This is a genomic window from Pseudoteredinibacter isoporae, assembly GCF_040372805.1.
GTDB classification, from domain to species: Bacteria; Pseudomonadota; Gammaproteobacteria; order Pseudomonadales; family Cellvibrionaceae; genus Pseudoteredinibacter; species Pseudoteredinibacter isoporae_A.
Map to the genome: position 1 here is coordinate 1 of NZ_BAABWJ010000013.1, position 57671 is coordinate 57671.

Genomic DNA, 57671 nt, shown 5'->3' on the forward strand with positions numbered 1-57671 from the left:
ATTTAGCTTGTTGAGTTAAGTTGACAATACCTATTGAATGCTCGTATTGATCTTGGATTTAATTCCAATAGAAAGAGAGCGCAGAACTTCACGATTGCTGATTACGACATAGATGGTGTTCAAGGTCGTCTATTTGCTTTGAGTGGTAAAAACTCTCCCTCAAGTACAGTTGGTATTCCAGATGCACGACAGTTTGAGACTACGTTTATCAATGGAACTGATCGAGCATGGGATACGGAAGTAAAAATACTGGAAACTCTTGGGCCACAGTTTAATAGTAGTTCTTCTGGAACCATTAGACTTCTGTCTGAGCTCGAGGTTTGTGGATCTTGTAGCGGTGTAATTCAGCAGTTTGAAAAGGCATATCCTGGCGTAAAGGTTCAGCCAGAAACCGGGCCATATCCAAAGAAACAGAGGTTTTCTAAATAATGAGCCAAATTAATGATATTCGTGGTGAATTGTTGCAGAAGGGACTTGCAACAGAAGATACATTAGAAGGTGTTTCTATGGCTGATGTTGGTCGAATTGAAAGTTTGGCTGATTTGCAACTGCCGGAGGCATATAAGAGCTTTCTTCTCTCATTCGGGAAAAATGCGGGAAAGCTTGCCAATGATGTGGTTTTCTTCTATTCAGAGATTCTCGGGTTGAAGGAAGAACTCGAGGAGATGATCGATGAAGAAGGCCTAGATTTTGAAATACCTAGCAAGGCGTTTATCTTTTCTGGTTATCAGGGGTTTCAATACCATTACTTTATATGTGATGGTAAAGATGATCCTGAGGTCTATAGAATTATGGATGGAGGTGGGCCACCTGAGAAGGTGGCAGACACTTTTACCGATTATTTGAAATCTATGGTTAGCTAGAATAGAAATAGTCAGTTGTTCCAAACAGCAATAACTTTGACATTCTTCATCAAACTGGAAAGTTAGAAAAAGATGTAAATGGATTTTATAGAACTTCTGATCTTGGAACTCATTCATCAATTTCTGAATTGATGCAGTCTGGGGCTTTACCAGGAACGCAAGGGGGGACTTTGACTGATCGAACAGTTAGGTTCGGAGATTTATATGATCTTGGAACGTTAGATGGTAGAAGGATAGAGTTTGCTTTAACAACTGAGCGGGTTGATGGAAAGCTTGTTAAAAAGTTGTATAGCGGTGATGACTATACTAGTCCGGTTCCGAAAGATTCTCGATTAATTGGGCATGTTCACCCGAATAAGACTAGCACACAGATGTGGCCGTCACCTGAAGATATGAATGTTGTAAATGCTCGATACTTCAGAGAGTTACAGGTTAATCCAGGAGCTCAGGCTAAACCGACTAGAATTTTCTGGGGTTCAGGGAATAGTGATAACACCATTTTCTATCCTGGTTTTGGTAAAGTACCGGTTAAAGGTGGTCAGTAATGGATGAATTGGATATGAATAACATTGCGGATAAATTTATTGCTGATCGGGGAATGCCGATCAGCAATTATTATATCGAAGTGACCCCTTTTTCTGAGCTGATTTGTTTTAAAGGCGAGGATGGTCGGGAATATGATCTTCCTATTTCAGATGAGACTTTGGCAATAGCTGTGAAGGCAAGATTACGGGAGTTAGGTGTTAAGGTTGTAGAGCTTAAGTAGAGTGTTGTTCCAAACAATGCTGCCCCAGGACCAGTTAACTTTATGGAAGGGTCAGACCGGTTCTTCCTAAATGCGTCTAAGCGCCCCGATGTAGATCCTGATGGGTACTTTGATGTTGTGGCGCATGGCTCGCCTAACAAAATTCAAATAGAAACTCCAAATGGCCCTGTGCTAGTTGATCATCGAACTGCGGGTCGATTGATTGAACAGCAGCCAGGTTACAACGGACAAAATATTAGACTGTTCTCGTGTAGCACTGGTGCTTGTGATACAGGCTGGCACTGTCAACTTAAAGTCGAAATTCAGCCCAAACGCGTATGGCAGCCTATTTATTAGGCTGCTTCTATTTTCAAGACGCAACTAACCTGATCCCATAGCTCAAACGCTCGATTTCTAAGCTCACGATAATGCCCTGCCTTAAGCAGATGCCTTTGCTGTCGAAAGTGGTTATTGATAACTCCATGGCAGTCCACTGGATACTGATTTTAAAGTCGAGTCGATGATTAAAAACCGTACAGTCGTGAAGGTTTAGATCGATCGCTTCGTTTCGTAAGATTCGGTATCCTTAGCCCTCAAAATCACAACAAGCAATCCCTAAGGACAGATTTTGCCTTTCCACAGTCTTTCGTTTTCCTATTCCTGGCGGCCGTATCAGCAGCGGGTTTTGTCGGCCATTGATGAGCATCTGGACGATAGTCGTCTGCATATTGTGGCCGCACCGGGGGCGGGGAAGACGACTTTGGGTTTGGAGGTGTTTCGGCGCTTGGGGCGGCGGGCGCTGGTGTTGTCGCCAACACGGGTTATCCGGGATCAGTGGTTATTGCGATTGAAGGACTTTATGCCTGCCGAGGCTGATCTGAGTCTGGATAATCTCCCTGAATGGGCCAGTAATGATATTCGCACTATTCAGCCCTTAACTTCTATTACTTACCAGGCTTTGCACAGCAAGGTGCCAGGGAAGGATCAAAAGACCGCAGTTGATGAGCCCCGTGCGCTGAGGGACGAGTCGGTCGAGGAAACCCCCATTGATGAGGATGGAGGTCTGGAAGCAAATGAGTTGGATGCCTTTGTCGCTTTGCTAATACAGCATGATGTGCAGTTGCTGATTCTGGACGAGGCCCATCATTTGCGCGCGGAATGGTGGCGAGCCATTGATGCGGTGTGCAATAAGATTCCCAATATGGTTTTGGTCGCTCTCACTGCAACTCCACCTTACGATTCTGAGAATCTGGAATGGCAACGTTATCAGGAGCTGTGCGGGCCGATTGATGAGGAAATTTCCGTACCTGAGTTGGTAAAGGCCGAAACCCTGTGTGCCCATCAGGATTATATCTGGGCGGTTGCTCTGGAAAGCAAAGAAGCGGAACGGGTACGTGAGTACGATGAACGTGTATCAGCACTGTGCCACTCACTCTTCGAGGACGAACGCTTTCGGACGATTGTGCGCCAGCATCCCTGGGTAAAGAACGCCGGGGGAATCGCTGAGGGCGAGAGAGTTGAAAGGGAGAGAGTTGAAGGGGAGAGAATAGAGAGCGTAAAGTCAGACTGTGTCGATAATACCGAAAACGCCCTGGCGAATACGGATGACCTGTTCAAGAACCCGGAATTGGCAGTGGCGATTCTCAGTTATCTGAAAGCTATCGGGGATGAGTTGCCTACAGCGTTAAACCGGGTATTGGATCTGGGGCTTGCCGAGGTTCCGGAGCTGGGGCGTCAGCAGTGGCAGCGTTTGATTGAAGGAATTATGTTCACCGACAGCTTTAAGCTGGACGCTGAGGCGAAAGATTATGTTTCGGAGCTTAAGCGTTTATTGCGCTCGACTGAGCTGTTACAAAAACGTGAACTGTCGTTGGTGCGTTCTCGCCGTCTGGATCGTTCCATTTCGTTGAGTGCCTCCAAGATCAAAGCGTGTGTGGATGTTCATCGCTTGGAAAATCAACAGCGTGGGCAATTTCTGCGGCAGGTGGTTCTTACCGACTATATTCGCGATGAAGCGCTGAAAAGCACTGTCGACGCAGGTGAAGTTAATCTTGGTTGCTGGCCGGTGTATCAGGCTTTATGCAAGGCCTCGGTAGTGCCCGAGTACATTGGTATGCTCAGTGGGCGGCTTTCCATTCTTCACAAGTCCCGGCTTGACGTCTTTTTACAACATGTGAACCCAGAAAAATTCAAGGTAGCGTCGCTGCCGTACCTGGAAGGATACGTTCAACTCTCTGGACCTCTAAATCAACTCACTACGGCTTTCACAGCGCTATTAAGTGCGGGGGACATTCGGGTATTGGTGGGAACCCGTTCATTGCTAGGTGAGGGTTGGGACGCCCCCTGTGTAAACTCTCTGATTCTTGCCAGTGTGGTGGGTTCTTTTATGTTGACCAACCAGATGCGAGGGCGAGCGATTCGCCTGGATAAACATACTGAGCATAAAGTCAGCAGTATTTGGCATCTTCTGGCGGTTGATAGCAAGTCGCCATCGGGAATGCGGGATTATGGGGAGCTGAGGAAGCGTTTCAATACCTTTGTTGGGCTGTCGGAGCAGGGGGCGGTGATTGAAAGCGGCTTGGAGCGCATGGATATTGATAAGCACTGGAAGTTGCTGTCTTTGGATAAGGGGCGCGATTTTGTGGCGACCATCAATGCTCAAATGCGTGACAATTATAAGGGCCGTGGTGGGCTGATTAAGCGTTGGCAGGACGCGTTGACACTGGATGATTCCGGGCGTGTTATACCGTCGGTATACACAGCGCCGGTTCCTGAAATTAGGCGTTATCATGTCACTCATACTCTGAAGGCCTTGTTAGCTGAGCTGGCCAAGCTATTAACGGCCGGGATTGCTTTTGTGCTGTACAGCAGCCGAAGTTTTGAGTGGCGGCAGATATTGTTAGTGCTGAGCTTGGTTTGCCTGGGTGTATTGATTTACCGTTTGCCCAAAACCTTTGCGATCGTAAAGGCTTATCTGAGACATCTCCCAGTTGATGGCTCTGTGAAACAAATCGGCTATGCACTGGCGGATGCATTATGTCGATCTGGAATGGTTAAAACAGAACGACGGCGGATGAATGTCAATACGGAAATGCGTTTTGACGGAACCGTGGTGGTTTCCCTGTCCGGTGGTACATTTTACGAATCGTCGTTATTTGCCGATTGCATGGCCGAGATTTTGGGCCCAATTGATAACCCCCGCTATCTGCTAGTCCGGGAAGGGGATGTCTATGGCCAGGCTCGTGATGATTTTCATGCGGTTCCGATTCGCTTTGGGGTAAAAAAAGAATTGGCGCAGCTGTTCAGTGAATCCTGGTGCCACTATGTATCGCCAAGTGATTTGATCTATACGCGAACAAAAGCAGGTAAACAGCGTTTACTGAAAGCAAAAATGCGAGCCTTTTCCTCTGTTTTTGAAAACAAAGTTCGCCGGGAAGATCGCTGGCAGACTTAATGAAGATCTAACGGTCTGATTCGGGCGCTTGAAGCAGCAGTTGACGCACACGCTTTAACGCAAACCCAAGCTCTTCTTCAGTTTTTGTGGCCATCAGTGAAATACGCACGGCGGCTGTTTTGGCTTGGTGCTCTGCACAGAAATAATCTGCACTGGAAACCAATACTCCTTGTTGTTCCAGCTTAGTGCTGAAGGTGTCGCTGCTCCAGGGAGCCGGCAGTGTTAACCACAAATGATAACTGTTGCTTTGGGCTTGATACTCGCAGCCGGCCAGCAAGCGTTTGGCCAGTCGTTGGCGTGCAGTGGCCATTTGGCTCTGCTGTTGTTGAATGTCGAGAGCCTGCCCTGAATAGATGAGTCTTGAGGCCAGCGCGAGAGTGAGTGGAACCGGCATCCAGATGCTGTTGCGAATCTCGGCGTCGATACGTTGCCTAAAACTGCTTGGGGAAACCAAGTAACCGACTCGCAATCCCGGCAGCATGGATTTCGACAAGCTGGTGAGATAAAAACTGTGCTCGGGAGCAAAGTTGGAAATCGGAGGCAGCTCAGGGCTCAAAAAACCATAGACGTCATCATCTACTAACCAAATTGAATACTGTTTAACAATTTTGGCAATCGCCCGTCTCCGAGCTTTTGACATTACTGCGCCCGTTGGGTTCTGGTGAGATGCCACTACGATGAGCATTTTAATATCATGTTCCTGACAGGCGCGTTCCAATGATTCTGGAATGATCCCTTGCCGATCCATGTTGATGCCAATCAACGTGCGGCCCAATTGATTGGCCAGGGAAATGATGCCGGGATAACAAAACGCTTCAACGGCAATACAATCGGCGTGTTGAGTGACGCAACTCATCAGCAGCATCAAACCGTGTTGGGCGCCGCTGCAGATGCTGATGGCTCTGTCGCTGGTATCTACGCCATGTTGGGACAGCCATTCTCTGGCTGTTTGCTGATCGGTCAGACTGCCGCCATCTGGATTGTAATCCATGAAATCAGACAGGCGACTGTGTTCGCATAGGTGTTTGAATTGGTCTTCCAGTTGCGATTCGGCAACGCTTACCTGGGGTTTGATTATCGACAGATTAATACACTGATAATCCTGCGCGCGTATTGCCTGTGGCAGTAAAGGGCTCGCTGAAACAAAGCTGCCTTTCCCCACCTTAGCGTAGATCAGACCTTGCTGCTCAGCTTGCCGATATACACGGGTCACGGTCGCGACCGCGACACCGATGTGCTCGGCGAGCATCCGCTGAGGTGGAAGGCGATCGCCGGCACGCAGTGCACCTTGGCGTATAGCGTTTTCAAGGTGTTGATAGAGGGCTTTGTAAATTAAGGGTTCTTGTTGAAGGCGCTGTTCAAAGCCGTTTAGCCAATCAAGCATGGATTTCCATTGTAGCTGTGGGTGAACGAAGTTCATATTGTGTGGGGTGTATTAGTACAATGTCAACATTGTACTAGTGGTCAGGCTGGGAGTTGCCGTGCAGTGGGCTTTTTGTCTGGATTTCCCCAGGGTAGATGTCTTCATCCCGCGGTGATTTTGTTCTAATCCAAAACCTGATTCCGCAATTGAATGATATGGAGAGATGATGAAGGTCGCGTTTATTGGTTTGGGAACCATGGGCTATTCCATGGCCGGTCACTTGCAGAAGCAATGGGACGTAACGGTATATAACCGCAGCATTGAGAAAGCCATTCAGTGGCAACAAGACCATCGGGGTCAGTATGTCGAATCCGCCAGAGAAGCCTGTATGGGTGCAGACCTTGTGATGAGCTGCGTCGGAAACGACGATGATCTGCGCCAGGTGTGTTATGGCCGAGAGGGCATTCTGGCGGCCTTGAAAAAAGGCGCTGTGCTGATTGATCACACCACAACGTCCGGTCATGTTGCAGAGGAAATCGCAAAGGCCTGTCGATTATTGGGGTGCGATTTTATTGATGCGCCTGTGTCAGGCGGTGAAATCGGAGCACAGCGTGGTGAGTTGACAATCATGGTCGGTGGTTCCCATTCCGCTTTCGAAAAGAGCAAGCCGGCTCTGGAGCACTATGCCAAGCACATCGCCCATATGGGGGAGGTGGGCGCCGGTCAGAACTGCAAGATGGTGAATCAATTGTGTATTGCGGGTGTTCTCCAGGGATTGGCTGAAGGTTTAACGCTGGCACAACGTGCCGGACTGGATATCGTGCAAGTGCGTGATGTCTTAAAGCATGGTGCGGCGCAGTCTTGGCAGTTAGAGCAACGTGCGCAGACGATGTCTGAAAACCGCTTTGACTTCGGTTTTGCCATTGATTGGATGAGAAAGGATCTGAGGATCAGTTTAGAGCGCGGACAGGAACTCGGGCTTGATCTGCCACTGGCAACAATGGTCGATAAGGCCTATCAAATCCTCCAGGAGCAGGGGCTTAATCGCATGGATACATCTGTGCTGATTAAAGCGACGCAGCAACAGTTGCTGGTAACAACGCCAGCGCGGGACTGAAGGCTGCTCACAGAGCGTTTGTTCGATTGTTTTCGATTCTGTTATTTATTCTTAAGGTACTCACTGTGGATATTGCCGGTTTTTCTATCGAGATCTTGTTGTTGCTGTTTGCCGTTTCGGTTGTGGCGGGTGTGCTCGACACACTGGCGGGAGGCGGCGGCCTCTTATCATTGCCAGCGCTTTTGATGAGTGGGCTGCCACCGCTGGCAGCCCTGGGAACAAACAAGCTACAGGGCTGCATGGGCACAGCGACTGCGACGTATATGATGCTAAAACATAAACACCTGCGCTGGAAGGATGCCCGGCATTTGATGCTCTATGTATTTGTCGGTGCGGTGTTGGGCACCTTGTTGGTTCAGTTTATCAATGTTTCGGTATTGAGTTTCGTGATTCCTATCGTGCTGTTATTTATTGGCGTCTATTTCTTGTTGTCGCCGCGTTTGCTTCGACGGTATTCGTCGTTCCGATTGTCGATTCCACTCTATGAAAAATGTCTAGTGCCACTTATCGCGTGTTACGACGGTATGTTTGGTCCGGGCACGGGCTCTTTCTTTACCTTGGCTGGAACCGCAAAGGGAGATGATTTGATCCCGTCGACGGCGATGGCAAAGGCGTTGAATTTCTCAACCAACATCGCATCGCTCATGGTGTTTGTGTTTGCCGGGCATGTCATTTGGCTGCTTGGAATTGTCATGATGATAGGGCAGGTGTTTGGTGCTTATCTGGGAGCTCGAAGTCTGGTAAAAATCAATCCGGAGTATTTACGTTTGCTGATCGTACTGATGTGTTTTGGCATGTTGTTAAAATATATTGTTTATTAGTGTTGTGATACCTGTGATTTTTTCGATTATTTTTAAATACCGGTTGACATTAGAAATCTTGCCACTATTATTCACCGCAGCTAATTATTGATCAGGCGTTAAACGCCGATCCCGCACATGAGGAGTACTTAAATGAAGCCATTACCGAGTTATAAAGGATAGTCTTTTAAGTGCTTGCGCTTGGAAGGCTTTTTGTTATGCCTTCCAGCACAGAACCTGCTTTTTAAAAGCCCTGGCTGGAAACCGCCAGGGCTTTTTCGTTTTAGTCCAGACCTGGAAGGCAAGTATAAATATATGCCCTGTATAAAAAGGGTAGGGATGCATTATGCCTGTAAAAATGGAATTAAATGCTGGCGCTAACCATTCACACAAGCCAGTAAAAATATACACGCGAGATGTGGAGTCTATGGCACTGAGTCAGCTTAAAAATCTGTCTCAGTTGCCTTTTATCCACTCGCACATTGCTGCAATGCCGGATGTGCATACCGGTATTGGTGCTACCGTTGGGGCGGTTATTCCCACCAAGTCGGCCATTATTCCTGCGGCTGTCGGAGTGGATATTGGTTGTGGAATGGTGGCTGCAAAGCTAACGATTAAATCATCACAGCTGCCGGATAATCTCAAAAAGATCCGGGACGAAATCGAAAGGGCCGTTCCGGTTGGTGCTCGAGCACACAATATGGTGTCTGCCAGAACTTCGGCCTGCCGGCTGTTGGAGCCTGGTATCGAGCGCTTATTTGAAAAACATCCGACCCTATTGAAGATGTTAAAACAGCCTCAGCAGACCTGGGTAAAACAACTGGGAACTCTAGGCAGCGGTAATCACTTCATTGAGGTGTGTTTTGATGAAAGTGATCATGTTTGGTTGATGTTGCATTCAGGCAGTCGGGGTATCGGAAACGCTATTGGGCGTTACTTCATTCAGCTTGCCAAGAAAGACCTGCAGCGCAATTGGCAAAATATTCCGGATCGCGACCTGGCGTATTTTACTGAGGGCAGCCAGCATTTTGAAGAGTATTGGGAAGCGGTCGCCTGGGCACAGGAATACGCACGCATCAATCGGGAGGAGATGTTCAATCTGGTGTTGCGAGCCGTTCGTCCGCTGTTGCCAGACTTCAGTTTAGAGAGCAAGGCGATTAACTGCCATCACAATTACGTCTCCTACGAACGCCATTATGGCGAGCAGGTGTACGTAACCCGTAAAGGTGCGATACGCGCGGGCGAAGGTGAGCTGGGTATTATTCCGGGGAGCATGGGCGCGCGTTCTTATATCGTTCGCGGTAAGGGGCAGGAAGAATCTTTCTGTTCCTGTGCCCACGGTGCCGGGCGAAAGATGAGCCGAACTGAAGCACGTCGCCGCTTTAAGCGGGAAGACCTCCTGGCGCAAACCCAGGGAGTGGAATGCCGCAAGGACAAAGGTGTGCTGGATGAAATTCCAGCGGCCTATAAAGACATTGATGTCGTAATGGAAAACCAGAGCGATCTGGTTGAGGTGTTACACACCTTGAAGCAAGTACTGTGTGTCAAAGGCTAAGCCAATGAACATGATGATGTGTTACTACGTAAACAACTCTTAAACAAGGAAGAGCCATGAAAACGCGAAACGGTTTTAAAACCGAACGAATGCAACAATTTTTGGAAAAAGGTTATCACCATGGAAGCATCATTGGTAGACGAGGTGTTGGCATGTCTGGCTGACGAACGCAGCCTGTTTCAGTACTTTCCTGATCGTTATGCCTTGGCATTACTGGAGAAATCGCTGAAGCAGGACGAAAAGGAAGAGCAGGACATTGCCGCTATTCGTAAAGGCCCCTATGGAAAACTCATGCAGCGGCCTGTGTTAAAGCAGTTGTTGTCAGGGCAGGGCAACGGCAAATTGTCGGCTTGGGATTTGTATCGAGTGTGTCCGGAACAGCAATACAGTTATGTGCTTGGACTGGGGCGTTGGGGGAGCAAAAAGGATTATCGCTGGGATCAAATGTCCAGACCTGGCGAAAACCTGGTTTTGCAGTTGAACTTCAACCGCGCCCACGATCATCAGTTTGATCGAACTCTGGGCATGGATAAGCGAGAGTTCAATGGTTGGTATCACCCTACGGATCAAAACGGTCGTTGTACCTTGGCGTGGGCGAGATTGGACTTGGATTTGAATGCCGGACAAGCCTTAATTGAAGAAATTCAAACGGACTGGCTACGGGACGTTCAACGTTTGCATAAGCATTATCTGGCAGCGCTTAAAAGGGAGGCGAAACACTTCTATTTCTGGGGGTATGAACTCAGTGTTGAAAAAGCCGAGCACTACTGCAAGCAAACTTTGGCCGAACATCGCCTTTGGCAGGAAGCCATGTTAACCGCTGCATTGGAATTTTTATGGCAGGTGATTGGCATCCACGATGTCTATTATCACAGCTATGAAACCGGAAAGGCTTTGAAAAATATCAATAGTGATGGGCCTCCTCGGTCACTGTACTCGGAGTTGCCCAAACGCTTTTGTTTTCAGTTGCAAGCGCGAGGGCCTGAGTGGATAGAAGAGTGTAAGCCCGCAAGGAAGCGTTTGAATAAGTTAAAACAGGGCGCGGCCTGGTATCGCTTGAACTTTGAGGATGCCCGGACGTGCTGATTAAAACCGCCATAGACAGGAGGATGTTATGGCCAAACGACCCACCGTAAAACCTCGGGCGAGAGGAAATCCGATTGCCCAAAACCCTCTCATGCGAAAAGGGGGCGTGCATGAAAAAAGTCGCAGTGCCAAGCGACAAAAGGCCAAGCGCGATTTGCGAAAGCAAATCGCGCTTTTTTTGGCATTTACTCTGCTTGCGCGGGTTTGTCTTGCAAAGGTCTTGTGTGCTTGTCAGGCATAAGGGCCATTAGCAAAGCGGGCAGAAAGCTCAGGCTCAGTACCGTAGAGGCGAGAATGCCGCATAACACGATGATACCGACACCACGATACAACTCCGTACCTTCACCAGGGATCAATACCAGCGGTGCGAGACCAAACAAGGTAGTGGCTGTTGACATTAAAATGGGTTTCAAGCGCTTGCTGACAGCCTCTCGTATGGCTTTCTGAACGCTTAAACCGTTATCCATAAAGCGACGAGTTTGATCGACAATGAGAATTGGATTGTTCACGACAGTGCCGAGAAGAATCAAAAAGCCAAGCATGGTGATCATATCGAAGGGTTGGTGAAAACCGGCAAAACCCAGTGCACTGCCAAGGCTGCCAACGGCATTGGCGGCAATTAAGCCCAGTAAACCACCTGCCATGCCCAGTGGTACCGTGGCCAGAATAAACAAAGGCATCTGCCAGTGACTGAAAATGGCAACTAACAATAGGTAGATCAGAATCAGTGCAATTGCGAAGTTACTGGATAATGAGCTGCGTGTTGCTTCCAGTTGATCGGCCGCGCCACTGATCCCCAGCTTAATTCCCTGGGCAATTTTGCCGGCTTGCCAAAGGCTGGGAATTAACTCTTCTCGCACCAGGGCTTCGGCGGTTTCCAAGGCGACCTCGCGTGGAGGAATGATGTATACGGTGACTGTTCGGTTGCCATCCACTCGGCGTACAGAGTTACTGTTTTTGCTTTCCACCAAATCGGCCAGTGCCCCTAAGGGTAAAATACTGCCGCCAGGGCTCACCATGGGAGTTGCCGCCAGTTGATCGAGATTTTGCTCGGTTCCGGCACCGCTGAAGAGAAAGATATCGATTTTATCATCATCGAGAATAAACTCATCGACATAGGCGCCATCACTCAGCGCTGCTACCGCGTAGTTGAAATCCTGATTACGAATCTCCAGTTCAGCCAGGCGATTCCAACGAGGCTTGATTTCAATCAGGGGTTGATCCAGGCTCAGTGAACGGGGCTCGGAATTAATTTGCGGATTGTCGAAAACGATTTCCGCCTGTTGATAAACAGCTTCCGCAGCGCGATACAGCTCGATGGTGTTATTCCCCGCGATATCGACAGCCACCGCACGCGTGCCGCCGTCGTTACTGGAGATAATGGACCCTCGGGAGGAAAACGCTCGCATCCCCGGATAGCTTTTAAACTTCTCGGTAATGCCGTTCATCATCGCGGCAATATTGTCGGGGTCTTTGGGGGCACTTAAAAACCAAATACGCCCCGCGGACACCGTCATGCTGTAGTAGGCCATGGGCGGCATGGTGTCGCCTTCGGGTTGGTAGGCCGCTATATCCTGATCGAGGTAGGGTTTGAAGTGCGCTCGCAATTCTGTGGCAATGCCTTCCATTTGAGACAGGTTGTAATCGGGTGGCGCAATCATCATGGAGAACGCTTTGGGCTCCTCACCTTCGGGTAGGTATTCCGCAGCGGGCATCAAAATATACGCAGACAGCAGAATGCCTCCTGCGATTGAAGCCGACAGTAGACGTGCCCGTGATTTGCTGGCCGTTACAGCATTAACCAGAGCCAGCCACCGTGGTGACAGCTTGTAATTGCGATTGGGTTTTAAATCGCTGCGGCTGCGCAGTTGAGCCAACGCCACGGGCACCACAAAAATAGCAATCAACATGGAGGCGATGATGGCCGCCGCGATGGCGATGGCAATATCGGAATAGAGCTGACCGGCTTCTTCCACCACAAACAGAATAGGTGCAAACACCAGTACAGTGGTTGCGGTGGACGCGAGAACCGCGGGCCAAACATCCTGTACCCCTTTGATGACGGCATCGAGTTTGTTACGGCTTTTTTGTTTGGCTTGCACAATGGATTCGAGAACGACAATGGTATTGTCCACGGTCATGCCGATCGCAAAAGCAACGCCAGCAAGCGAAATAACGTTGATGGTTCGCGAGAAGGCCAGCAAGCCAATAAAGGCCGCAATGGTACAAAGAGGAATGCCGCAGACTCCGACCAAGGTTGCGCGACCGGACCGCAGAAAGTAATACATAACCAACGTGGCCAGCAGAGCCCCGAGGGCCAGGTTGAACCAAACGTTTTCCAGTGAGCTTTTGACATAGGTAACATCATCGCTCAGCAGGCGCAGTTGCAAACCGTTTTGTGCCAGTAGCTGAGTGTTCAGTTCGTCCACAAGAGGCAGCATTTGTTCTTTGATGTCCAGCACATTAGAACCGCTTTCGCGACGGACCGATAAACGCAGGGTGCGTTCACCATCGGCGTAAGACAGTGCGCGAGCCTCAAAATGATCCAGCTCCACCTCGGCGATGTCTTGCAATAAAATATTCGCCTCGCCTTCACGTTTGACGATCAGCTGTTTGAGCTCATCCAGCTGATCAAAACGGCCTACGACTCGCAATAGGTATCGGCTTTTACCGCTTTCAATATCACCGGCTGAGGCATCGCGATTGCGATCTCGAACGGCGCTGCGAACATCGGCTAGACTGATCCCCCTTTGGGCGAGCCGATCGGCATCCACTTTAATTTGTATTTGTCGGCGCGCACCGCCATTGACCCGAACTTCCGATACCCCTGTAACAGATTCCATACGGGGCCGTACAAAGTCTTCCGCGAAATCCCGCAGTAGGTCCACGTCCAATTGCAGGGGGTTGCCTTCCTGAGGTTGCAATAAGAAGAACATGAAGGCATTACTTGAAAAAGAGCTGGAAAACAGGCGAGGTTGGTCCACGTTTTCAGGGTACGAAGGCACCTGACTCAAGGCATTGTTCACTCGAATCAGTGCGTCGTTCACATTGGTGCCGAAAGGAAACTCCAATTCGATCGTTGCTCGCCCCATATCGGCTCGCGAGACCATGCGTTGGAGATTGGGCAGGCTGCGCAGGTAACGCTCCTGCTCAATTAAAATTTCCTTTTCAACGTCCTGTGGCGTGGCACCGGGCCAGCCCGTTTGAACGGTGATGCTGCGCACTTCCAGATCAGGAATCATCTGCACAGGAATTTTCATGGCGGCCACAATGCCGAGAATGGTGCTGATCAATACCAGCACTGCGACCAACAGGCCGCGCTTTGCCGCTGCCGCAATCATTGCTTGGGCTCCTGAGCGCCCGTAATGCTCAATGCATCACCGTCCCGTAGCAGCTCGACGCCACTTTTGACGTAGGCCTTGCCAGCGGGTGCGCCACTGATTGCTACCCGGTTTTGTTTTTGTGCTTCAATGCGAACAATGTGCCGTTGAGCCTTTCCGCCTTCAACAGCAAATACGCTGGCCCCTCCGTCAGGGTGCTGTTTGATGGCGCTTTTGGGTAACCACAAACGCCCACTGGCCGAATCATTTAAGGCAATTGTTGCGGTCGCCGACATGCCCACATTCAAACCGGCGCTGGGGGGAATGCTAATGTAGGCGATGAAGGCCCGAGATTGCCTGTCGGATACCGGCACGATGCGATCGATGTGTGTGCTGAGAGTCGTACTGCGGTCGTGATCACCTGTGATCGATACCTTGGCTCCGAGCGGAACCTGCTGAAAATACTCTTGGGGAATGGCCAACTTTAGTCGCAGTGCATCAGCCTGAACCAAACTCAGTACAGCACTCTGTTGATTAACCCACTCGCCAAGATTCACCAGGCGCTCGGCAATAATTCCATCAAAAGGTGCATATAGGGTGTGGCGACGAAGTTGCTCTTGTTTGATGGCCATGGCCGCTTGTTGCCGGCTCAATTCGGCTTCGCTTTGGGCCAGTTGGGCACGGCGCTCACTGATAAGGGTGGCCGCGACAAACTTTTTGCTCGCCAGGGCTTTCAATTCTTCATACAGGCGTTTGGCTTCTTCCTGGGCCAATCGGGCTGCCGTCAGGCTGGCTTTGGCTTCGTTCAGTTCCAGCGTGGCTAACTGATTGTCCAGAGCCAGCAAGGGCTCACCCGCGTTTACTTCGTCGCCCACTTCAACATAGAGCGTCTCTAATAGCCCCGCTTGCTGGGTGGCCAATCGGGCGTGTTGCACGGCTTCAACGGTGGCGCTGATTTGCAGGCGATTGCCTTGATTGTCGCCCTCGGGGTACACCACTTCGACAGTCGCCGCCATGAGCGGTGTGCCAATGAAGCAGCCTGCTAAGCACAAGTATTGGAAAAACAAGCGGCCGAAAGAGATTGTTGACATAAATTCCTCATAGATCGATTAGGCCGCCGATCGCTATTGCCTCGGGGCGTCAATATACAAATACAGAATTATCAGGTGTGATCACGGCGCTCTTAGAATGAGAGCTCATTGTTTGTAATAGGGCGCATACCCGGAGGCGCCGTTGCTCTAGTGGCTTTATTATTTCACATTTCAGGCGCCTATAGCTCTGATCTGCGATTGACTCAAGGCGCTACATTGGCGGCCTTAGGCAAACATGGGTATTTGAAAACCGAGCGATTCTCAAAGGATTCAAGTCAAAATGCAATCATGCTGCGATCAACTGAATCCTGATGTCGTTGAATGACCGGCCGTCGGAGGCCAAAAGAATAGCAAACCGCCCTGTGGGTTGCATTACTCTGACAGCGGGTCAAATACGCCGTTTTTGTCTAATGCTCTCTGGTAGGCGGGGCGTTCGCGCATGCGTCTTAAAAAACCGTGAATATGAAGGTATTTGGGATCAATCCCCGTACGTACTTCGGCGACCTGAAGGCAGTAGCCCATCACGATATCCGCCGTGGTTAACTCTTCACCCGATAACCAGTTTGAGCGGCTGAGCTCGGCTTCCATAAACTCCATATGACGATGGTAGCGTGGCCACAAATACCCTTCTCGAACCTTGTTGACCACCATCGCGATGATAGGGCGAATAACAATGGGGACTTTTGAAATCATGCGTTTGAATATCAAGGATTCCAGTAGCAGCGGCATATAGCTCGCCTGGCTCGCATGCATCCAATACAAGAAACGATTCCTTTGGGGGTGCCCGGGTTCGGGGCGCAGGGTACTGCCTGGGTGTTGATCCAGAATGTAGTCCATTATGGCTCCGGTTTCTGGTAAAACCAGATCTCCATCAGTGATGGTTGGGGAAGTCCCAATCGTGTGCAGCTTGCGATATTCCTCTGGGGCAAGCGTCTGCGGTCCTACGCGTTGGTAATGCTGGATATGATACTCAGCGCCGAGTTCTTCCAGTAACCACAGAATGCGAATGGATTGAGAGTTTTCCAAATGGTGTACGGTGATCATAACTCACTCACTTTAATAAATACCCTGTAGCGTCGAACTCACTCTGGGGCTTTTCACTGAGAAGAACAGGAACGACATTGAACCGTGGAGATTTGATCGAGCTGAATGTCGGCAATGATTTTTCTCAATACTGCTGTGGTGTTCTTGCACCAACGGCCCCTGACTCCCATGAATAAGGTCAATCTGTTGCGGGGCATTTTGTCACAGAGGGTAGTGGGGCAATAGGTTATTTTTTGCCAGTCTTGGGGGCGTTTATCTGTTTCTGACGTTGAAACGATTGGCGGTATTCGCTGGGGCTTTTGGCAAACCAGCGTTTAAACGCTCGTCGAAAATTCGCGACATCGGAGTAGCCCAGCAGAACCGCAATCGATTCCACGCTGGCCTGGCTTTCACGAAGTTGTCGAGAGGCCAGTTCAGCCAATAAGTCTTCACGTACCTGGCGAAAGGTTTTGCCTTCGCTGTCGAGTCGGCGAGCCAAGGTGCGTTTGGATACAAACAGAGATCTGGCAACGGCATCTTCATGCATCTTACCCAGGGGCTGTGACATGAGGGTTCGACACACCCGATCGGCCATAGTGAGCGAGTGGTTCGGTATATGCTTCAGTTGCTGCTGACAGATCTCTTGTGCAAGTCGGTAGGCTTCAGCATTGGCTTTCGGGTTGGCTCGACGTGCATACTCAATGGGAATGTAATAACAGTTGTGGGCTTGACCAAAATAACAGTCACCCTGAAAGTAATCTCGATAGGCCTGGTGATAGCTCGGTTGGGGGTGACTGAATTCAAAGTAACAATCGGGAATGGTTTCGCCGATATAACGGCGAGCGAGTGTCTGAATAATTTGAAAGTAGACCTCTGAAAAGCCCATCAAAAGTTCTGCGCTGATATCGACAAACAATATCAATTCGATTTTTAGATAATGTTCTTCAAGGCTGAGCTTGCTGCGCAGAAACGGCATTCGCAAAGGCTGGTATTCGGGAGGCGCAGACATTGCCGAATACAAATCAGGAGCGTTGAGGAAATATTCATTCAGGGGCCACATGACCGACAATTGAGTATTGGCCCCCATATCCAGATAAATTGTTGGGTTGTTTCTGAGTATGAGCAAGCGATCCATGATCTCGAAAAAACACTCTCCATCGACGGTGTCCTGACTGCCCGGATAAAAGTCGATCGTCTTCAGGTTCGTACCCTGAAGCACGCTCTGAAGCTCACTTTCCTGCAAGCCAATGGCTTGCGCTGAAGAGCTTAAAACCCGAATGGGGATTTGGAAACTGGGAGGTGGCTGCAACATGGGCTCTACGCTAGAGCTTCGTGAATTCCATGTCAATAAATGACCTCTGCTTGGCAAAAAATGACCTCGGTAACATCGTGATAGATCGATAGTCTTGGCAAAAAAACGATCAATCAGGTGAATTATGAAAAAAGACAGTATTCGAATTGCAAACTGCAGTGGCTTTATCGGCGATCGATTCAGCGCGGCTGAGGAGATGGTTAAAGGGGGGCCAATTGATGCATTGACCGGTGATTATCTTGCGGAAGTGACTATGGGAGGGCTGAAGTCTTTCCAGGAGTTATCTGACCGCCCGGAAGAATCGGGCTATGCCACCAACTTTCTTTTTCAGGCCCAGCAGGTGTTGGCGGAATGTCTGGATAAGAACATCAAAATTGTTGTGAACGCCGGAGGCATTAATCCCGAGGGTTTGGCGACGGCCTTGGAACAGATGGCGCACAACTTGGGCCTCAAACCGACTGTTGCCTGGATTGACGGCGACAATGTGTTGCCTCGCTTACCGGAACTTCAGAAGCAGGGCGAACCGCTGTGCAATATGGAAACCGGAGAGCCTCTGGTCGATTGCAAGCGTGAGATTAAAACCGCCAATGCCTACCTTGGTGGGTGGGGAATTAAAACCGCTTTGGACGCAGGTGCTGATGTTGTGATTGCCCCACGAACAACGGATGCCGCATTGGTGTTGGGATTGGGCGCCTGGAAGTTTCAATGGCAAAGGGATGATTACGATGCCCTGGCTGGTGCGATTGTGGCGGGTCATATTATTGAATGTGGTCCACAAGCCTGTGGTGGCAACTATTCATGGTTTGATGAGATGGAAAAAGATTTACACATTGGCTTCCCGATCGCTGAATTGTTTGCCGATGGCAGCAGTGAAATATACAAACACAAGGACACTGATGGTTTGGTTTCTGTGGGCACGGTGACGGAACAAATTGTGTATGAATCCCAAACAACGGAATACTTTAACCCGGATGTAATCACGCATTTCGACAGCATCAAGTTGGACCAGATCGCTGAAGATCGAGTTCGGGTCACTGAGGTACGAGGTTCGGCGCCCAGCACGACTCACAAAGTGTGCATCAATACCTTTGGGGGTTACAAAACCATGATGACGATTCCCCTGGCGGGCCCGAAGGCGGAAAAAAAGCGGAATATATCGTCAGGCAGTGGCTGCATTTTGCGGGCGGTGAGGCGCAGTTTGATTCGGTTCAGCGTGAACTGATTAAGGTGCCTTATCGTGAGGCGCAAACTCAAGAGGAAAGCTTTAGCTACCTTCGTTTAACCGTATTCGCGAAAGATCGGGAAACACTTGAGCTTGCGTTTAAAGCGAAGGAGTTTGATTTGGTGCTCGGTAGTATTCCAGGTTTTGTTCCGAGTTTGTCCCATGGCCTGTGCAGCAATGTGTTGAGCTATATGGTGCATTGGCCGGCGTTGATCAGCAGCGAGCATATCCGTGAGCGCGTTCATATGAATGGAGAGTGCGTTGAAGTAAAGCCAGCCGTGCACGACAGATCAGTGTCGGCCGAGCAAACGACGGATAGAAAAGACCCGGAACCGAGGGCGTGGGGACCTCTGGTTGAAGTGGAATTGGGTGAGGTTTTTGGTACGCGTTCCGGGGACAAAGGTGGTGTTGCCAATCTTGGGGTATGGGCGAAAACGGATCTGGCCTTTGAGTATCTTCGAGGTTATCTGACAGAAGCGCGCTTGCAGGCGTTGCTGCCCGATACCCAGGGGTTGAACGTCACCCGTTATGAATTTACCGGGGTACGCGCATTGAATTTTTGTATTCACGGTTACCTGAAAAATGGTGCTGATTCTTCGGGGCGTTTGGACAGTCTTGCCAAAGCCGTAGGGCAATATTCTGCGGGTAAGTGCATTCAGGTGCCGAAATCATTACTCGACTGATTGCCTAAGTTAATGCCCAAATAAGCGGATCGATGAGATGGGCGCGACAATTTGACACATCCATTTTATTTGTGGGGTTTTTATAATGCTTGTATCCGCTTGACCTTGATGGGTCAGCTTGCAGCGATACCCCAGGAAGGAAACCCCGTGTCTATTGATCAATTGGGCGCGAACAGCGCCACTCGCACTTCTCAACGATCTTCATTTATTCCCCATTGTCTGGCTGTGGCGATTGCCATGGCCTCATCATCCATAGGGGCAGCGCCCGATAAGCGCAATCACGATAAAGCGATTGAGCTGATTGAGGTTACCGCTGAAAAGCCCAGTGACGCCGATGCTCAAACGGTGTTCAGCGAGGCGGCGGTTACGCGACCTACACACGATGCTGGCGAATTGCTGCGTTCAGTGACGGGCATGACGGCCTTGCGTCGTGGTGGGCGCGGCTTCGATCCGATTATTCGCGGACAGAGCCAAGCCAACTTGAATATTATCAGTAATGGGGCTTTTAACTACGGTGCCTGCCCGGGAAGGATGGACCCGCCAAGTACATACGTTGGTGTCGACAGTTTCGATTCTGTACAGGTCATTAAGGGGCATCGGACGGTGGTTCACGGCAGCGGCGGCAGTGGCGGGACGCTGTTGTTTGAACATCTTCGTCCGGAGTTTTTGGACGGGACTGTGCAGGGGCAGGTAAAAGCCGGCTATACCTCGAATTCCGAACTGAGCCATCAGGGGATTGATGTCGCCGCTGGCGGTGAGCAAGGTTATCTTCGTCTTTTTGCAGCGCGTAAACGATCCGAGAATTATGAAGACGGTAACGGCCAGGTGGTCGCTTCAGCGTTTGATTCCGACAGTTGGGGTATGGTGACCGCTTGGGATATCGGGGTAAACGACAGCCTGGAGCTGAGTCATGAAGACAGCCAGGAAGGCGATGTCTGGTACGCCGGCAACGGAATGGATGCCGTATATGCCGATTCACGAAGTACTGCGCTGAAGTGGGCCCATGATGCGCCGGTACTGTGGGTTGATCGTTTTGAAGCCAATGTGTACCGCAGCGACGTTGAACACCTGATGGACAATTACACCGTACGCAACCGCAATGGCATGCCAAACGGTATGGCGGCACCTTCCTCTTCAGATACCTGGGGTGGCCGTTTTCTCGCCACGATTGAACGTGGGAATAGCGAGTGGCGCTTCGGTTTCGATCATCAGGCGAATGATCGTCGAGCGACCTTATTTATGGATCGTGGGAAAGATGGCAGCCTGGATATGCAGGTGGCAAGAATGTGGCCGGATGTCGAACAGCGCCAATGGGGTTTGTTTGGCGAAATGGATTATCAATGGAACGAAGCCAACAGTCTTCGCCTGGGGTTGCGTTTCGACGATTATGAAAGTCGAGCAAATACCGCCACTGTAAGCACCGGCATGATGGGCGCGAGTACCCCAAGTCGTCTGTATGAACAATTCTATAAAGCCGACGGTCGCCCCAAGGACGATAGCGCGGTCAGCGCCGTGATTGGCTGGGATGTCAGTCTCGACAAGGGGCGTAGTTTTAATGCCAACCTGAGCCGTTCAGTGCGTCGCCCCGATGTGACCGAGCAGTGGATCGCACGGGCGGCAATGGGGTCATTGTGGGTGGGAAATCCCGATGTCGACGCGGAAGTCCATCAACAACTGGACATCAGTTTGCAGCAGAGTCATGGTCAATTCGGATGGGCGGCGACGGCGTTTTACAATGATGTTGACGATTACATCGAGCAGTACAAGCAGGGCAACAACACCTTGTACCGCAATATCGATGCTGAACTATTTGGCTCCGAACTGGACGTCCGTTGGCAGTTGACTCAAGCGTTCAGTGCAAAAGCCGGCTTGTCCTACACGCGGGGTAGAGGTGACAACGGTGATCTCGCTCAGATCGCGCCTTTAGAGGCTCGCATTAATATGGATTATCAATCTGGCGATTGGGCGGTCGGTGCTGAATGGATTGTGTCCTCGCGGCAAAACCACTTCAACCCGGATGTGGATGTAAATGAAGCCAGTGCTGGTTTTTCAGTTGTGCATCTCTACGGGCACTGGAATATTACTGAGGCGCTGCTTCTTGAAGCTGGTATTGAAAACCTGGCCGACAAAGCCTATGCCTACCATGTGAACAGTGCGAATTCTGATCCGTTTAATCCCGATGCGGTACGCGTGAATGAGCCCGGTCGTCAGAGCTGGATTAAAGTGCGTTATCAATTTTAGTGCGTATTTTTTGTGTGATCGTATCGCCCGGCGACTCACTTGAGTTCCGCTTTAGGGCGATGCTATATTGCCCGGGACTTTAATTCGCTGGGAGCACGTATGTTTGACGCCGCAAAAATCATGAATGAACTGTTGGGTGCCGGTAGTGGCCAGGGCGCCCAGGGTAAGAAAGGTTCATCGTCTACGGGCGACTTATTACAACAAGGCAAAGACTACCTCGGTAAAAATAGTGGCGGGCTGGCCAGTGGCGCAGTGGCCGGTGGTCTCGCCGGTTATTTACTGGGTTCGAAGAAAGGTCGGAAAATGGCCAAGAAAGCTGCCAAGTATGGTGGTATGGCATTAGTTGCCGGTTTGGCTTACAAGGCTTACAACAACTGGCAAACGCAAAAGCAGGCACCAGCGGGGGGGCATCCTCAGGCGGCCCCCCAAGCCGCCCAAGCCACTGAAGAGGTGCCGGCTTTACCTCAAAACTCTCCCTTTGCTTTGCCTGATCAAAGTCAGGGCCAGCAGGATTTCTCAGCGATGTTGATCAGTGCCATGATTGCTGCCGCGAAAGCGGACGGGCAGATTGACGGTGCAGAGCATCAGGCGATTTTTGCCAAGATTGACGAACTGGGTTTGGATATCGAAGCCAAGGCGTTTGTGTTGGATCAGTTGAACAAACCTCTCGACATAGACAGTCTGGTGGCCTCGGCGTCAAATAAGGAACAAGCCGTGGAATTGTATCTGGCTTCTCTGATGGCCATTGATGTAGATACTGCCGCTGAGCAGGCCTATATGAATATGTTGGCGGCACGCTTGCAGTTGGAACCGGAACTGGTGGCTCAAATTCACCAGGCGGTTGCGCAGGCTGAAACGGAATAGTCGCTACAAGATGATCCTCGGGACTCGGATCAATAGCCTGTTCGTGTCCCGAAACCCTCCCTGATTTCCCCTGTTTCAATTCCAGCCAGGCAATAAGCCCAGGCTTTTGTCCTCTGAAAAGCTGGGTTACACTGCGGCCTTTTATGTGAGCGGCAGACTGGTGTTGGGATCTCTTTGGCAAACCCTAAAAGACGCATTCTTGCATTTCTTAAAGCTTAAATCCCCAAAGCCGCATATTCAGTGGCAAACGGAATGGCAAGCGTTCCTGCACGATCACGTAGAATTTTACCGCCAATTAAGCGAGGAAGATCGCCAGCGGTTTGAGCAGAGAGCCTTGTTGTTCATGCACACCACCGAGGTCTTTAATGGAGATGAGCCAGCCAGCTTTGAAGATCGCTTGTTAGTCGCTGCCAGTGCCATTATTCCTGTGTGGTCTTTTCCCCAGTGGCATTACTTCAATTTGAAAACGGTTTATCTATTGCCGGCGGCTTTCAATGATGATTTTCAGTGTGGGCAGAAGGATTCTTTGTATACCGGTATGGTGGGTACAGGCCCCATGGCAGGAAAAATGGCCTTGAGTCGACCGGCACTTTATCAGGGGTTTAGAAACCCGAATGACAAACGCAATGTCGGCATTCACGAGTTTGTCCACTTGATTGATATGGCCGATGGCGATATGGATGGTTTTCCTGAGCGTTTGCAGCCCTATCGGTTTGCCATTCCCTGGTTTGAGCTTGCAGAAAAGAAAATGAAGGCCATCGAAAAAGGGCGCAGTAATATCGACCCCTATGGCGCTAGCAATAAGCTGGAATTTTTCTGCGTGGCTTCCGAGTACTTTTTCGAGCGTCCGCAAATGTTGGCGAAAAAGCACCCGAAGTTATACGAAGCACTGGAAGAGATTTATCAGCAAGATCGAGCCGCGATTGTAGCGGACATCAAAAAGCGAGAAAAAGAACTGTGCCCCTGTGGCAGTGGCAAACCTTATCGGGAATGTTGTTTGCCACGGGATTGACATGTGTATGTGCAAAATAATAATAACTGACGTGAATCGTATTGTAGGGAACCGACGTGCATTGCCCTTTATGTAATCAAAGCCGAATTGCTGATTTTCACAAGGATAAGCGCCGCCAATACCTGCGGTGTGAGAGTTGCGAGCTGGTTTTTGTCCCGGAGAATGAAATACTCAGTCCCGCGTTGGAGAAAGCCGAATACGATAAGCACCAAAATCAGGTCGATGACGAGGGGTATCGAGGTTTTTTGAATCGCTGCCTGGCGCCTCTACTCAAACATATTGGATCCCAAAGCAGCAAGGCAATTGGAGAGATAAGGGGCCTGGATTTTGGTTGTGGCCCCGGGCCGGCGCTTTCTCATATGGCTGCCGAGCAGGGGTATCGTGTGGCGAACTACGATCCGTTTTACGCTCATCAACCAGAGCTGCTGAAATCCCAATATGACTTTATCACCATGACTGAGGTGATCGAGCATATTCGACACCCCCGTTTGGTGTTGGATTTACTGGACCGCTTACTCGACAACGCCGCAACCCTGGCGGTCATGACTAAGCGCCGGAGGGATCCAGAACAGTTTGCCTCCTGGCACTATAAAAACGACCCCACTCATATTCGCTTTTACCACCTTAAGAGCTTTGAGTTTATTGCTCAACACTATGGCTGGCAGCTGACCATTGCTGACAATGATGTGGTGTTATTCAGCAAACCTTGAATGCCTTATTTCCCTCGAGTGTCCGCGGACACTTTCCCTGCTGAGCCGGACAGCGAACGGACAGTGTTCGGCGGACAGTTTTCACGTTAATAATATAAATATCCAATAAAAACAACAGCTTAAAATGTTGGCACGGTCCTTGTAGTAAGTCCTGTCATAGTGATTACACAGTGATAGGTTGTTGCATGATTCGAGATACTTCCGGGCAGGATCGAGTGATCAAGCCCAAGAAAAAATGGGCCAGTAAAGTGGGTGTGGCATCGGTGAGCACAGTATTACTGGCTGGGCTTTGGGTGTGGGCGCCATGGCAGGCAGAGGCTTCGCTTTCGGCCAGTGGTCTGCGCTTTGCTGAAGCCCGTAAAGGCTTGTTTGAGCGTGCGGTCAACGCTACTGGGCGTGTTGTCGCCAGCCATTCCCCAGCTATGTACAGCGCTGCTACAGGCCGAGCTCAGTTATTGAAAAAGCCTGGCGACACGGTTGAGGAAGGCGAGGTGGTTGCGCTCATCGCCAGCCCAAGCCTGGATAACCAACTGAAGCAGGAAGAGAACCGACTGGAAAGTGCGCAGCTCGATTTGCAGCGCATGGGTCTGGAAGTGCAACAGCGTAAATTGGCGCTTCATAAAACCCTCGACGTCAGCCGGGTGAATCATCGCGCCGCCAAGCGTGAACTGAAGCGCGCCGAAGCTTCATTTAATATCAAAGTGGTTTCCGAATTCGACTACGCCAAAGCTCAAGATGACTTGCACAAAGCTGAGCTGGATCTCAAGAACGCCGAGCGCGAAGCCAAAATCAACTCAGACATGATCGACTTTGAGTTAAAGGCCAGCAAAATCTCCGTTGCCAAACAGCAATTGGTGGTAGATGAATTACGCCGCAAGCAGGAGCAGCTTACCTTACGCTCGCCAGTCGCCGGGATGATTGGTAACTGGCTTGTTCAACAGGATAGCCAGGTATCGGAGCATCAGGCCTTGTTGACGGTGGTTGATCTCAGTGCCTATGAGGCCGAGCTCGATATCCCACAAACCTTTGCGGACGATTTAGCCCCGCAGATGACGGTCGAAATTACGGTTGCCGGCAAAGTCTATCAGGCTGAACTGCGCTCGGTGTCGCCGGAAGTACAGAACAACCATGTAAAAGCCCGAGTTGTTTTCCTTGAGCAAAATTCTCAAGGTCTTCGCCAGAATCAACACCTGAGTGCGCGCATCAGCCTGGCCCGTAAAGAGAACACCTTATTTCTGCCACGGGGTGCGTACCTCGAAGCAGCGAATGCAGTGTTCAAGGTAGAAGATGGTTTGGCGACGAAAGTACCTGTCCGCTTCGGAGCTCGCAGTATTGATCAGGTGGAAGTGCTCTCCGGCTTGAATGAAGGGGATCGCATCATCAGCTCTGCAGTAGAAGAATTTCTGGATCACGATACTGTTTATATCAACGATTAGATTGTTTATACCACGACGTTTGAATTAAAAATTTATACATCTACAAGTAAAGAATAAAAGGGAAGACTCATGTTAAGAATGAACAAAATTTCAAAAGTTTTCAGCACTGATTTGATCGAGACTCACGCTTTGCGAGAGTTTGACTTGAGTGTGGCCGAAGGGGAGTTTGTAACGGTAACGGGTCCATCTGGTTCTGGTAAAACAACCTTTTTGAATATCGCGGGCTTATTGGAAACGTTTAACAGCGGTGAATACTTTTTGGACGGCGAAGACGTTGCCAGTCTGAATGACCGTCAACGCTCACAACTGCGCAATCAAAAAATCGGTTTTATTTTTCAGAGTTTTAACCTGATCCCCGATCTGGATCTGTTTGATAACGTCGATGTGCCTCTGCGCTATCGTGGTTTTTCTTCTACGGAGCGTAAGGATCGAATTAACTACGCATTAGAGCGTGTTGGTCTGGCGGCCCGTGCCAAACATTTGCCTTCCCAGTTGTCGGGCGGGCAGCAACAACGTGTTGCGATTGCCCGAGCCCTCGCCGGCGAGCCTCGCTTCCTGTTGGCGGATGAGCCAACCGGTAACCTGGATTCACTCATGGCGCGTCAGGTGATGGAATTGCTCGAAGAAATCAATTCTGAGGGCACCACTATTGTGATGGTAACTCACGACCCGGATCTGGCTCGTCGCTCTCAGCGCAATATTCAGATCATTGATGGTCAGGTAAGCGATCAGCAAATGTTTGCTCAGGCGGTATAGGAGAGAAGGTGATGCTTGTTTATTACAGTAAATTGGCCTGGCGGCACATTCTGCAAACCCCAGTGCTGAGTTTGTTGATTGTCATGGCGATCGCTCTCGGTATTGGTGCATCCATGACCATGATCAGTTATTACAAAGCCATGGCGCACAACCCAGCTGAAGAGCGTTCCGACAGTCTATTTGCCGTGCAATTGGCGGCATACGGTAACGATATGGAAGAGTGGGGTAGGGATTCCGATGGTCTGCCAATCCAGTTGACTCATCAGGATGTGAAAAACCTGCGTGAAGCTGAGTTGTCGTTCCCTCGCACAGGCATGTATCAGTTTATGACGGTTGTGACGAGTCAGCGCGAAGGTGTTGCTCCCTCGAACGATTATGCCGGACGCTTTGTCGACCGAGATTTCTTCAATATGTTTGATGTGAAGTTTCTTTACGGTGAACCCTGGAGTGCCCAGGTCGACAAAGAAGGTGACAAGCACGCGGTAATATCCAAAAGCCTGAGTGAGTGGATTTTCGGTGAGGCGAACAGCGTTGGTAAAACCTTTGTCATGATCGATGGCGAAATGTTGTTCACTGTTGTTGGAGTCTACGAGGATTTCAATCCGCAGCCTGCCTATTATGATTTGTCCACAAGTTACTTTCCGGGTGAAGGGCCGGGAGTTTTCCTGCCATATTCTTCGGTTGATACTCTGGGACGTTTTCCAATGGGGAATATCAGCGGTTGGTTCCCGGAAGAGGTTAATAGCCACGCCGACCTGATGAAGAGTGAGTACGTTTGGCAGGTATTTTGGGTGAAGCTGGACAATGAAGAACAACGCGAGCAGTACCGTGCCTTCCTGAAAGCCTATTCTGAAGAACAGAATAAGTTAGGACGTTTTCAAAACCCGAACCCCCGTGGCGACATCAAGGACGTAAAAACCTGGTTGGAGTACAACGAGGTTATTAACGAAGACAATAAAGTGATGGTGGGATTGAGCTTGTTGTTCTTGCTGGTTTGCTTGGTGAATGCAGTAGGCCTGTTGTTGGCGAAGTTCCTACGCAAAATGAATGAGGCGGGTATTCGCCGAGCTCTGGGTGCGAGCAAACGTCAGATTTTTTCCCAGTATTTGGTTGAAGTGGGTATGTTGGGTGTTCTGGGTGGTTTATTGGGGCTGATACTGGCCGCATTTGGTTTGTGGGCCGTTCGCGAACTGTATGAAACCGATATCGCCCGTCTGGACCCCACCTTGTTTATGGGTGCCTTGGCTTTATCACTGTTTGCATCGCTGTTGACTGGCATTTTGCCTGCACTGCGGGTATGCAACAGTAACCCATCACTATTCTTGAAAGCCCAATAGGAGTTTATCATGGCACTAGGACCTATTTTTAGAAGTACCTTGCGAAACCCTACTGGGGCGGTACTGATTGCCTTGCAAATTGCGTTAACCCTGGCCATTGCCAGCAACACCTTTTACATGGTGAAGCAACGTATCGATAAAATGAATCGCGATACCGGTGTGGTCAACGCGGAATTGCTAACCGCTCGGGTTTTTTACTTTGGTTCGGCGGTGGATCAGGAAGCGCAGGCGGACATCGATCGCAAAGCCTTGATGGAGATTCCCGGCGTGAAAAGCGTCAGTTATTCGAACTCGATCCCACTGGGCGGTTCGAACAACACCAGCAGCTTGTGCTTCGAGCAGGAAGGCAGTGTGTTGGGCGACGACAATTGTCCGCACAGCCCGTCGTATTACCGCTCTGATGTGAACTTTCATGAAACCATGGGGCTGAAATTGCTTTCTGGCCGCTGGTTAAATGACAGTGATGCCATTGAGTCAGAGAGCATTTCCTCGACGGCCAGCCGGACGATGTTGCTGAGTGATGTGTTAGCCAAGTTGTACTTCCCTGAAGGAAGTGCGGTCGGTAAGCAATTGTACTTGGGGGGGCGACCACTGACGGTTGTTGGTGTGTACGAGCGCATGTTACGCCCGGGTTCAGGAGGGACAAACCCTGATCACACAATCCTGGCAGCGGAACCACAAACGAGCGGTTATCTGTCGATTCGAATCGAGAGTGATCGCATCGAGCAGGTGAAGGAAAAGCTGGAAGCCACCATGGTGGGCTTGAACGATCAGCGCGTGGTCAGTGTGATCCGCACTCTGGACGAAGTGGCCGAGAGGACTTATCGTCGAGATAAAGCGATGGTTGTCCTGTTGTTGGGTGTCGTGGCCTTGTTACTGGTGGTTACCGCCCTAGGTGTGGCGGGGCTGGTGAGTTTTACTGTGGCGAATCGTAAAAAGCAGATTGGTACACGCCGCGCGCTCGGTGCCAGCAAGCGAGATATTCTTGGGTATTTCATGAGCGAAAACTTTGCCATCACGGCGACGGCTTTGTTGCTGGGAGGCTTCTTGGCCTATGCCTTGAACCAATATCTGTTGCAGAGCTATCAACTGAGCCGCCTGGAGGTCGTGTATGTCTTTATCGCAGCTGGGTGTTTATTGTTCATCAGTCAGATGGCGACCTTGCTGCCGGCCCTGAGAGCCAGCCGTGTTTCTCCGGCGATTGCGACGCGTACGGTGTAACTTTTAAAGATATTATCGTCTAATAGGGGTGGTAACACCCCTGATTGGCTCAAAAGAATAAGGAAGCCCTGTGATACTGATTGTTGATGACAATCCCGCCATTGGTGAAGCACTCAGCCTCTTGCTTGAACTGAACGATTTTCAAACGGTTTTTGTGGACAGTCCAGAACAAGCCTTGGAAGCGCAACAGGCCCAGAGCTTTCAGTTGGTCATCCAGGACATGAATTTCAAAGCGGATACCAGCTCCGGTCTGGAAGGGCAGCAATTGTTTTATGATCTGCGCAGTCGCGAGCCGGATTTACCGATTATTTTGATGACCGCCTGGACCAACCTCAGTATGGCCGTTGAACTGGTAAAAGCTGGGGCCGCTGATTACATCAGCAAGCCTTGGGATGACAGTAAGCTTCTCGTAACCGTGCGCAATCTCTTGGAGATGTCTTCACTGCGTGAGGAAAACGCTCAATTACAGGCGAAGCAGGAAGCCCAGGCGCAGTGTCGTGAGCAGGTGAGCGAGCAACTGGCCTCAGCCAACCTATGCGGTGCGGTGTTTCAAAGCCCCTTGATGCAGCGTTTGATGGATATGGCGGTTCAGGTCGCGCCTACGGATGTGCCCGTGCTGATCACTGGGCCGAACGGCTCCGGTAAAGAAAAGATTGCTGAAGTGGTTCAAGCCAATTCCCGCCGTCAGGACAAGCCCTTTGTTAAGGTCAATGTGGGAGCTTTGTCGGCCGATCTGATGGAAGCCGAGTTGTTTGGTGCGGAAAAAGGAGCCTATACCGGAGCGGATAAGGTGCGCATTGGTCGTTTTGAATCGGCCGATGGCGGAACCCTGTTTTTGGATGAGATGGGCAACCTGTCCTTGGAAGGGCAACAGAAACTACTGCGTGTCTTGCAATCCGGAGAGTTCGAACGCGTTGGTAGTTCCCAGACACGGAAGGTGGATGTCCGGGTGATCACGGCCACCAATGAAGATTTGCCCGCAGCGATTGCGAGAGGGGATTTCCGGGAAGATCTCTATTACCGACTCAATGTTATTGAGTTGAAGTCGCCGGCGTTGAACGAGCGCAATGAGGATATTATTCCTCTGGTGAAACATTTTATTCATCTGGCCGAACCGAGCCGCCGACGTGAGCTTTCCGCTGCCGCAAAGGCGACTCTACAGAGCTACAGTTGGCCGGGGAATGTTCGCGAGCTGCACAATAAGGTTCAGCGGGCATTGTTATTGCAGCCGAATGATGAACTGCAACTTGAAGATTTTGATTTGGCTGACGACAACTCTGTGAGCATCAGTGCAACCGAGTTGAGTTTGGAAGATATCCAGGCCGCTTTGGACGATCACGGTGGCGTGGTCGCCCGGGCCGCACGCCAGTTAGGGATTTCCCGGCAGGCCTTGTACCGGCGTCTGGCCAAAGCGGATAATGACTAAGCTAATCAACAGCTCCCCAGAACTGATCACGAGACAGATAACATAATATGGTTTTACGCCCCCAAACGCTTACGCAACGATTGTGGTTCAGTCTGATTTCCTGCGTTTTGATGACCGCGCTTCTGATGATCATTGCACTGGAGTACACCCAGGGAAACACTTGGATGATGGCCGGTGTACTGCTGGTGCTGTTTATGATTTTATCGCTGGTCTGTCTGCGTTGGGCACGCCGCATATCGAAAGATCTGGCCAGCCTGGAAGTGGCACTGCTGAATTTAAGTGATGCCAATTTCAGTGTGTCGATGCCTCCACCGGAACTGCCTGAAATGGATGCGTTGGTGCAGCAGATGAACCGCAGCTTCGGGGATCTTCGTCGTCAGCGTCGGAGTATCTACCAGCGTGAATTGATGCTGGATACCATGATCGAAACGTCCCCGGTCGCAATGATTTTATGTGGCGGCAGTGGCCATATTTATTTTGCGAATGCTGCGGCGCGCCAATTGCTGTTTAAAGGTGAGCGCCGAGACGGGGCTCACCTGGTCGAAGCGCTCAGTGACAACCGCAGCGAAGACAGTGAAGAGTTTGCGCGCGTCATTCTGCAAGGGCGGGAAACCTTTTTCAGTCTGCTCCTCAGTTCTCAAACTCAAAATGCATTGTCCAGCCAAGAGAGTGGTGAGCCGGAGGCTGATGCGATGGTCAGTGGTTTGCGTAGTTTCCATTATTTGTGTAGCGAGTTCAGCATTGACAGACAACCCCATCGACTGCACTTACTGAAAGATATCACCCGTGAGGTCAATCGTCAGGAAGCGGCCAGTTGGAAGAAAACCATTCGGGTCATCAGTCACGAATTGAATAATTCTCTGGCGCCGATCTCATCGATGGCTCATTCCTGCCAGCTGTTGTTGGAACGAGGGGAGAGCGAACGTTTGATGAAAGTGCTTCAGCGCATTGAAACCGGTGTGGGTTCTCTGCATGAATTCATCCAACGTTACGCGAGTTTTGCCCGTTTGCCTAAGCCGCAATTGGCGCCCGTCAGCTGGTTGAACTTTGTTCAACAATTGCAGGAGCATTTCCACTTTCGACTGCCCGATGGCATTCCGGATTGGGAACTGCAAGCTGATAGCAGCCAGTTGCAGCAGGCGTTACTGAATCTGTTAAAAAATGCCCATGAATCCGGTTCAGAGCCGGAACATATCGCCTTGCGGTTTAAAGAGATGCAGCAGGGTACAAGAATCGAGGTGGTTGATCAGGGAGGCGGTATGAGCGGTGAAGTCATGGAGCAGGCCTTGCTGCCATTTTATTCCACCAAACCACTGGGGTCTGGTATCGGACTGGCTTTATGTCGAGAAATTGTTGAGGCTCATCAAGGTCAGATGAGCCTGGATAATTATCGTGGCGGCTTGCGGGTGGCGATTAGCCTGCCAGCGAGTAAGATCAAGAATTGATAATGTAAATCAGCCTGAATTTTTGTAGGCATTGCCTAGTGTGGGGAAATATATGGGCCATAATTATGTTTATCGGCGCCCCATTGGGCTCCCCATAGTCGTCCCCCTTCGAAATAAAGAACCTGATCCTTCCGGATATTGGCTCGTCCATTCATTGCGCTTTCAGCCCAGTGTAATCTATTGTTTTTTCTCAGTATCGTATCGTGCTGATTCCATGATTGGAGTAATGACATGTCGCTGAAGTCTTTATTAAATTCAAATTCATGTAAGCCACTCGAAACCCACCTCGTCCCTCCGGTTGTGCTTCTGGGGTCCAGTTCGCGCAAAACCATTGGAATTGCAAATCGAGCATTTCCTGCATCGTTTTTTGGGGAATATGAAAATGAAAATTTACTGTCTTGAATCGCCATTTCACTACCCATATCACCAATTCCTATACTTCTTAATAGAGTCGGAGAGTTTGGTTTACTAATGTCCAATAAGTTGACTATATTATTCGGTGACGTGCCCGATGTGCCAATACTAAGAAGCTTGTTGTTCGGGAGGCTTCTTAAATATTGCATGTCTCCAGGCATGGTAAAGCTGGATTCTATATGTGGGTCATAGCTGTTACTCAAATTAACGACATGCCAGCCATCAAAATGTGCGTAGGGGCCAAGATACAATTTGTTATCTAAGAAATAATTTTGTCGGAACTGCGATAGTTTTACAGTGCCCCTATAGGTTCTGAGTGGTTCTGGTCTTTTCTTATTTGGCAGTCGGGAGCGATTTATCCATAGGCCTGATTGACTTTCTGAAGGTGTAAGTATTGATAGTTGTCCAATTCCAGAGTACGAACTATATACTTCGTTCATAATGGCGAGCCCATCATCTATTTCGTTAAACTGTCGTTGGGCCAAGTGTGTTTCTTTGTTAAAAAAGCCTTCTACACTTCCGCTGCCTGCGTAACTTATATTCTCATTAAGGCTTATTTTGTGAACCTGTGTACTGAATATTGATTCGTGTGCGTAAGATTCTTTTAAGAGGTAGCCTTGTCTATGACTAAATAAGTAGAGGGCCTTATCGGAGAGGTTAAACGATTCTACTTGTCCAATAACTGCGACTGTTTTGATGTCACCCGGCGTGTCTAAGTTAATTCGAGTGACTAATATGAAGTTACTGGAAGGGTGCTCTTGGTTAGCAATAACATAACTGTTGTTGTTGTCGATAGCGCTCTGCCATGGTTGGTCATCAATTTTAATTTGTGGGGTGAGTTTCTCTAGTTGCAAATGACCTAAGACCTGAACGGCGTTATCTTTTTGATCGGTATCCGGATTGAATTCAACACTTGGAACGCTTCGCCATATGATAAATAACTGATTTTCATTTCGAAGGCTGCTAACTATACGGCCTGATAGGGAGATTTCCGAAGATTTATGAGCTTCGCAGAGTTCCCTTTCAAATATACTGATCGTAGCCGATTTTCCATTTGATTCCCAGAGCATATCTTCTTTCCATGGTGTTGGGCTTTCGTTCAGAATAACCCTTGACGCTATTGAGATAAGATACTTTGAGTTTAAATGAAGCCCTAGTTCAGATTCTGCGCGACTGTAATATGGAACGCCGACGTTACTTTCCGGGTTAATTTCACGGCGAGAAAATCTTATTTCACTTGCTTCGTTTAATTCGTGACTGGAAATGGTGTTCGGTTTCTCACTCGGATAAATGTAAACGCAGCTTTCATCACTTTTCAGGTGGTCACTAATATTGATGGATTTGTCTGTAATGTAGGCATTATCAATTCTGCTACTTTTCGTTTTCGGAATGTAACCCATGTCGAGGTAGGCATAGGGGAAAGTGTCTTCACTTAAATGAAGGTAGCCCTCGCGTAAATACGCTGCTAGTTCGGTATTGCTGGTTAGCTTGCTAAGCTTAAATAATGATGGTTGTTCTTTTTCCTGTTTTGATAGTCGCTCTATTGGACTGTCCTTTAGCATCCATATTTCATTGGAGTCGAACTCTAAATCTACCTTTCCGTGATTTTCAGAATCAAACCTAAATTTTGCTTTCCCAACTGAGGTGTTGGTTTTGTTTACTTTCTCACAGCCTAAGCAGTAACCACTTACCTTGGTCATGTCAAAAGTTTCATCGTATTTCAATGAGCTACTATAAATCCAAGTCGGCATGCCTGTTTCGTCATAAAGATAAATTATACCGACCTTCCAAGAACCTTGATCTCCATAGCTAATCCCATAACCTGGGTTTTCTGGATTAAACCATAAGCCTCCCTTGGGTGATTCTAAAGAAATATTGTTATATATAAACGGTACTAGGGATAACTCTTTCTGCCTTCCATACAGGTTAACTGTCGCTGTAATGTTATACCGGTTTTCAATGTTTAACTTAATGTGTCCATCAGGTTTGTGAGTTAGATATTGGTGTTTAACAGGGTCCCATTGGTGATGCAGTAGTTCAGTGTCAATTTTATTACCTTTTAACTTTGCCTGTGCGGTGTACCATATTGGATCACCAGATTCATCGAATGTGTATAGTACGATGAAAATAATATCACCGGCGTACTGGATGTCTAAGCCGTGTCCTGATTCAGATCTTGACCACCAGATTCCATTCTGAAAAGGCCGGAGTTCTTCGTAGTTTGTGTGCAGATTATTTTCGGCATCACTAAAGTTGGCATAACCAAAAAACAAACTAAAAATGAATAATTGTATTCCTTTTTTGGTTCCAAGAAATAAAAACGGCATGGAATAGTCCTTTGTATGAATCAATGTGGTACGCATCTGTTTTATTTTTATGATTGCTAGATTTGAGAATGTTTAGTGCATGTCAACTTGGTTTTTAGATAGTGTTATTTTCTGGTCGCGATTTACTTGGCCAAAAAATAACACTAATCAGTGCCCATTGGGCACGTAATCAGGAACATTATCGCCCCATTTTGCTCCCCAAAGGCGCCCACCTTCGTAATAGATCAGTTGGTTTTCGAATAAGGTGGAGCGGCCTCGGGCTGCTGCTACAGAAATCGCACCTCCAGAGGTTTGCCCTGCTGACTTTCGGTGTGTTGTCAAATTCTGTACTAGATTGAAGTTATCAAACTCACTGTTCAATTCAAACTGATAGAGGCCACTTGACTGCCATTCGTTGATAGGGCCATGGATAGAAGAAACCTCTTTCCTTAAAGTCATAGGTACTGCGAATCTAGCATTGCGTGTGTTGCTTGCGGGGAGATAGCTAAAACCATGATGATTGTATTGGGCGGCAGACGTACTGCCGGTCTCTCCAATAACTGTGTTTTTTATCAGAGCTGGGACTTTAGGGTTACTGATATCAAATAGACTGATTTGATTGCCCAGCCTTCGTCCTTGTTCATCGGCTGCCTGACCAATTCCAAGAAGCTTGTTATTGGGGAGTGGATGTAGATAGGAAGAAAAACCGGGTACTTCCAAAATACCTTCTATAAATGGGTCATTGTGATCATCTAGGTTGATCACATACAGTGGATCGATTTGACGAAAAGTCACTGCATACAATTTGTTGTCTATAAAGCGGGTTGCCTCAAGGCGCTCGTCAGGCTTTCCGATCGCTTCGGGGCGTTTTTTATTGGGTAGATGAGATTTGTAAATCATCAGCCCTTGGCGTTTTTCTGAGGGGGTCAGTATGGAGAGCTTGTATCGGCTGCTTCCGCGGTCGTCGAAGCGGGTGACAACTACGAGGTCGCCATTCCGCTCACTGAGCCTGAATGGTGCCACGTCAGAATTTCCTTCTAGGTAGCCGTCTACGCTGCCGCTGCCGACATAGCTTAGGTTTGCATCCAGCTTAAATTTATGTATCTGGGTACTATAGGCATAGGTGTAAAAGTGGCTTTGTGTAGGGATTCGATAGCCTTGAGAGTTACTCACCAAATAGGCAGCATTGTTTGAAACATAAATAGTTTCTGTTTGTCCTGCTATTGAAATAGTCTTTATGTCTTCGAGATCTTCCAAGTTGATGCGAGTAAGCATCATAAAATTACTGGCAGGTAATTCTTGATTCGCAAGAACGTAACTATTGTCGCGACCGACAGCGGGCTTCCACTCTTGATTGTTGATTCTTACTTTAGGGACTAAATCCGTAAGTTCGAGGAGAGCCAGTTGTTCTCTAAGAACACTTTGGTCATTATTATTCCATATTATACTGGCTCCAACCGAAGGAACACTCCGCCACAAAATATATAATTGTTTACCAATGCGCCGACTGCTGACTGTGTATCCTGATAGGCTAATACGCTGAGGTGCGGTGAGTTCACATTGTTCACGTTTATGGATATCGATGAATGTATGACCTCCTTGCCATAATTCGTCCTGAATCCAGGCATCCCCATATGATGCTATTTGCGTAGAACTTATCGATGTTAAATCTTGTTCTCTAAGGTATAGACCTAAATCGCCATAGTTAGAAACAGCTGCATCGCCTTGATTTGGTATGAGACCCTGTTTTGTGAATTGTTTGTTAGTGATAATTTTTCCATCACCATCCAATGAGTAACTACTAATTGTCAGGGCTTTTTCACTGGGGTAGGTAAACGCACATAGTGTATCGCTTTTAAGGAAATCAATTTCATCTACGCCTTCTACCTGAACATTAGTGCTTGACAATGCTGTGCTACTTGGACTGAGTGTTGGAGCCGGTGAGAAATCGGCGCCAATATTTCTGCTTAGGTGTAAGTAACCTTCCCGCAAATAATCAGCAAGGTCATGATCTTCATCAAATCTACTTAAAGTGCTGAAAGATGGAAGCTCACTTTCAGCTTTTGTGAGCATATGGATTGGACTATTATGCAGTTCCCACTGGCTTCGTTGATCCAATTGAATGTTAATGTTTCCTTGAGTTGCGCCATTGAAACTGAATGTTGCACTACCAACATCCACACCGATACTCTGTGTGTGATCGCAGCTCAGACAAGAACCTTCAAAACGCTGAAAACTGATGGTTTCTTGATTTCCATTATTGCTCCCGTATAGCCATGTTGGCTCTCCCTCAGGGTCGTAGTAATAATAGAGTCCAAATTTCCAGCGTTGTTGTTCCACATAAGTAAATCCGTAGCCTGAATTTACTGGGTTATACCAGAGACCAGTTTTGGGTTCATCTTGAGAAATGTTGCTCTGGGCAAATGGACTTAAGTCCAGCTCTCTGCTGGCCCCATTTAACTCAATTATTGCTCCTATGCTGTACGGGTTTTTAATATCGAGCTGAAGTCTGCCTTCGCGCTTGAACCCCTGATATTGATGATTATGGCTGTCCCAGTGGTGCTTCAAAAATTCTGTATCGAGTTTTTTGCCTTTCAATGGGGCTTCAGCGGTGTACCAAATAGGTTTCCCATTTTCGTCGTACGTGTAGAGAACAACGAAGACGATATCGCCTGCATATTGTATGTCTAAGCCATGGCCGTTTGCGGTATTGGACCACCACAGACCTGGTTTGAAAGGAGGTAGCTTACTGTAGACAGTAGAAGCGTCTAAGGAATTGGCGTGGACATGTGCAATCAGCAGAAAGCTGAGGAATAGACTGCTTACGATACGAGGGAAAGAAAACATAACGATTTCCTGTAATCGATGGCCCAAGTGGGGCACTTCTTCCATTGAATATGATGGCAGGAATTATAATCGCATTGTCTGTGTGGGTATGTGAACTGAGGCGCCAGCTCACTAGTATTGGTGGCGAACGGTTTGCTGCGGCTGATAAACCGTTCGCCTGTGCAAGTTAATTGCTGTCGATCAGGCGTTCACGCAGTTCTTTCTTGGCAATTTTGTTCAACAATGAACGGGGTAATTCGTCGACAATATGCAGTTCGTGGATCACTTTAAAATCCGCCAGCTTGTCTTTGCAGTGTGCGATGAGTTGCCGTTGGTATTCCTCCTCATTGAGTTCTGTACCCATCAGGGCGCTGCGTATGACAAAGGCAACGGGTACTTCGTCGAGCATGGTGTGGGGTTTGCCAACCACGGCGACTTCCTCAGCCAGGCCGCTTTCCATAATGACGGTTTCGATTTCAGAGGCCGCGACGTTTTCACCGCCGACCTTGAGCATATCTTTGGCTCGGTCGGCAAAGAAGTAATTACCTTCATAATCCAGACGAATTCGGTCACCGGTTTCAAACCATCCGTTGATGTAACTTTTCTCTGTGGCTTCCGGGTCGTGCAGATATTCTTTAAACAGGTTGATGCCTGGAATGCCTCGAATATACAGATCACCGGTCTCGCCAGGGGATATGACTTGCCCCTGTTCATTGCGCACGCTGATCTCGTAGCCGTGGCAAGGTCGGCCAATACACATTTCCGGGCCTGGGTGGGTGAGGTCGCCGGTAATGGCCTGGGTGATGGTTTCGGTCATGCCGTACAAACCGAAGGTTTTGACCTTGAAGTGTTCTTCAATGCTGGGCAAGGCGACGGCGGGCGTCCAAAAGCGAAAGTGGTGCTCGGGAACGGGTTCTTCGATCAGGGCTTTGAGGCAAAAAGGAATCATCGAGGCCCAGCTGGCTTTGTATTCGAGTGCGGGTCGCCAGAAATGGGTTTTCGAGAAGCGCGGCTGCAAAATGTAACTGCCCCCAACCCACAGTGTTCCCAATAGAGAATAAGATTGGTTGTTGGTGTGAAAGAGTGGCAAGAAGGCCTGGCAGATGTCGTCGTGATGCAGGGCAAAATTTCGAGCATTGCACTGTGCACCCCAGATGGCATTGGCGTGTGTCCAGACGACGGCTTTGGGACGTGAGGTGGTGCCGGAGGTAAACTGTATCGAGAGATCCTGCTCGGTCATTACCGCCTCGCTTAAGCCTTGTTCTTCATCGGCAAACAGCGTGTCGAATGCCAGCAGCCCTTCGCCGTGCTGATCAATACAGCTAATGAAATCCAGTTGCTCACGGCAGCCATCGAAACCGTTGAGTAGGGTTTCTTGGCTGATTGCGGCTTTGGCTTGGGTTTTCGCCACAAAATACTCGATATCGTTGGCAACGCTGCGGGTGTTGGTCGTCACGGCTACGGCGCCAAGCAGGGCGCAGGCATACCAGCTGAATAAAAACTCTGGACAGTTTTCCAAATGAATAATGACCTTGTCACCCGCCTGAATGCCACGTTGGCTCAAGCCCTTTGCTAGGCGCCCACCTTGCTGACAAAACTCTTCATAACTCCAGTGTTTGTCTTGCCCCTCGAAATCAGCCCAGATCAGAAAACGTTTATCGGGACAACGCTGCCGCCAGTAATCGAACAATCGGGGCAGGTCTCTTCCTGAAACGGCCTGTTGCAGGGTTTGGGATGTGTTGGCTGGAATGGTCATGGTACTTATTGTTATCCGTTCGCTCATTGGGGTTAATCAGTATATAAGCATTCAGTCACGTAAAGCTTGCCAATTACTTGGTGTAAAGCGATGCTTTAGAGAGGGTGGGGTTTCGTTTGTGGTTTAGAGATTGATTCAAGGTGGTTTATGTCGGATAGCAACATTTTATTAAGAGAGGTTCGTGCTTGCCGTCTTTGCGAAGATGAGTTGCCTCTGGGGCCACGTCCGGTGTTGCAATATGACCCCTCGGCGACCTTATTGATTGTTGGCCAGGCTCCGGGGCGGCGTGTGCACGAGAGTGGTCGTCCTTTTGATGACCCCAGTGGTGTGCGTTTGCGCCAGTGGTTAAACATCACCGAAGACGAATTCTACGATCCTAAACGACTGGCGATTGTGCCGATGGGGTTTTGTTATCCTGGCACGGGCAAAAGCGGTGATTTACCGCCGCGTAAGGAATGTTTGCAATGGCGTGAACCTTTAATGGCGGGCTTACCGAACATTCAGTTGACGATTTTATTAGGACAGTATGCCCAGCGCTATCACTACCCGGAACACAAGGGCAGTTTGACGGCGCTGGTTAAGCAGGTCGATCTCGATGACAGCTTGGTGGTTCCGTTACCTCATCCGAGCCCGCGCAATAACCGCTGGTTAAAACAACAACCTTGGTTTGAGTCGGAATTCATTCCTCGCCTACAACATAAATTGAAAACGTTTTTTTGATCGCGCTTTGCGGCTCAGTACTCGTCTGGAACCGATTTTTTAAGCAGATACGCCAACACAGGTTTGGGCAGTATTCTCGCTAAGCGAATTAAGCTTGCGGTTGCAAATGGGAAGAGCACATCGTTTTTTCCGCGTTCAATACCACGAATCATATATCGTGCCGCTTGCTGTTCGGAAATTTCAAAGGGCGCTGGAATACCATCTTCAGCAACGCGCTCTGTGGCGACAAAACCGGGATACAGAGAAACAAAGCTTAAGCCGTGTTGCTCCAGTTCAATTCGGCAACTGTCCATCAAAATGCGGCACGCCGCTTTGGCCGCAGAGTAGGGGCCTTGCATGGGTAATCCGATAAAACCGGCCAGGGAGTTGGTGTGGGCGATAATCCCATGCCCCTGTTTTTTCATCAGAGCGATCAACGGGATTAAAAAGTTGACTAGGCTTTGGTAATTGATATCAAGATTGTTACGGACGTCGTCGACACTGACCGTATTCATATTGAATGCCGGGCCATCGCCGACATTCAACAGGGCGAGATCCAAAGGTTTGCCTGAGTCGGTCAGCTCCTGCACCAGCGTATCCACCTGAGCTTGATTCAGGACATCGCATACGGCCACCTGCGCGCTGGAACCATTGTTCTGAATCTCTGCAGCAAGCGCTTCAAGTTTGTCCTGGCGCCGCGCGCAGATGATGAGATGGTTATTGTGCTGGCTCAGTTCAAGCGCACAGGCGCGACCAATGCCGGATGAGGCACCGGCAATCAGGATGGTTTTACCGCTCAGTTTCATTCGTGTCGACCTACTCTAAAATATAGTTATGACTAACTTTTCTAAAGGGATAATAAAACCAGACGACTCGCAATGCAAATTAGACTGCTTAATGGGGCGGAAATGGGGGAAAGGAAAGTGGTATAGGAAAGTGGTAAAGCCCCACCTAACACTGTGGGGCTTTATGCGGAGTTCGAGGGGCCTTATTTGGCTGCCCACGCCTTAAAGGTTTTTCCGGAGTTGGCCAGTTCTTTCAGCAAGTTGGATGGCGCCCAGTAGGCGTCGCCATGTTGCTGGGCAAATTCACAGATGCGGGCATAGATTTTGTCCAGGCCAATATGATCGGCGTAGTGCATAGGGCCACCGCGATATACCGGGAAGCCGTAACCAAAACAGTACACCACATCGATGTCACTTGGGCGTTGGGCAATGCCTTCTTCCAGAATCTTGGCGCCTTCGTTAATCCAGGCGTAAGTGAGGCGTTCCAGAATTTCTTCATCGCTGATCTCACGACGGGTGATGCCTTGAGCGTTGGCTTGCTCTTCGACTACCTTCATGACCTCAGGATCGTTGATGCGAGCACGGGTGTTGGTGTCGTACTTGTAATAACCGGCACCGGATTTCTGACCCAGGCGACCCATTTCAACCAGAGCATCGGCGATACAGTAGGTTTTGGGTTCGCCTTTTTCTTCATCGCTAAGGGCCTGGCGAGCTTTGTAACCAATGTCCAGGCCTGCCAGATCGCCCACCGCCAGTGGGCCCATTGCCATGCCCCATTGCTGCATAACACGATCGATTTGCTCGGGGCTGGCGCCTTCGATCAGGCACAGTTGCGCTTCGCGACCGTATGGGCGCAGCATGCGGTTGCCGATAAAGCCATAGCAGTTGCCTGCCAGAACCGGCACTTTGCCAATCTTTTTCGCAAGCTTCATGGAGGTGGCGATAACGTCATCGGCACTGTTGCTGCCACGAACGACTTCCAGCAGTTTCATCACGTTGGCGGGGCTGAAAAAGTGCAAGCCAATGACATCGGCGGGACGCTGGGTGGCGTTGGCGATGGCATCGACATCTTGGTAAGAGGTGTTGGTGGCGAGGATGGCGCCTGGCTTACACACTTTGTCGAGTTTTTGGAAAACGTCCTTTTTGATGTCGACGTTTTCAAAAACCGCCTCAATGACCAGATCCACATCGGCCAAATCTTCATAGCGAGTGCTGCCACTGATAACGCTCAGGCACTGGGCCTTTTGCGCTTCGGTCATTTTGCCCTTGCTGACGGTAATGCTGTAGTTCTTATCAATGATCGCCATGCCGCGATCGAGGCCTTCCTGGTTGATTTCCAACATGGTGACTGGAATACCCACATTGGCAAAATTCATGGCAATGCCACCACCCATGGTGCCGGCACCGATAATGCCGACACGCTTGATGTCGCGAAGTTCGGTGTCTTTGGGCAATCCCAATACCTTGGCGGCTTCGCGTTCAGCGAAAAACATATGACGCATGGCGGCGGATTGCGGGCCCTGCATCAATTCAACAAACAGTTCTCTTTCTGTGGCCAGGCCTTTGTCCATATCCTGATTCACGGCGGCTTCAACACAGCGAATGATGTTTTGAGGTGCCTGTTGGCCACGATAGCGTTTGGCGGCTTTGCTGCGTGCCGCTTCAAAGATTTCAGCGCCGGCTTTGCGGGTCGGGATATCGATATCACGCACGCGCTTCAACATGGCATTGTCTTCGGCCAGTGATTTGGCATAGGCAATGGCGCCTTGTTCCAGGTCACCTTCGACAACCACATCCACTAGGTTCATTTTTTCAGCTTTCTTGGCGGCGACTGGATTACCGCTGGTAATCATCTCCAATGCGGCTTCCACCCCGGCCAGGCGAGGGGTGCGCTGGGTACCGCCGGCACCGGGAAGCAGCCCCAGCTTCACTTCTGGCAGACCGACTTTTGCACTGTTCAGGGCCACGCGGTAGTGACAGGCCAAAGCGGTTTCAAAGCCGCCACCCAAGGCGGTGCCGTGAACAGCGGCAACCACGATCTTTTGGGAATCTTCAATAACGTTCAGCATGTCGCTCAAAGAGGGCGACTTAGGTGGTTTGCCAAACTCAGTAATGTCCGCGCCGGCAATAAAAGTGCGGCCTTCACAGATAATAACGATCGCTTTGCTGTCGTCTTTTTGAGCTTTTTTAATGGCTTTACAAATGCCATCGCGCAAGGCATGGGACAGCGCATTCACCGGTGGATTGTTCAGACGAATCACACCAATGCCATCGATAATTTCATATTGAGTTACGGACATGAAAAACTCCTGCTGGGGGTTCTTGGGTATAGCACGCCATTTTACTTTATGTGTAACTAAAATGGCATGCCTTTACGGATTTAATTCTGTGGAGTGCCGGGCAGAACCCGGACTGAAAGGTTTGCACGGTTTCGTTCAAACACATATTGCTTCAAGCGCATTGCGTTGACAGGCCAGTGGCCGGTCTCAGTGTATAAATCGCAGGGTGATAATTTTATGACAAGCAGCGGGCCTGTCATAGTATTTCAAACAGTATTTCCCGAATAAATCACCCTGCGAAAACGGCATTGCCGATTAACGAATGCTGATACTCAGGGCAAAGCCCTGCAACGCTTTCTCCAGTTCTTTAACACGCGAAGTCTCAGCGACCTCTATGCTGGTGGTCAGTCCTTTTTCGGTATCGTGAATACATTCCACTCGTGCCTGAATCCCCAGCTCTGCCAAGCGTTCCAGCAATACGGTTTCAGTGGCCATACGGCGCAGTTCCGGCTTAAAGATTTTGCCCACGGCGGTGAGGGGAATTTCATTCAATACCGTGATGCGCTTGGGAACACCAGCGCGTTCAGAAATGGTGTCGGCGGCGTAAGCCATCATGTCTTCTTCATTGTAGTCGGCCCCTGGATGCAAAGTGATATACACCACGGGCAGTTCGCCAGCGTAATCATCAGGCTGGCCGACGGCGACGGCTTGGGCAACACTCGGATGTTTGAGCAAAGGGTCTTCGATGATCACCGGATCGATATTGTGACCGCCGCGGATGATCAGGTCTTTGGCGCGCCCGGTCAGATACAGGTAGCCTTGCTCATCTTCGTAACCCAGGTCGCCGGTGTTAAACCAACCATCGACCCAGGCTTTTTCATTGTCACTGTCCTCAAGGTAACCGGCAAAGATGTTGGGGCCTCGGCTCAGCACGACACCGGCTTCCCCCGACTCACAGCGACGCACCAGTTTGTTGCCATCCACGTGCGCGATAATGCGCTCGGCGTAAGGCACCCGAAGGCCGGTGGCGCCCGGTGGTGGTGGCTGTTTGGAGCTGGTCACTGAGAGCATAACGGTGGTCTCGGTCATGCCATAGCCATTCAGAATGGTGCAGTCGAAGCGTTCTTCAAAGTTTTTCTTTAGCTGAATCGGCAGTGGTGCGGCCCCACTTAAGACTTCGGTTAGGCAGCTGATGTCACAGTCGCCGACCGGCACCTCGTAAATCAGCGACAAGATAGTGGGTACACAGGGGAAAGCGTTAAATTGGAAGCGCTCAATGTGATGCCAAAAGTTTTCAATGACATTTGGGTTGCGAAAGCCGCTGGGGGTCATGATGACAATATTCAGACCCGCGGCGATGGCGCCAATCCCCGAGACCATCAGGCCATAGATGTGGAACATGGGAAGCGCCGCAAAGACGTTTTCCCGAGGGCGGTCACTGACCCGATCTTTATAAAACTGAGCGATAAACGCGAAGTTGGCCTGGCTGATCTGGGCAACTTTTGGGCGGCCAGTGGTGCCGCCAGTGTGCATATAACAGGCGATGTCTTCGCCCTTGAATTCACGCTTGCTGTCGAGACAGTTCGGGTTTTGCAGTTCCAGCTGCTGATTGTAATCGGTAACGTGAACGTTTAAGTCGTCGGGGATTGCATCGGTAATGCCGGGCAGGGAAATAAGCACCAGATGTTCTATCTGCGGACTCAACTGCAGGACGGCTTTGGTGGTTTCCCAGAGATGCGGAGCAGAGGGCATCGGAGCCATGGCTACAAAGACTTTGGAACCGGTGACCTCAATAATTTCGGCGATATGACGGGGTTCCAGTAAGGGGTTCAGTGGGCTGGCAATACCGGCGCATTGTGCACCCCAGATAGCGTAGACCGTATGGGGCAGGGTGGGCAGCATAATCGACACGGCATCTTTACTTTCGACACCCAGGTTATGAAACAGGTTTGCGGTCTGGTGTAAGCGAACCAGAAACTGTTCGTAGGTAACGGGAATGGCGATATCGTCTTTCACCCCGGTGGGCAGAAATTCCATGACATTGTCACTGGCGTGATCCCGGCAGGCCTGCTGGAAAATATCGTAGGTATTGTTCCAGGGGTAACGTTGCTCAACGGGGATTTTTTCAAATTCCAGTGTGTCTTCCAGAGTGAGTACATCGGCTACGGACTGTAGCTTGCTCATAGTGTCGCCTCTTAATTTATTGATTATTGTTGCTTTATTGACCAGCTGCGCATTGCTCGGTGGACAGAGTTGGGTTTTTATACCACTGTCTGGTTTTTTGTTCCACTGTGCGGAACATTGTTTTATGATCCGGCTTTTTGCGATGCCGCTTTTCAGGTGGGCGCGATACGTGGGGTCCGATAAAAGTGCTCGAAAGGCGCTAATAAACAGGCTAAAAACGACGTATCGCCTTCTTTGCCGGAGATCGATGTCGTTCAGTGAATGGATGTAAGGAGAATGACGGGTGAATGTAACCCCACAACGGTTTGAATTTGATTGCGACAGCCCTATGCACTTGCGCGAGCAAGGTGATAACCGTTTTCGCTATGCCGTTGACGTCAGTGATCGCTGGTCCTTTGGTACTGCGCCGAACGGTGGGTATATGGCCGCCTTATTGGCAAAGGCTGGTCGGCTTTCCTTGCCGGACCACCCCGACCCCATTTCATCAACCACACAGTTTGTTCGTGCCGCCCAACCCGGAGACGCCGAGATTGAGGTGAGGGTCTTACGTGAAGGTGGGCGTCTCGCCCAAACGACTATCGAGCTGGAGCAGGCTGGGCAGATATGCGCCCAGGCAACCGTTGTTTATAGCGATTTACAAAAGCCCAAAGGCGTAAGCCATTTCCAGGGTGAGCGTCCAAATCTGGCGGCGTTGGAAGCCTGTACGCCGGTGACGGGCGCCAATGCCAGCTTTCGAGACCGCGTGGATGCGCGCTTCTTTCCAGAGTGTGCTGATTATTGGCCCGGTGGTGGGGGTGATCAAATGAGCAATGGAGGTTGGATTGCCATGGCTGATGGTCGTGAGAATGATGCGCTTAATTTGATTGTTTTTGCGGACGCCTTTCCGAGAGCAGTGGCCATGCGCAGTGGTAAAGTGGGTTGGATTCCCACCGTGGAGATGACCGTACAAATCCTTCAGGAAGCGGCGCCTGGGCATATTGCCTGTCTGTTCAATACGCGCAAAATCCACGGCGGTATTCTTGAAGAACAGGGTGAGCTTTGGGACAGCGAGGGGAATCTGGTGGCGCTGTGTCGACAATCCGCGGTGCCAAGAATCCCTCAGGATGCGGCCGCATGGGCTGACGATCCGGGTGACTTTCAGCGCCCTCCAGAATCGGGTAAAACCTATTAGAGGTGCATACTTTAAAAAGTGTTGGCGTTACGGTGTTGGGTTCAGTAGCGAATTAGGGTTGCTTCTACATTGCGCACCATGCGTTTCAATTGTGGCGCGACTTCATGTTCCAGAAATTCCGGTGACAGACGATAGGAGGGTCCGCCGGCATTGAAGCTGTATATCTGATTCCCGACCAACAGCGGAACAGATACGCCATTAATGTCTTTATCCCAGGAACCAAAACCGGTGCAGTAACCTTTTTCCTGGTAGTGTTCGATGGCCGCTTCAATGCCTTCACGCAGTTGCGGCCAGTCTTCCGGGTTTCGGTTTTCAATATGATGCAGAAAGTATTCGCGCTCATTGTGGGGGAGCAGGGTGAGATAGGCCTTGCCCAAGGCGGAGCTTGCCAGGGGAACTCGGTCGCCGACTTCATTGCGAAACGTCATCACGTTGGCGGGCGCGCAATATTCCAGATAAATCATTTTCAGGCGATCGCGATCGGCGAGGCCAACAGCGGTGCCGGTGTTATTGGCCAGTTCCTGCATAAGGGGTTTGGCGAGTTGGCGAATCGCCAGATTGGCCGTGAAGGCATAACCTAGCGCGAGAACGCCGCTGCCCAACTGGTACTTTTCCAAGCGCTCGGAATACACAAGGTAACCCAGCTTGGTCAGAGTGTAGGTCAGCCGGGACACGCTCGATTTGGGTAAGCCGGTACGCTTGGCAATATCCTGATTGCCCAGAAAGCCATCGCCGGGTTGGAAAGCACGAAGCACGTCCAGGCCGCGCGCGAGGGCGTTGATGAATTTGCGATCGGGTTCATCGTCATGGAGAACATCGCTGGGCAGGCTATAGATATTATTGGCGCTGGGCTTGTCCACTTTTTATACAGTCTCTGTTGGCAGCCTGGGAATCAAGCTTGCAATTATAGGCGAGTATAAATGATGATTATAGTCCTGCGCGTTTCGGGCTATAATCGCGTCCCCCGATCACACACCTGATGCAGTTCTGTAGATTGCTATGCCCAGCCCGAAACCTTTGCCTATAGTCGCGCCAGATGGCGCCAGCGATATTAAACTGATCTTCTTCGATGTGGACGGCACATTGCTCGATCGTGACGGGCAATTCAGCGATTCCTTGCGTGATCAGCTCAAAAGATTGAGGGGAATGGGGATGTCCCTCGCGATTGCCTCGGGACGACCACCGTTCGCCTGCCAGTTTTTATTCGAGCAATTGGGGCTGATAGACACAGGTTTATTTTATACCGGAGGCTTGGTTTTCAATCCGGTGACACAGCGTGCGTTGCTGCAGCACTGTCTGTCACATTCTGAGGCTCAAGCGTTATTTGAAGCCGCCAACGAGTTGGGTTTGTACTTTGAATTGTACGATGAACAGCGTTTTGTTATAGATCCGGCGCATCAATGCGCTCCTCATATCCTGGAAGAGCACAGCCGTCAGCTGCGTTGTGAACCGCAGCGGGAGGATATTGGTGCTTTGCTTCTGAGTGCGAGATCTGAGCGTGTCGACAAGACAACGTCCCCTTGGGTTAAAGTGTTGGTGGGTGAAGAAGCCGCACAGAGTGATTATTTACCTGAGTTGGAAAGGCGATTTCCAGATCTCCATTTTGCCTACGCCTCATTACCGGCTTATCCCGAGTGGCGTTTTGCCAGTGTGATACCTAAGTCCGCCGATAAACATTTGGCCTTTGATCAGTTGCTGATACATCATCAGGTGAGCGCGAATGAAGTGATGGCATTTGGTGATGCTGGGTCGGATAAGGTGTTTTTACAACGATCTGGCTTGGGGGTGGCGATGGGCAGTGCGCCGGATGATGTGCAAGCATGCGCTGATTATCATTGTCCCAGCTCTGATGATGACGGTGTTGCCCGGGCGTTAGCGTGCTTCTTTCCCGAATAAGTCAGACTTGAACCGGCTTAATGGCTTTTTCAGCGCTTACCCAAATGCCGGGACTTCGCTTATAATGGCAGCTGTTTGAAGCTGTGCAGGTTGAACATTGACGGCTGCGCGGCAAGGTTTTTACTGTAGTGACAACATGATTAAAGTTGGCTTTAAAAAACGTTCCCTGTTCATTTCATTATTGCTAGGCTCGCTCGCCTTTATCGCGGGCGCGATATTTGGGTGGGATTTGCCTGCCGATAAGGCACTTCATTTTCTCCTGATGACGATGCTGTTGTTGGCTATAGTTATGGTGGCAGCACTGATAACGGTCTTGCTGATCAAGCTGTTGCGCCGTTTGTTTTAAGTTCTGAAAATCGATCATTGTTACTGAGGAATATTGAGCTTGAGAAGCCCAGATACTACTTGTGTACCAACAGCTTATGCCCGTGCATTATTGCAGGCGGCAAAAGAAAAAGGCTGTGATGTCGATCGATTGCTGAGCGATCTTTCGATTGATCGACAGGAGCTGGACGATGCGCTGTATTTCTCAGCGGTGAAGTATGGCCAGCTTTACCAGCAGGTCATGATCGTCATGCAAGATGAGCTCTTCGGTATGATCAGCTCAGGAAAGGTGCGTTTGGGCTCCTTCCGTATGCTGTGTTATGCCGTCCTGTCCTGCAATACATTACGTCAGGCCATCAACCGTGCGGCAGAGTTCAGTGAAGTCGCTCGTGGTTTTATCGTTCGAGGCTCATTACAGGAAGACGGTGATAAGGCCCAAGTGGTTATGCGCCGCATTAATGGGCCTGAAGGTGAGGGTGCCGCGGAATTGATTGCCAATTCAAGCCCTGACAAGATTCGTACGACCATGGCGGTGTGGCATCGCTTCAACTGTTGGTTAATCGGTCAGGAAATTCCTCTCAGTGCACTGTGCTTTACGTTCAACTGCCCTGAAGAGTTTCAGGTACTGGCGGAAAGCTATCCTGCTGAACTTTATTTTGACCAGGAAGAAAACCTGTTGGAATTCCCGGCGGAGTTTTTGGATTATCCCCTGGTGCAAAACCGCGAAACACTCTTTGATTTTCTCCGTTCAGGTCCTTATCACCTGGTGATTAACGACAGCGCCCAGCGCAGCTTGAAAGCCAAAGTGCGTGCGATTCTCTCCAAAGACGTGAGTGATGCCATGCCGAGCGCGGAAGAGGTTGCGTCCCGCTTGAATCTGTCAGTGACGACACTACGCCGAAAATTACAGGCGGAAGATACGTCCTATCAGAAGCTAAAGGATGAATGCCGTATGGAAGCTGCTTTTCATTACTTAAGTTGCCCGGACTTGAACAATGCGTGTATTGCCGAGCGTTTGGGGTTTGATGAAAGCAGTGCGTTTTTCCGGGCATTTAAAAAGTGGACGGGCGTCACGCCCGGAGATTATCGTAAGCAACTTGCGAATCATAAACCGGCGAAATAAAGAGCAATGCTGAAGCATTTGTTCCATTGAGTTTGATCGAGGGGCCCAGTGATTCACCTCTCGATATCTTCCGCAACGTCTTCAGCGATCTTCCCAGCAAGTCCAGCGCTAAGCGCCTTATGAATCCTATTCCTTTCGAAAGCTTATCCAACGCTTAGCTGAAAGTGTTTCAGACTGACCATTAACGTGTGTTCCAAATAGGCACCCTAAAGCCAATGGTATTCCTGTGGTCTCTCGCAGTGTCGCATCCGATCTGGACTACACTGTAGAAGCACGCTGTCACTTCTGGCCCGATTTGTCAGCCAAACTGGTCAATCTGGCTATTGTTGCAAATGGGGTGATCGGCGATTCTCACTCACCATAGAAATCTTATACATTCCTAACCGAGGTTACCATGGCCGAATACAAAGCACCTTTACGCGATATGCAGTTTGTTATGAACGAGCTGCTGGATTTTCCCGCTCATTATCAGTCCCTGCCGGGTTGTGAAGATGCGACTCCGGACGTTGTTTCTGCCATTTTGGAAGAATCAGCAAAGTTCTGCGAAAACGTATTGGCGCCTCTTAACCGTGTCGGTGATGAAGAGGGCTGTAAGTGGGATGACGGTGTGGTGACCACACCAACAGGTTTTAAAGAAGCTTATCAGCAGTATGTTGAAGCGGGTTGGCCTTCCATGACTGCGGATGTGAATTACGGCGGTCAGGGTTTACCAGGTTCTCTGGGTAGCATCCTCTCTGAAATGAAAGGTTGCGCGAACTGGTCTTGGGGAATGTATCCCGGTTTATCCCACGGTGCCAAGAACACCTTGGAAGAGCATGGTAATGAAGAGCAGAAGCAAACCTATTTGACCAAGCTGATCGATGGCAGCTGGACGGGCACCATGTGTTTGACCGAGCCGCACTGTGGTACCGATTTGGGTATGCTGCGCACTAAGGCTGAACCAAATGCCGATGGCAGTTATGCGGTAAGTGGCACCAAAATTTTTATCTCTGCGGGTGAGCACGATATGGCTGAAAATATCGTTCATATCGTTTTGGCTCGCCTTCCAGATGCACCTGCAGGTACCAAGGGTATTTCGCTGTTTATTGTTCCTAAAATGAATGTGGACGAGAACGGTGGTGTGGCGGATCGTAATGGTGTGCACTGTGGTTCCATCGAGCACAAGATGGGTATCCATGGTAACGCAACCTGTGTGATGAATTTCGACAACGCGAAGGGGTATCTGATTGGTGAGCAGAACAAAGGCTTGATGGCCATGTTCACCTTTATGAACACTGCGCGTTTGGGGACGGCCATTCAAGGTTTGGCTCACGCTGAAGTGGGTTACCAGAAATCGTTGGAGTACGCTCGTGAGCGTTTGCAAATGCGTTCTTTGTCAGGTGTTAAAAACCCTGAAGGTCCGGCGGATCCTATTATTGTTCACCCTGACGTTCGTCGTATGCTGCTGACTCAGAAAGCTTTTGCTGAGGGTGGCCGCATGATGATTTATTACGGCGCGCAGTTGGTCGACACTATGCAGCTCTCTGAAGACGAAGAAGAGCGTAAAGCAGCGGATGATATGTTGTCGTTCATCACGCCAATTGCGAAAGCCTTTTTGACCGAGACCGGTTTTGAAGCAGCAAACTTGGGCTTGCAGTGTTTCGGTGGTCATGGCTTTATTTCTGAATGGGGCATGGAACAGAATGTTCGCGATTGCCGTATTTCTATGTTGTATGAAGGTACCACAGGTATTCAGGCTCTGGATTTGCTGGGTCGTAAAGTACTGGGTTCCGGCGGTGAGTTGCTTAAGGGCTACACCAAGATGGTCCACAAATTCTGTCAGGCCAACGCGGACGTTGAAGGCTTGCAGGAATTTATCGCGCCGTTGAACGAAGTGAATAAAGAGCTGGGCGAGCTGACCATGCACATTGGTGGCAAGGCGATGGAAAATGCCGATGAGGTGGGCGCAGCATCCGTTGACTATCTGATGTACTCCGGTTACGCCATGTTGGCCTATTTCTGGGCTCTGGCGGCTAAGAAAGCGCAAGATACTTTGGCAGAAGGCACTACTGACGAAGCGTTCTACAAGGCCAAAATCAGCACTGCACGTTTTTACTTCGAGCGTATCTTGCCTCGTACCAGCAGCCTGGCCATCACGGTTAAAGCCGGTCTGGGTAACCTGATGGAACTGGATGAAGAGCACTTCGCCTTCTAAATCGTTTTAAGTTTGGAGTAAGCATGAGCCGATTAGATGGCTTGCGTGAAAAGCTTGTAGAGAATTTTAATCCTGAAGCGGCCACTGATATGTCAGAAGTGGTGCAGTTCGATATTTCTGATGCAGGCAATTATTTTTTAGTCATCGACAATGGCAGCTGTGACATTCAGGATGGAGAGCATGACTCTCCATCGGTTTGCATCAGTATGGACTCTGAAACGCTATTGGATATTATGGCCGGCAAATTCAGTGGAATGCAGGCCTTTATGTTTGGAAAAGTGAAAGCTGACGGAGATCAGCGTTTAGCGGCGATGATTGATAGCTTGTTTGTATATCAACGTACGAATAAGTCTGGCGATCTGTAGTCAGTCGCTGAATCTTACAAAGGACCACACTCGTGGTCCTTTTTGTTTTTGCAGTAATAACATAAAAAGCAGTGCTCACTAAGGCTGCCTCGGATAATAAAAATTAACACACATCCGAAGAAAAATAGAATAAAGTTAAGTACGGAATCTAAGAGGAAACGATTGTGAATCGAGACCAGCGCACGATTATTGATGTGCTTGAAGACGTTTTTAAAAAATACCCAAACAATAGCGCATTCAGTTGCATGGGGCAGACCTTAAGCTACGGTGATCTGGATCGACTGAGCGCACAGTTTGCCAGTTATCTGCAGAATCATACCAATTTGGAAGAGGGCGATCGTATTGCGATACAACTGCCCAATGTTCTGCAATACCCGGTCGTTGTTTACGGTGCGATTCGAGCAGGGTTGGTGGTCGTTAACACCAATCCCTTGTATACCGCTCGCGAAGTGAAGCATCAGTTTAACGACTCCGGCGCGAAGGCCTTGGTGGTTCTTTCCAACATTGCTGACGTAGCGGCCAAGGTGATTGAAGAGACTCAAGTTGAGCAGGTCATTGTGACCGATATTGCTGACCTTCATCCGCCGTTGAAGCGCACATTGATGAACTTTGCGGTCAAGCACATCAAAAAGATGGTGCCGGAATTCCGTTTCCCTAAGCAGCTTAGCCTGCGTGATGCCTTAGCTAAGGGCAATGCCCAATGTCGCCCGGTCGTAAAAGATATTCACGACGTCGCGGTGTTGCAATACACCGGTGGTACCACGGGTGTGGCCAAGGGTGCGATGCTGACGCACAATAATTTGGTTGCAAACATGGAACAGCTGTTGGCGCATGTTGGCGACGACATTAAAGAGGGGGTGGAGTGTGCCATTGCACCTCTGCCGCTGTACCACATTTATGCGTTTACCTCGAACTGCATGGCTCTGGCCATGACGGGTAACCACAGTGTCCTGATTCCAAATCCACGAGATATTCCCGCGTTTATTAACGAGGTGAAAAAGCACAAGTTCACTTCTCTGGTTGGGATTAATACCTTATTTACCGCTTTGGCGCGTAATCCTGAGTTTCGTAAAATCGATTTGTCCTCCTTGCGACATACGGCTTCTGGTGGCATGGCATTGACTGAAGATGCGGCAAACCACTGGCAGGAGCTTACCGGCGTTATGCCTGCTGAAGGTTACGGTTTAACTGAAACCAGCCCTGTAGTGTCGTCCAACCCTTCCCATGCGATTCAGCGCGGTACGGTGGGTACGCCTGTGCCTGGTACGGAAGTCAAGGTCATTGATGCGGAAGGCAACAGCCTGCCGAGCGGCGAGCCGGGAGAGCTTTGCGTTAAAGGTCCCCAGGTAATGAAAGGGTACTGGCAGCGTCCGGAAGCAACCGCTGAAGTGCTGAACGAAGAGGGTTGGTTGCGCACCGGTGACATGGCGGTGATTCAGGAAGATGGTTATATCCGCATTGTGGACCGTAAAAAAGACATGATCATCGTGTCTGGCTTCAATGTTTTCCCGAACGAAATTGAAGACGTCATTTGCCAGCACCCTAAAGTGGTTGAAGCTGCCGCTATCGGTGTAGAAGATGAAAAGTCCGGTGAAGTGGTTAAGTTATTTTTGGTTCGCGATGGCGATCTCAGCGAGCAGCAGGTGATTGATTACTGCCGTGAAAACCTGACGGCTTACAAAGTGCCTAAGCATATTGAGTTCCGCGAAGAACTACCCAAGTCTGCCGTGGGTAAAATTCTGCGTAAAGACTTGCGTTAACGGGCAGGGCTGTTCACAGAAAGCGGTGTTGGGGTGTCCAGCACCGCTTTTTTATTCTTTCCGCCTGCCGAATGCCTTATTTTTTAAATTGGGCAAAGTAGGCTTTTAAATCTGCCATGGCGTCCTGAGCGTCCTGGTCGACTTTCTGAGAAATTGGGTCCTCACGCATGTGTTGGTTCCAAGCCTTCAGGGCGGGGTAGTCATCCAGCAGTTTCCAGTCGTATATTCGGACGGCGGCCATATTGCCTACCACCAGGGCATAGCGTACAAAGATATCGGCGGCTGTCATGGTGTCGCCCATCAGGTAAGGTGCGCTCTGACACAATGTATCGAGTGCTTTTAAACCTTTTTCCATGAGTGGGCGCGACTCCTGATAAGCAACGTCGCAGCGGGGTTTCCCAATAAGAGTCTCGTTGTTATGACGGCGCGCGGGCAGTTCAATATAGAGTTCAGCCACTTTCATGATCTCACGGCATTTGGCCTTCTCAAAAGGGTCGCTGGGAAAGAAGTGGGGAGCGGCAAGGCTATCAACATATTCCATAATAATATCGGTTTCTGAAATAGCGCCTTGTTCCGTGAGCAAGGCAGGAACCTTACCAAGCGGATGGATCTTTACATAATCGGCATTCTGGCTTGGGTATTCTTTGACTTCTTCAAATTCCAGGCCCTTGGCGAGCAATAAATGTTTCACGGCGTTGTAATAATTACTGGCGCTGAATCCATACAGTTTCATAGTTGGCCTTTATTAAAGAGTGTTGTTGTGGCTGCTAAGTGGGTAAGTGCAACAAAAAATCCCTGGCCAGTTCACTGGCCAGGGATTTTATAATGGATTTACCGACTGAATGCCAGCTCAGGTATCCGGGTTTTGTGACTTGGGGCAGTCAAACTGTTGTAGGGGGATGGGGCAAACACCGCTTGCCTGAGGTTCGACGGAAAGTAATTTAACCGGGAAGCCCCATAAGCGATGAACGTGCTTCAGGACTTCTTCAGCGCTCTCATCCAGCGGTTTACGCTCATGACGAATATGATGGAGCGTTAGGGATCGATCGCCCCGCACATCCGCGCTATAGACCTGTATATTCGGTTCTCGATTTTGCAGATTGTATTGATTGCCAAGGGCTTCGCGTAGTGACTGGTAGCCGGTTTCATCGTGAATGGCCGAAATTTCCAGTTCGGAGTCTTTATCATCATCCACCAGACTGAAGAGCTTGAAGTCCCGCATTAACTTGGGCGACAGGTACTGTAATACAAAGCTTTCGTCCTTGAAATCCCGCATGGCCAGATGCAAATTTTCCAACCAGTCGCGACCCGCCAGCTCGGGAAACCAGTAGCGATCCTCGTCGCTGGGGGTTTCACTGATGCGACGAATGTCACTCATCATGGCAAAACCCAGTGCATAGGGGTTGATGCCATTGTAATAGGGAGTATCAAAGGCCGGTTGCATAACCACGCCACTGTGGGATTGCAAAAATTCCAGCATAAAACCGTCATTCACCAGGCCGCGATCATACAGCGTATTCAATAAGGTGTAGTGCCAAAAAGTGGCCCAGCCTTCGTTCATCAATTGAGTTTGCCGCTGAGGATAAAAATACTGGGCGGTTTTTCGAACAATACGAACCACTTCCCGTTGCCAGGGTTCGAGCAGAGGGGCGTGTTTCTCAATAAAATACAAAAGGTTTTCCTGGGGTTCGCTGGGGAACCGCGCTGCCGATTCGAATTGCTTGTCTTTATCGCTTTCAGGAATGGTGCGCCAGAGTTCGTTGACTTGTTTCTGTAACAGGGCTTCCCGTTCTTTTTGTCGGTTGGCTTCTTCCGCCGCCGAGATCGGGTAGGGACGGCGATAACGGTCGACCCCGTAGTTCATCAAGGCGTGGCAGGAGTCGAGTAAATCTTCCACGGCGCTGATGCCGTAACGTTGTTCACAGTCGGCAATGTAGTTTTTGGCAAACAGGAGGTAATCAATGATGGAATCCGCATCGGTCCAGCTGCGGAACATGTAGTTGCCTTTAAAAAAAGAATTGTGGCCATAGCTGGCGTGAGCGATCACCAAAGCCTGCATGGTCATGCTGTTCTCTTCCATCAGATAGGCAATGCAGGGGTTGGAGTTGATTACTATTTCATAGGCCAGCCCCATTTGCCCTCGGCGGTAAGACTGCTCAACATTGATAAATTGCTTGCCGTAACTCCAATGATGATAGCCCAAGGGCATACCTGCACTCGCGTAGGCGTCCATCATCTGTTCTGAACTGATGATTTCAATTTGGTTGGGGTAGGTGTCCAGTTGATACTCTTTGGCAATTTTGCCGATCTCCTGGTCATAGCGTTCAATCAGCTCAAAGGTCCACTCCGAGCCTGTCGAAATGTAATTCTTATCTGTCATACTGCTGCTCCCACCCCGTCCTGACCCAATTTGCGTTGGAAAAGCTCACGAAAAACCGGGTAAATATCAGCGGCCGTGCGGATATTTTGCATAGCAAACACATCGCTGAAATGTGCTTGAATTTGCTGATACTCATGCCACAGGGATTGATGGTCTTGTTCAGTAATCTCGATATAGGAAAAGTGCTGAACCTTATCGAGTAAGTCGTTGGAAAGAATGCGTGAACAGTTGCTGGAATCGTCGTTCCAGTTATCGCCGTCCGAAGCTTGTGCGCCATAAATATTCCATTGCGCTGGTGGATAGCGTTTATCGACAATTTCCTGCATTAGCTTCAGCGCGCTGGACACAATGGTGCCACCGGTTTCCCTGGAATAGAAAAACTCTTGTTCGTCCACTTCCTTTGCGCTGGTGTGATGGCGAATAAAGACTACATCGGTATGTTCGTAGTTCCTCTGCAGGAAAAGGTAGAGCAAAATAAAGAAACGCTTGGCGATGTCTTTAATGCCTTGGGTCATGGAGCCGGATACGTCCATCAGACAAAACATAACGGCCTGTGAGCGAGGCACGGGTTGTTTTACGTGCAAGTTGTATTTCAGGTCGAAATCGTCCAGCCAGGGGATGCGCTTCAGGCGACCTTTTAAGCGGTGTATTTCTTCCTCAAGTTGTTGCTGTTGCTCATGATCCGGGACAGGAGAGCGTGCCAATTCCTGCAGTTCGGCTTCCAGTTCGCGCAATTTTCGGCGATCTTTGCCGCCCAGTGCCATGCGTCTTGCTGAGGCAGAGCGCATGCTGCGAACAATGTTAACCTGACCGGGGTTGCCGACATCCGCAAAGCCCGCACGATGGGTTTTGTATTCCACATCGCCCATCAAGTGTCGTTTTACCAGATTGGGGAGTTCAAGGTCTTCGAACATGAAGTCCAGAAATTCGCTTTGGCTGATTTCAAACACGAAATCATCCATGCCTTCGCCGCTGTCGCTGGCCTGCCCAGGGCCTGAGCCCTGGCCACCGCCGCCCTGTGGACGCTTGAATCGGTCGCCGCTTATAAACTCTTTGTTGCCTGGCAGTACCTGCTCCTGAAACCCGCCTTTGCCATGGCGAAAAACGGGTTCGTCGGTGTCTTTTCT

General features: G+C 49.7%; 43 protein-coding genes and 1 pseudogene (1 of these 44 running past the window's edge). 29 read left to right on the forward strand and 15 right to left on the reverse strand.

Features of this window, described 5'->3' with window-relative positions; genetic code table 11:
• Positions 1 to 33: 33 nt before the first annotated feature.
• From ABWW03_RS18785 to ABWW03_RS18805, 5 genes are all read left to right on the forward strand, one after another.
• Positions 34 to 429, forward strand: a complete 396-nt coding sequence (locus ABWW03_RS18785) for a deaminase domain-containing protein (RefSeq protein WP_353411008.1) — start codon at positions 34 to 36, stop codon at positions 427 to 429.
• On the forward strand, positions 429 to 863 hold the full coding sequence (locus tag ABWW03_RS18790) for an SMI1/KNR4 family protein (RefSeq protein WP_353411010.1): 435 nt from the start codon (positions 429 to 431) through the stop codon (positions 861 to 863). Before ABWW03_RS18785 ends, ABWW03_RS18790 begins: the two co-directional genes overlap by 1 nt.
• 170 nt (positions 864 to 1033) lie before the next feature.
• A complete protein-coding gene (locus ABWW03_RS18795) occupies positions 1034 to 1408 on the forward strand; it encodes a hypothetical protein (RefSeq protein ID WP_353411012.1) in 375 nt (124 codons plus the stop codon).
• On the forward strand, positions 1408 to 1629 hold the full coding sequence (locus tag ABWW03_RS18800; RefSeq protein WP_353411014.1) for a hypothetical protein: 222 nt from the start codon (positions 1408 to 1410) through the stop codon (positions 1627 to 1629). Before ABWW03_RS18795 ends, ABWW03_RS18800 begins: the two co-directional genes overlap by 1 nt.
• Positions 1630 to 2236: 607 nt before the next feature.
• Complete coding sequence (locus tag ABWW03_RS18805) at positions 2237 to 5062, forward strand: DEAD/DEAH box helicase family protein (protein WP_353411016.1); 2826 nt, start codon at positions 2237 to 2239, stop codon at positions 5060 to 5062.
• Positions 5063 to 5069: 7 nt separating this feature from the next.
• On the opposite strand, the gene ABWW03_RS18810 is transcribed toward ABWW03_RS18805, so the two are convergent.
• Entirely contained in the window at positions 5070 to 6446 is a 1377-nt protein-coding gene (locus ABWW03_RS18810) for a PLP-dependent aminotransferase family protein (RefSeq protein ID WP_353411018.1), read from the reverse strand.
• Between the two features lie 202 nt (positions 6447 to 6648).
• On the opposite strand from ABWW03_RS18810, the gene ABWW03_RS18815 reads away from it, so the two are divergent.
• The 4 genes from ABWW03_RS18815 (at position 6649) to ABWW03_RS18830 (ending at position 10983) form a co-directional block, all read left to right on the forward strand.
• Complete coding sequence (locus tag ABWW03_RS18815) at positions 6649 to 7542, forward strand: NAD(P)-dependent oxidoreductase (RefSeq protein WP_353411020.1); 894 nt, start codon at positions 6649 to 6651, stop codon at positions 7540 to 7542.
• Positions 7543 to 7607: 65 nt separating this feature from the next.
• Positions 7608 to 8363, forward strand: a complete 756-nt coding sequence (locus ABWW03_RS18820; RefSeq protein WP_353411022.1) for a TSUP family transporter — start codon at positions 7608 to 7610, stop codon at positions 8361 to 8363.
• A 325-nt stretch (positions 8364 to 8688) separates the two neighbouring features.
• Positions 8689 to 9897, forward strand: a complete 1209-nt coding sequence (locus tag ABWW03_RS18825) for an RtcB family protein (RefSeq protein WP_353411024.1) — start codon at positions 8689 to 8691, stop codon at positions 9895 to 9897.
• Between the two features lie 120 nt (positions 9898 to 10017).
• A complete protein-coding gene (locus ABWW03_RS18830) occupies positions 10018 to 10983 on the forward strand; it encodes a hypothetical protein (protein WP_353411026.1) in 966 nt (321 codons plus the stop codon).
• A 185-nt stretch (positions 10984 to 11168) separates the two neighbouring features.
• Here the strand turns inward: ABWW03_RS18830 and ABWW03_RS18835 are convergent, their stop codons facing one another.
• The 4 genes from ABWW03_RS18835 to ABWW03_RS18850 form a co-directional block, all read right to left on the reverse strand.
• Positions 11169 to 14324 carry an efflux RND transporter permease subunit gene (locus tag ABWW03_RS18835; protein ID WP_353411028.1) on the reverse strand — a complete coding sequence of 1052 codons (3156 nt, stop codon included), beginning with the start codon at positions 14322 to 14324 and terminating at the stop codon, positions 11169 to 11171.
• Positions 14321 to 15394 (reverse strand): efflux RND transporter periplasmic adaptor subunit, encoded by a 1074-nt coding sequence (locus ABWW03_RS18840; RefSeq protein ID WP_353411030.1) that lies wholly within the window; start codon positions 15392 to 15394, stop codon positions 14321 to 14323. Before ABWW03_RS18840 ends, ABWW03_RS18835 begins: the two co-directional genes overlap by 4 nt.
• 372 nt (positions 15395 to 15766) lie before the next feature.
• Positions 15767 to 16438, reverse strand: a complete 672-nt coding sequence (locus ABWW03_RS18845; RefSeq protein WP_353411032.1) for a glutathione S-transferase family protein — start codon at positions 16436 to 16438, stop codon at positions 15767 to 15769.
• A gap of 226 nt (positions 16439 to 16664) precedes the next feature.
• Positions 16665 to 17729, reverse strand: coding sequence for a helix-turn-helix domain-containing protein (locus ABWW03_RS18850; RefSeq protein WP_353411034.1), 1065 nt, complete (start codon positions 17727 to 17729; stop codon positions 16665 to 16667).
• A 196-nt stretch (positions 17730 to 17925) separates the two neighbouring features.
• Here ABWW03_RS18850 and ABWW03_RS18855 point away from each other — a divergent pair.
• The 12 genes and pseudogenes from ABWW03_RS18855 to ABWW03_RS18910 all read left to right on the forward strand — a co-directional run.
• Positions 17926 to 19139, forward strand: a pseudogene (locus tag ABWW03_RS18855) (acyclic terpene utilization AtuA family protein); the annotation flags it as partial.
• A 57-nt stretch (positions 19140 to 19196) separates the two neighbouring features.
• Positions 19197 to 19634, forward strand: coding sequence for an AtuA-related protein (locus ABWW03_RS19980; protein WP_435372768.1), 438 nt, complete (start codon positions 19197 to 19199; stop codon positions 19632 to 19634).
• Between the two features lie 147 nt (positions 19635 to 19781).
• Complete coding sequence (locus ABWW03_RS18865; protein WP_353411040.1) at positions 19782 to 21875, forward strand: TonB-dependent copper receptor; 2094 nt, start codon at positions 19782 to 19784, stop codon at positions 21873 to 21875.
• A 99-nt stretch (positions 21876 to 21974) separates the two neighbouring features.
• The gene (locus tag ABWW03_RS18870) at positions 21975 to 22739 is read left to right on the forward strand and encodes a tellurite resistance TerB family protein (protein ID WP_353411042.1); all 765 of its coding nucleotides are present in this window, start codon (positions 21975 to 21977) and stop codon (positions 22737 to 22739) included.
• A 106-nt stretch (positions 22740 to 22845) separates the two neighbouring features.
• Positions 22846 to 23751: a zinc-dependent peptidase gene (locus tag ABWW03_RS18875; protein WP_353411044.1), complete on the forward strand. Its 906-nt coding sequence runs from the start codon at positions 22846 to 22848 to the stop codon at positions 23749 to 23751.
• Between the two features lie 56 nt (positions 23752 to 23807).
• On the forward strand, positions 23808 to 24461 hold the full coding sequence (locus ABWW03_RS18880; protein ID WP_353411046.1) for a class I SAM-dependent methyltransferase: 654 nt from the start codon (positions 23808 to 23810) through the stop codon (positions 24459 to 24461).
• Positions 24462 to 24646: 185 nt separating this feature from the next.
• A complete protein-coding gene (locus ABWW03_RS18885; RefSeq protein ID WP_353411048.1) occupies positions 24647 to 25897 on the forward strand; it encodes an efflux RND transporter periplasmic adaptor subunit in 1251 nt (416 codons plus the stop codon).
• Positions 25898 to 25966: 69 nt separating this feature from the next.
• Entirely contained in the window at positions 25967 to 26653 is a 687-nt protein-coding gene (locus ABWW03_RS18890) for an ABC transporter ATP-binding protein (protein ID WP_353411050.1), read from the forward strand.
• Positions 26654 to 26664: 11 nt separating this feature from the next.
• Positions 26665 to 27990 carry an ABC transporter permease gene (locus tag ABWW03_RS18895; RefSeq protein WP_353411052.1) on the forward strand — a complete coding sequence of 442 codons (1326 nt, stop codon included), beginning with the start codon at positions 26665 to 26667 and terminating at the stop codon, positions 27988 to 27990.
• A gap of 9 nt (positions 27991 to 27999) precedes the next feature.
• Positions 28000 to 29211, forward strand: coding sequence for an ABC transporter permease (locus tag ABWW03_RS18900; RefSeq protein ID WP_353411054.1), 1212 nt, complete (start codon positions 28000 to 28002; stop codon positions 29209 to 29211).
• Positions 29212 to 29281: 70 nt separating this feature from the next.
• On the forward strand, positions 29282 to 30637 hold the full coding sequence (locus ABWW03_RS18905) for a sigma-54-dependent transcriptional regulator (RefSeq protein WP_353411056.1): 1356 nt from the start codon (positions 29282 to 29284) through the stop codon (positions 30635 to 30637).
• A 47-nt stretch (positions 30638 to 30684) separates the two neighbouring features.
• A complete protein-coding gene (locus tag ABWW03_RS18910) occupies positions 30685 to 32082 on the forward strand; it encodes a sensor histidine kinase (RefSeq protein WP_353411058.1) in 1398 nt (465 codons plus the stop codon).
• A 35-nt stretch (positions 32083 to 32117) separates the two neighbouring features.
• On the opposite strand, the gene ABWW03_RS18915 is transcribed toward ABWW03_RS18910, so the two are convergent.
• From ABWW03_RS18915 to ABWW03_RS18925, 3 genes are all read right to left on the reverse strand, one after another.
• Positions 32118 to 34823, reverse strand: a complete 2706-nt coding sequence (locus ABWW03_RS18915; RefSeq protein WP_353411060.1) for a beta-propeller domain-containing protein — start codon at positions 34821 to 34823, stop codon at positions 32118 to 32120.
• A 147-nt stretch (positions 34824 to 34970) separates the two neighbouring features.
• Entirely contained in the window at positions 34971 to 37649 is a 2679-nt protein-coding gene (locus tag ABWW03_RS18920; protein WP_353411062.1) for a beta-propeller domain-containing protein, read from the reverse strand.
• 166 nt (positions 37650 to 37815) lie between these two features.
• Positions 37816 to 39384: an AMP-binding protein gene (locus ABWW03_RS18925; protein ID WP_353411064.1), complete on the reverse strand. Its 1569-nt coding sequence runs from the start codon at positions 39382 to 39384 to the stop codon at positions 37816 to 37818.
• Between the two features lie 147 nt (positions 39385 to 39531).
• Here ABWW03_RS18925 and ABWW03_RS18930 point away from each other — a divergent pair, with 147 nt between their 5' ends.
• On the forward strand, positions 39532 to 40104 hold the full coding sequence (locus tag ABWW03_RS18930; RefSeq protein ID WP_353411066.1) for a uracil-DNA glycosylase family protein: 573 nt from the start codon (positions 39532 to 39534) through the stop codon (positions 40102 to 40104).
• Positions 40105 to 40118: 14 nt separating this feature from the next.
• On the opposite strand, the gene ABWW03_RS18935 is transcribed toward ABWW03_RS18930, so the two are convergent.
• The 3 genes from ABWW03_RS18935 to ABWW03_RS18945 all read right to left on the reverse strand — a co-directional run bounded on the left by ABWW03_RS18935 (position 40119) and on the right by ABWW03_RS18945 (position 45331).
• Positions 40119 to 40889, reverse strand: a complete 771-nt coding sequence (locus ABWW03_RS18935; RefSeq protein WP_353411068.1) for an SDR family NAD(P)-dependent oxidoreductase — start codon at positions 40887 to 40889, stop codon at positions 40119 to 40121.
• A 182-nt stretch (positions 40890 to 41071) separates the two neighbouring features.
• The gene (locus ABWW03_RS18940) at positions 41072 to 43168 is read right to left on the reverse strand and encodes a 3-hydroxyacyl-CoA dehydrogenase NAD-binding domain-containing protein (RefSeq protein ID WP_353411070.1); all 2097 of its coding nucleotides are present in this window, start codon (positions 43166 to 43168) and stop codon (positions 41072 to 41074) included.
• 294 nt (positions 43169 to 43462) lie between these two features.
• Complete coding sequence (locus tag ABWW03_RS18945) at positions 43463 to 45331, reverse strand: acyl-CoA synthetase (protein ID WP_353411072.1); 1869 nt, start codon at positions 45329 to 45331, stop codon at positions 43463 to 43465.
• Positions 45332 to 45614: 283 nt separating this feature from the next.
• Here ABWW03_RS18945 and ABWW03_RS18950 point away from each other — a divergent pair, with 283 nt between their 5' ends.
• Positions 45615 to 46502, forward strand: a complete 888-nt coding sequence (locus tag ABWW03_RS18950) for a thioesterase family protein (RefSeq protein ID WP_353411074.1) — start codon at positions 45615 to 45617, stop codon at positions 46500 to 46502.
• Positions 46503 to 46543: 41 nt separating this feature from the next.
• On the opposite strand, the gene ABWW03_RS18955 is transcribed toward ABWW03_RS18950, so the two are convergent.
• Positions 46544 to 47362, reverse strand: coding sequence for an IclR family transcriptional regulator (locus ABWW03_RS18955; RefSeq protein ID WP_353411076.1), 819 nt, complete (start codon positions 47360 to 47362; stop codon positions 46544 to 46546).
• A 139-nt stretch (positions 47363 to 47501) separates the two neighbouring features.
• Between ABWW03_RS18955 and ABWW03_RS18960 the strand changes: the two genes are divergently transcribed.
• From ABWW03_RS18960 to ABWW03_RS18985, 6 genes are all read left to right on the forward strand, one after another.
• Positions 47502 to 48398, forward strand: coding sequence for an HAD-IIB family hydrolase (locus tag ABWW03_RS18960; RefSeq protein ID WP_353411078.1), 897 nt, complete (start codon positions 47502 to 47504; stop codon positions 48396 to 48398).
• 136 nt (positions 48399 to 48534) lie between these two features.
• The gene (locus tag ABWW03_RS18965) at positions 48535 to 48744 is read left to right on the forward strand and encodes a hypothetical protein (protein ID WP_353411080.1); all 210 of its coding nucleotides are present in this window, start codon (positions 48535 to 48537) and stop codon (positions 48742 to 48744) included.
• 39 nt (positions 48745 to 48783) lie between these two features.
• Complete coding sequence (locus ABWW03_RS18970) at positions 48784 to 49845, forward strand: AraC family transcriptional regulator (RefSeq protein WP_166844808.1); 1062 nt, start codon at positions 48784 to 48786, stop codon at positions 49843 to 49845.
• 394 nt (positions 49846 to 50239) lie between these two features.
• Entirely contained in the window at positions 50240 to 52039 is a 1800-nt protein-coding gene (locus tag ABWW03_RS18975) for an acyl-CoA dehydrogenase C-terminal domain-containing protein (RefSeq protein WP_353411083.1), read from the forward strand.
• A gap of 23 nt (positions 52040 to 52062) precedes the next feature.
• Positions 52063 to 52404 carry an SCP2 sterol-binding domain-containing protein gene (locus ABWW03_RS18980; protein WP_353411085.1) on the forward strand — a complete coding sequence of 114 codons (342 nt, stop codon included), beginning with the start codon at positions 52063 to 52065 and terminating at the stop codon, positions 52402 to 52404.
• Positions 52405 to 52568: 164 nt separating this feature from the next.
• Positions 52569 to 54164 (forward strand): AMP-binding protein, encoded by a 1596-nt coding sequence (locus ABWW03_RS18985; RefSeq protein ID WP_435372767.1) that lies wholly within the window; start codon positions 52569 to 52571, stop codon positions 54162 to 54164.
• 76 nt (positions 54165 to 54240) lie between these two features.
• Here ABWW03_RS18985 and ABWW03_RS18990 read toward each other — a convergent pair whose 3' ends face one another.
• From ABWW03_RS18990 to ABWW03_RS19000, 3 genes are all read right to left on the reverse strand, one after another.
• Positions 54241 to 54897: a glutathione S-transferase family protein gene (locus tag ABWW03_RS18990; protein ID WP_353411087.1), complete on the reverse strand. Its 657-nt coding sequence runs from the start codon at positions 54895 to 54897 to the stop codon at positions 54241 to 54243.
• Positions 54898 to 55014: 117 nt separating this feature from the next.
• Positions 55015 to 56544 (reverse strand): SpoVR family protein, encoded by a 1530-nt coding sequence (locus ABWW03_RS18995; protein WP_353411089.1) that lies wholly within the window; start codon positions 56542 to 56544, stop codon positions 55015 to 55017.
• Positions 56541 to 57671: the 3' portion of a YeaH/YhbH family protein gene (locus ABWW03_RS19000; RefSeq protein ID WP_353411091.1), read on the reverse strand. The gene runs 165 nt beyond the window's last position; 1131 of the gene's 1296 nt are visible here — the last part of the coding sequence; its start codon lies off the right edge, out of view; its stop codon occupies positions 56541 to 56543. The genes ABWW03_RS18995 and ABWW03_RS19000 overlap by 4 nt, the downstream gene beginning before the upstream one ends.

What these genes read in the sequence shown, in the direction of transcription:
- ABWW03_RS18790 (WP_353411010.1), top strand. Translation starts at nt 429, where the DNA reads ATGAGCCAAATTAATGATATTCGTGGTGAATTGTTGCAGAAGGGACTT.
- ABWW03_RS18800 (WP_353411014.1), top strand. Translation starts at nt 1,408, where the DNA reads ATGGATGAATTGGATATGAATAACATTGCGGATAAATTTATTGCTGAT.
- ABWW03_RS18810 (WP_353411018.1), bottom strand. Translation starts at nt 6,446, where the DNA reads ATGCTTGATTGGCTAAACGGCTTTGAACAGCGCCTTCAACAAGAACCC.
- ABWW03_RS18815 (WP_353411020.1), top strand. Translation starts at nt 6,649, where the DNA reads ATGATGAAGGTCGCGTTTATTGGTTTGGGAACCATGGGCTATTCCATG.
- ABWW03_RS18825 (WP_353411024.1), top strand. Translation starts at nt 8,689, where the DNA reads ATGCCTGTAAAAATGGAATTAAATGCTGGCGCTAACCATTCACACAAG.
- ABWW03_RS18830 (WP_353411026.1), top strand. Translation starts at nt 10,018, where the DNA reads ATGGAAGCATCATTGGTAGACGAGGTGTTGGCATGTCTGGCTGACGAA.
- ABWW03_RS18835 (WP_353411028.1), bottom strand. Translation starts at nt 14,324, where the DNA reads ATGATTGCGGCAGCGGCAAAGCGCGGCCTGTTGGTCGCAGTGCTGGTA.
- ABWW03_RS18840 (WP_353411030.1), bottom strand. Translation starts at nt 15,394, where the DNA reads ATGTCAACAATCTCTTTCGGCCGCTTGTTTTTCCAATACTTGTGCTTA.
- ABWW03_RS18845 (WP_353411032.1), bottom strand. Translation starts at nt 16,438, where the DNA reads ATGATCACCGTACACCATTTGGAAAACTCTCAATCCATTCGCATTCTG.
- ABWW03_RS18850 (WP_353411034.1), bottom strand. Translation starts at nt 17,729, where the DNA reads ATGTTGCAGCCACCTCCCAGTTTCCAAATCCCCATTCGGGTTTTAAGC.
- ABWW03_RS19980 (WP_435372768.1), top strand. Translation starts at nt 19,197, where the DNA reads ATGAATGGAGAGTGCGTTGAAGTAAAGCCAGCCGTGCACGACAGATCA.
- ABWW03_RS18870 (WP_353411042.1), top strand. Translation starts at nt 21,975, where the DNA reads ATGTTTGACGCCGCAAAAATCATGAATGAACTGTTGGGTGCCGGTAGT.
- ABWW03_RS18885 (WP_353411048.1), top strand. Translation starts at nt 24,647, where the DNA reads ATGATTCGAGATACTTCCGGGCAGGATCGAGTGATCAAGCCCAAGAAA.
- ABWW03_RS18890 (WP_353411050.1), top strand. Translation starts at nt 25,967, where the DNA reads ATGTTAAGAATGAACAAAATTTCAAAAGTTTTCAGCACTGATTTGATC.
- ABWW03_RS18895 (WP_353411052.1), top strand. Translation starts at nt 26,665, where the DNA reads ATGCTTGTTTATTACAGTAAATTGGCCTGGCGGCACATTCTGCAAACC.
- ABWW03_RS18900 (WP_353411054.1), top strand. Translation starts at nt 28,000, where the DNA reads ATGGCACTAGGACCTATTTTTAGAAGTACCTTGCGAAACCCTACTGGG.
- ABWW03_RS18910 (WP_353411058.1), top strand. Translation starts at nt 30,685, where the DNA reads ATGGTTTTACGCCCCCAAACGCTTACGCAACGATTGTGGTTCAGTCTG.
- ABWW03_RS18915 (WP_353411060.1), bottom strand. Translation starts at nt 34,823, where the DNA reads ATGCCGTTTTTATTTCTTGGAACCAAAAAAGGAATACAATTATTCATT.
- ABWW03_RS18920 (WP_353411062.1), bottom strand. Translation starts at nt 37,649, where the DNA reads ATGTTTTCTTTCCCTCGTATCGTAAGCAGTCTATTCCTCAGCTTTCTG.
- ABWW03_RS18925 (WP_353411064.1), bottom strand. Translation starts at nt 39,384, where the DNA reads ATGACCATTCCAGCCAACACATCCCAAACCCTGCAACAGGCCGTTTCA.
- ABWW03_RS18930 (WP_353411066.1), top strand. Translation starts at nt 39,532, where the DNA reads ATGTCGGATAGCAACATTTTATTAAGAGAGGTTCGTGCTTGCCGTCTT.
- ABWW03_RS18935 (WP_353411068.1), bottom strand. Translation starts at nt 40,889, where the DNA reads ATGAAACTGAGCGGTAAAACCATCCTGATTGCCGGTGCCTCATCCGGC.
- ABWW03_RS18940 (WP_353411070.1), bottom strand. Translation starts at nt 43,168, where the DNA reads ATGTCCGTAACTCAATATGAAATTATCGATGGCATTGGTGTGATTCGT.
- ABWW03_RS18945 (WP_353411072.1), bottom strand. Translation starts at nt 45,331, where the DNA reads ATGAGCAAGCTACAGTCCGTAGCCGATGTACTCACTCTGGAAGACACA.
- ABWW03_RS18960 (WP_353411078.1), top strand. Translation starts at nt 47,502, where the DNA reads ATGCCCAGCCCGAAACCTTTGCCTATAGTCGCGCCAGATGGCGCCAGC.
- ABWW03_RS18965 (WP_353411080.1), top strand. Translation starts at nt 48,535, where the DNA reads ATGATTAAAGTTGGCTTTAAAAAACGTTCCCTGTTCATTTCATTATTG.
- ABWW03_RS18975 (WP_353411083.1), top strand. Translation starts at nt 50,240, where the DNA reads ATGGCCGAATACAAAGCACCTTTACGCGATATGCAGTTTGTTATGAAC.
- ABWW03_RS18980 (WP_353411085.1), top strand. Translation starts at nt 52,063, where the DNA reads ATGAGCCGATTAGATGGCTTGCGTGAAAAGCTTGTAGAGAATTTTAAT.
- ABWW03_RS18990 (WP_353411087.1), bottom strand. Translation starts at nt 54,897, where the DNA reads ATGAAACTGTATGGATTCAGCGCCAGTAATTATTACAACGCCGTGAAA.
- ABWW03_RS18995 (WP_353411089.1), bottom strand. Translation starts at nt 56,544, where the DNA reads ATGACAGATAAGAATTACATTTCGACAGGCTCGGAGTGGACCTTTGAG.